This window comes from Vibrio sp. Y51_MX_L26 (genome assembly GCF_024181935.1).
GTDB classification, from domain to species: Bacteria; Pseudomonadota; Gammaproteobacteria; order Enterobacterales; family Vibrionaceae; genus Vibrio; species Vibrio diabolicus.
Window position 1 is genome coordinate 376,972 of the sequence record NZ_JAMZAS010000003.1, and the last position, 56,741, is coordinate 433,712.

A 56,741-nucleotide genomic window follows, 5' to 3' on the forward strand; every position below is an offset into this window, starting at 1 on the left:
GCCTTGGCTGCGTTTACCCAAGTCTGCATTATACAGCCAATATCAATTAAGCAATGGCGAGAGACTCGCTGTGGTGAATGTACATGCGATTAACTTCACGGTTGGCACGCAAGAGTATGTCTCTCAGCTAACGGCTCTTGAAATGCTTTTAAAGCATCATACAGGGCCGATCCTATTCGCTGGAGACTTCAATAGTTGGAGTGAATCTCGCGTTAATGCGATGCGACAGGCCTTAAAAGCCGCGGACTTGCAAGAAGTGACGTTCTCGCCTGATCATCGAGTCCAATTTATAACGGGATTACCGTTGGATCACGTATTTTACCGAGGACTGACCCTCAAATACGCGAAAGCGCCGCAGAGCGACGCTTCCGATCATAACCCATTGTTACTGTCATTTACGTTAGATGACTAGCTTAGGTAACCACAATATAAAGCGCCCAAATAACGTAGAAGAATACCCATGGCAGGCTTGCAATCACCAAGGCTTGCCCACGTTCAAACTCAGTCCAAGTAAGCACAACACCGTAGCCCAGTACAATGTACCAAGGCAGCAGTAGTGGTAGTGAGCTGGCAAAATGCGACCACTCGTTGGTGAGTGGCAGTTTTAACAAACCATTTAGGCTATTTAAATCTGCTGCGTAAGTCATCACCTGACCATGCTTGAGTAACAGGCTCGCGTAGCTTGCGATATCGCCCAATACTGCTGGGAATAAGATTGCACACGACGCGGCAAACCACTTCCAGTAACCATATTGTTGTTTGCTTGCCTTCGTTGCAAGAAAGAACCAAAGCGCAAGCAACAGTAAGGTGGCAAAGCGGTTGAATACAGCATTGATGATCGCACTGGCCATTAGCGTGTTTGGCTCTAATAGCTCAATCTGCTTTGGGTCGATTTGCTGAAACTGCGCGGCAAGTTGGCCACTGAGCCACGTGAAATCGACATTCGAAAAGTAAGCGCCCCAGAATAAAAACGGACTAAGCATCAAGAAGATGAACGGTTGCCATCCCCATCCGCCGCGTTGGTAAAGTGCTAGAAAGCAAGATGTTGGAGAACGAAAAATGTCCAACAGCATCACAAGTGGGTTGCTTGATGGGTTCATACACTTACCTTCGTTACGTCAACGTACAACTTAAGTTTTTGACCTGGTTGTAAGTATTTTTTCTTGTGTAGCGAGTTCCATTTCACGATGTCGTTTGTTTTTACTTTGAACTTGCTTGCAATGCCGCTAATGGTGTCACCGGAGCGAACGTTGTAGAAAACGGTACGAATCACAGCACCTTTGTCTGAGTCCTTCCAAATCACGAGCTTTTGACCAACGCGCAATGGATCTTTAGGGCCCATGCCATTCCATTTTGCTAACGATTTATACGACACTTTATTTTCACGTGCGATTGACCACAAACTTTCTCCAGACTGAACGACATGAGTGAGCTTGAGTTGTCCACGAGCACGTGATTGAGTCTTGCTTAATCGATTTTGTGCCGTTAGTGCGTATTTCGCATCGTCTTTTGTTGACGTCGGAATCAGTAGGTATTGGCCAATACGAATATTGTTATTCGACAGGCCGTTTGCACGTCGAATCACTTTTGTGGTTGTGCCGTATTTATTAGCTAGCACACTTAAAGAGTCACCAGACTTCACCTTGTAGCGAGCGACCTTCATCCCTTTACCACGGTTTTTCTCCACCTTAGTGAGAAAAGTCTCTTTTTTCTCTACCGGAATCAGAAGTTGGTGCGGACCTTCAGGCGCCGTTGACCATTGGTTGTATGCAGGGTTGTAACTTTGTAACTCTTTCACACCAATGCCGGCATAATCTGCAGCAATGGCTAGATCAAGCTGTTCTTTCGGATCGACAAGCGTTAGAACAGGCTTGTTTGGAATCGCAGGAATATTAAGCCCGTACTTGTCTTGGTTTGCGATGACGTCAGCCAAGGCTAGCAGCTTAGGTACGTAACTGCTGGTCTCTTTTGGTAAGTCCAATGAGAAGAAATCGATAGGTTTACCGAGCTTTTTGTTCTTACGAATTGCGCTAGAAACACGGCCACCACCACTGTTGTAAGCAGCAATTGCATGCTCCCAGCTACCATCAAAACGCTCGTTTAGTTGTACAAGGTAGTCCAGTGCGGCATCCGTTGCTGCTGCCACATCTCGGCGACCGTCATACCAGTAGTTTTGCTCTAGTCCCATCATCTTTCCGGTGCCAGGGACAAATTGCCACAATCCAGCTGCACTACCGTGTGAGTAGGCAAAGGCATCGAATGAGCTTTCCACCACAGGAAGCAAAGCAAGCTCCATTGGGAGTCCACGCTCTTCGATACGTTTTGTGATCATGTATAGAAAAGGAGTCGCACGCTTAGACACTGTGTAAAGGTGATTCGGGTGCTTTAGATACCACGTACGGTAGTAGTCCACTTTCTTATGGTTTGGGATATCCATTTCAAGTTGCATGGCGATACGTTGCCATACATCTTCTTGTTCCTGAGGGGAAAGAACTTTAGGCGCGTCGTTAGCGGATTTTTTTGCTAAAGACGATGTGTTGCCCGGTTGAGCCTTCGCTGCATTTTGTTTTGCAGTCTGCTCAGATTTATTGGTTTCTGGTGTAGAAGACGTTGAGTCTGACTGAGTCAATTGACAGCCAGATAATAACAACGCCAACGCCCAGGTATACTTCAAACGCATGGATTCAGCCTATTTAGGGCCTTTTTATCTTCACCCGCCTGTCGCGCAACACAATGTGCGTGGCAGTCGCAAGATAATAGACATCTTTTAAACACTAACTAATTAATTAATAGAGGCAAAGAGCTTCTAAATTATGCAATGGGGAGAAATTCAAATAGATTTATATCAACCCCAAACGTAAGAGAAGCGCCAGTGGCGCTTCTCGAAAAATCAGCCCCTGATAATACTGGGGTCTTGCAAACTTACAAGCAGAAAATGGTTAAAATTCGTTCTTCCACTCACGCAAAGCAGTAAAAACCGAGCATGGATCGCTATTTTTAATGCGACTAGCAACAGATTGAACCACGTCAGGATTGGTGGTTCGCAAGAACGGATTAATCCACTTTTCTTTGCGTATTGTTGTTGGAAGTGTCGGAATGTTTAGAGCTCGCAGTCGGTTTACATCATCGCGATATTGACGGAGCTGCTCATTATCAGGCTCAACCGCTAAAGCAAACGCCACGTTACTCGCGGTGTATTCATGCGCGCAGAAGACTTGAGTTTCTTCTGGTAGAGACGTTAGCTTGTTTAGTGACTCAAACATTTGCTCTGGCGTACCTTCAAAAATACGACCGCAGCCTGCGGAAAACAACACGTCACCGCAAAACAGTTTTCCGTCTCCAACGTAACCGATATGACCTAAGGTATGGCCTGGTAAACCTAGCACCAAAAAGATTTCGCCAAATAACTCCAGTTTGTCGCCTTCTTCCATGGGGGTGGTTAGGGTTGGAATTGGTTCAGATTTCGGGCCCACAACGGCGACTTCAGGAAAGGCACGCACTAAGTCTGGAACGCCACCAATGTGATCGTTGTGGTGGTGCGTAATTAAAATCGCTTCTAAAGTTAATTCGTTAGCCTGCAAGTATTCTAACACTGGCTTCGCATCGCCCGGATCAACGACTGCGCAACGTTTATCGCTATTTTGTATCAGCCAGATGTAATTATCATTAAATGCGGGTATGCTTTTGATCTCTAACACGATTCGTTCTCCGTCACCCATTTTAGTCAGGTGGTTAATGAAACCAGCACTCAGCAACAAAACTATACCACACCCGTCGACTTGGTCAGCAATGAACAACGGTCCGTGGGTGCTTGAGTCAATCCAGACCCGACTTGATGAATGGTGTCCGAAACTCTTCGGTTACCATATGCTCAAACTGGGCGGGTTGAGCTGTGAGCTAACCAGCTGTAATTGTAACATTCAACACCAAGTCAACGTAGATATCCAGAACCCGTTGCATAATGTGATTGCAGATGGTTACGAATTGCCCTTTTTGGAAAAAAGCTTTGATGTTGTGATTCTCGCTCATCAGCTCGACTATGCAAGTGATCCACACCGTTTGCTACGGGAAGTCGATAGAGTGATGATGGATGATGGTTATTTGATAATCACTGGATTTAACCCACTAAGTTTGACTGGATTAGCGAGTTTGCTTCCTTGGCGTAAACATAATTTGCCTTGGAGTGGACGAATGTTTACGTCGAACCGCATCAACGACTGGTTAGGGTTACTTAATTATCAAGTGATTCATTGCGATCGTTACGCGCTGTTTCCGATGAAGCGCTACCGCACGATGTGGACATGGTTGGAAAACAGTCTCGGTGATTGGGCGTCACCTGCAGGGAGTTTGTATTACATTGTGGCACGGAAACGAACATACCCTCTCAAGCCTATCAAACCGCATTGGCGTTTGAAGAAAAAGCTCACACCACTAGGGGTGATGAATCGAGAGGGCAATACTATGAGGAAAGAATCTCGTTAAGAGGGTTGGTAACCGGTATCTTCCTCGGTTGGGTTTTCTGCGGCGGTACGGGCTAGCTCATCACAAATTTCATTCTCACGATGACCAGCGTGGCCTTTTACCCAGTGCCATTCAACTTGATGGCGTGCGGTTTCTTTGTCTAGAGCTTGCCATAGGTCGGCATTCTTAACGGGTTTTTTATCCGCTGTTTTCCAGCCACGCTTCTTCCAGTTATGGATCCACTGAGTAATACCTTGGCGCACATATTGACTGTCAGTCGTTAAAGTGACTTTGCAAGGTTGTTTTAACGTCTGCAGCGCGACGACAGCCGCCAACATTTCCATGCGGTTGTTGGTGGTTAACGTGTAGCCTTTGGAAAGCGTCTTTTCTACGTCTTTGTAACGCAATACAATGCCGTAACCACCTGGTCCTGGGTTACCTAAACAAGAACCGTCAGTGAAAATCTCAACGTGTTTGGTCATATTTTTTGGTACTATTAGCCGAAACATTTAATAAAGCATAGTCTGACATACATAACCTTATGAATACCAGCAGCAATTCTGAATATAACCGCATTGTCGTTCTCGATACCGAAACCACAGGTATGAACCGCGAGGGTGGTCCTCACTACATGGGACACCGCATTATTGAAATCGGTGCCGTGGAGATCATCAACCGTAAGCTGACTGGTCGTCACTTCCACGTTTATTTAAAACCCGATCGTGAAATCCAACCAGAAGCGGTTGAAGTTCACGGTATTACGGATGAATTCTTGGTTGATAAACCGGAATACGCGAGCGTGCACCAAGAGTTTCTTGAGTTTATTAAAGGCGCAGAACTTGTTGCCCACAACGCACCCTTCGATACGGGCTTTATGGATTACGAGTTTGGCATGCTCGATCCCAACATCGGCAAAACGGACGACTACTGCAAGGTGACCGATACCCTTGCTATGGCGAAGAAAATCTTCCCTGGCAAGCGAAACAACCTTGATATCTTATGTGAACGCTACGGTATTGATAACTCGCACCGTACACTCCACGGAGCTTTGCTCGATGCGGAGATTCTAGCCGACGTTTACCTCTTTATGACGGGTGGTCAAACGAGTCTAGAATTTAACGCGAATAAACAAGAGGGTGGGGTAGAAACCATTCGTCGTATTGAAGGAAGAAAAGCGCTAAAGGTTTTGCGCGCAAGTGCCGATGAACTAGAAGCTCACCAAAAAAGATTAGAGTTGGTGAACGACTGTATTTGGCATCAATAGGAGAAGCTATGCTGAGGGCTTTGTTGGTCGCGTTTTTAGCGATATGGAGTAGTCTCTCGAGTGCATTGAGTGAATCTGCTATGTCTTTGTTAGACAATCGCTTTCGAGTGGATCCAACCATCGAGCAGATCACTTTTTTAGTTTATCGTGAGCAAAGTTCTCAGCCAGTTGTTTTAGTCCGCCCTGACGGTAAAAAGTACTATGCTTGGGACGCCTACGACAATGTACGTTGGTACCAAGAAGCTTCACTCGATATTATCTCCGTTGACAACCCTATGCCAGGCCCATGGCAGGCTGTGGGGAAAGTCACTCCTAAAAATAACATCCGATTAATTTCTCACTTAAAGCTCAGCACGGATGTGTTCCCAAACCGATTATATAATGGGGAAGCGCTTAAGTTTACAGCTCGCCTAACCTCCGACGACAAACCTCTTGTACTGCGTGACTTCCTTGACCGCGTGAATCTGCGCGTGACATTTACCAAGTTTGTCGAAAATGAAGATGAGTTGATCAAAGAAGCACGTCCAGTGCCGATGGTTGTGGGTGAGTTTGCTGATGATGGCCGCGGCTTGGATGAAAAAGCAGGGGATGGTGTGTTCACTGTCCAACTACCAATAGACGTTGAGCCCGGTAAGTACCGTGCGCGAATCACCTCTGGTAATGGCGTATTCTTACGAGCGCAAGAGCAAGTCATCTTGGTTTATCCGAACCCAATTTCTCGTACTTTTATTCAGGCGCGCAATCCTGACAAACCACACCAATTGGTGGTGAGTGGTGAGCAAGGTATGATCGCGCCAGGCTCAATCGCAGTCACGGTGGAACAAGATGCACCCGATGGCTTTGCTAGCTACAGCCAAGGCCAGGTTTCTAAAGATGGAATGAGAACCACGCTGAATCTCAATAACGACGCTGAGCTTGGTAAGTACGCATGGCGCGGCGAGATCTTTGCCACTGATTTAGCGACGCAACGTCCACTAGTGTTTCCTATTCCAGAGCAAACCTTCAGTGTTGTTGATGAAGTTGATCTAGAAGCCGCTCGAATTGCAAAAGAAGCTGAATTAGCCGAGCAGCGCCGTATTGAAATGGAAAAGCAAATTATTGCTGAGCGGGAGGCTGAGCGTAAGCGCAGCATGATTATTATCGCGGTGGGTAACGTGATAATGCTGCTGATTGTGATCATTGCATGGATAGTCTGGCGCAAAATTAAAGCGAAGCGCGATGCCATGCCAGAGATGCAGTTAGAAGTGCCAAAGAAATAGTAGTAACACATGAAGCGAGAAACGGAGCCAATCGGCTCCGTTTTTTTCAGTTTAAGTTTGAGGCATAAGTTGATGTTTCTCATGGTCATTAATCATTTTATTTTAAAGTAACACCATGATTTAGCGTTGATTAATCATAATAAAGCTCGCATGATACTCTTTAAGTTTCGACTTGATTTTAGTGAGTATCGACGGAGTGAGTTATGACAATTGGAGCGTTAGAACTAGAACACCTACCACGACAAAAGGCCTTGGTTGAGTCTGCTTATGATGCCTTTTATTCTGAAAAAGACGTTGTTGCTGCGGTATTGCTTGGTTCATTGTCATCAGGAAAAGGTGACCGCATTTCGGACGCTGATATTGTTGTCTTTACTCAAAATAACTTCCATAAAGCCTCAGAGCCTTGCTTTACCCACTTTGAAGCTAATAAAGATATTTTTTATCGCCTTGAGGGAGAGCACAACGAAAATGCGTGCTTCAAAAAATACATTTTTAATGACCTAACCAGTGCAGAGATTCATTGTTTAGATCTCTGTGAGCCTTTCAAACTTTCTAAGCCGTTTAAGACTTTATTTGATAAAGCTGATGTGATTGCTGGCATGGTTACTGATGAACCTGCGCCAAAGCATGAAGATTTCCCAGTTTATACCAGTGGTGATCAAGGCCTGATTTGGGAACTCTTTGATTGTATTAAGTGGTTGAGCAGAGATAACCATGATCTTGCAAAGTCCTACTTGAAAAAACTCTCTGAGAAACTCTAATTTGAGAGTTATCCCCGTTCCTCCCACTCAAGTTAGTTAGGCGGTTAGGTTATGAAATACAAAAAGCGTCAGAAGTATAAATACACTCTCCATTCTGAAGAAAAGATTGAGACTCACATTTCAGTGAGTAACGCGTATGACAGCCCTTTTCTTAGTTTGTCCAAACAAGGCGTGTTAACGATTAAAAAGGGCTACGCATGGGATGGAGCGAGTGGGCCGGCGTTAGACACAAAAAACATTATGAAAGCTTCTTTAGTTCATGATGCTGTTTACCAACTCATGAGGGAAGAGGTGTTGCCACAAAGTGCTCGAAAGCATGCGGATATGTTGCTGAGAGAAATATGTTTAGAAAAAGGAATGTCTAGCTTCAGAGCGACTTATATCTACTATGGCGTCAGAGTTGTCGGTGGCTTCTTTTCCAGACCCGACACTTTGTGTGCTTAATGGGAACATCTTTCCAATTTTAACTGTTTATTTATACAGTTTGGTTATGTAAGCTCCAAGGTGATACAAAGGAGTCGTACATAATGACAATAAGATATGAAGAGCACGTGCCAAGCCCGAAAGAATACTGTGATATGCGCGTCAAAGCCGGGCTATCACCCAAATCGTTGAAAGCTGCTGAAATTGGTCTACCCAATTCGTTGTATGGCGTATCTGTCCGGGATGAAGGAAAGCTCATTGCAATGGGCCGGATTGTTGGTGACGGGGCGTGTAACTTCGAAATTGTCGACGTTGCCGTTGATTCTGATTATCAAGGTAACGGTTTAGGTAGAAAAGTCATGGAATACATCGACGGTTATCTTTCTTCTGTTGCACTTGAAGGCTCTTACGTTTCTATGATTGCTGATGAACCGGTCTTTTACGAAAAGCTTGGTTATAGGCTGGTGGCTCCTAAAAGCCAAGGGATGACAAAAAAGTTTAAGCCGAAGGCGTAATACGTATTCAGCTGTGAAGATAAGTACTTGAAAACAGGAGTTTAATCTCCTGTTTTCTATATTAAATTTCCATTTAAGCCACTTCTGGAATTGGTTTGGGTGGCTGCTCTAAATCAGGCTCTTTTTGAACAGTAGGAATTTGTCCCTCACCCACAGCACTGATGTAACAGCCACTAAGTTTAATGGCAAGGTACATATCGGCTCGCAGTAAGATGCCTCCTTCACTGGTGCTGATACCAGTAAGCTCACACCATTGACGTAAGCGTCGTTTCCTTCCTGCGAGGATTAAGCGTACGCCTCTCTTTTTTAAAGTATTGTGAATATCTGCCAGTGTTGCCATCACACTGAGATCTAAGTGAGTAAAGCTCGATACGGCGTCGATGACAACGCAACTTGCGTCTTTGTGATGTTCTACTTGCTCTAACACTCGGCGTTTAAAGTAAGGTGCGTTGAAGTAAGTCAGCGGCGAGTTAAAGCGGTAAATCACCATTCCAGGAATAGGCGAAGCTTTTCCTGAGTCGTCGATGGTCCGAATGGTGCCTTTTTCATCCAAGCCAAGTAGCTGATCACTCGGTCGCATGACAATACGTAAAAATTGAAACAGCCCTAGCAGTACCGCCAAAGTGATCCCCGGTATTACGCCTACGATCAAAACAGAAATAAAAGTGATGATTGCTAGATAGAACGCATCTTTGTCACGAGATTTTAATTTCCAAATGGCTTTGAGATCGAGCAGCGACAGGGATGCGATGATCAACACGACACCAAGTGATGCGATGGGAATAAACTGTAAAGGCTCATAAATAAATACCGCAATAATGGCAATGGTGATTGCGGCGACAATCGAAACTAATTGAGATTTACCGCCATTTGCATCATTTACCGCTGTGCGTGAGTCAGCTCCGCTTATCGCGAAACCTTGCGAAAACGCCGAGGCAATGTTGGCAAAGCCCAACGCCTGAAACTCTTTATTTGCATCAATATCATAACCGTTTTTGGCGGCGAAACTGCGCGCGGTGAGCATCATGCTAACAAAGCTGACAATCGCAAGGTTGAGCGCCGGGACCACTAGCTCACGAACTTCACCTAGCTCAAACTCCGGCGTTTGAAACTGAGGGAAACCACCTTGAGTGAGCCCAACTACGGATACGCCCATCTCTTGTAAATGGAAAAACCAAACTGACGCGGTAGTCACGAGTATCGCCAGCATGGCAGCAGGCCAAGTTGGTCGGTAGCGTTTGGTGAGTAAATAAACGACAACCGTCACGATACTCAGAGTTACGGTAGGCCAATGAAGCTCGGTTAATCGTTGTGGAGCCTCCCATAAGCGTTCCAGCAAATAACGTTGTTCGTATTTCAAACCGACCACTTTGGCAAACTGACCAACGATAATCGTGAGAGCGACACCGTTGAGTAGACCCAAAAGAATCGGGCGAGAAAGGAAGTCTGCAAACACCCCTAACTTGAAACGACTTGCCAGTACACACCAAATACCAGTCATCGCTGTCATGGTCATGACTAACTGCCAATGTTTTGTGGGGTCACCTGCGGCAAGTGGTGTTACAACAGCAGCGATCACTGCACAAGTTGCTGCATCGGGTCCGACAATGAGTTGTCGAGATGTGCCCATCATGGCGTACACCAACATTGGCAGTACACACGAGTACAGACCGACAATTGCGGATACCCCGGTTAATTGTGCATAAGCAATGGCAACTGGCAGGGCAACCGCGACAACAGAAAAGGCGGCTCTAAAGTCGTTAACAAACCATTCTTTTTGATAATGCTTAAGCTGAACAAGCCCTGGGAACCACTGTGCGAATAATATTTTAGCCAACGGATTTACCATATATGTGAGTGAGTTACTTAAAAGTATACACCGCTTGCTTGGAACGTCTGTGAGTTAGTTATCACTGGAAATCGGGGGGAAGGGTCGGAGGCGTGGATTTTATTGCGCTTGCGCAGAGGTTCTTCGTGGTGTGAGGTGTTATGAAGGCTATTCTGGTAGCAATAAAAAACGGGAGTTGTCACTCCCGTTTTATGGTTTCAGATTAGAGAGTTAGGCAACGCTATCCATCTGAGGGTATAGCGGCTTTGCTGCGAGCAATTCCGGCTCAAAGTCGTCAACGTTGATTGTATCCAGACGATGCTGTTCAGCTTCTCTTAGTAGGTCGGCTTCTTCTTGCGTGATAAAGCCTTGCTCTAGCCCTTCCTGAGCAATCATATCCAAACGTAGGAATGGACGACGTTTGCCTTGCGCTTTACATACTTTGTCGAACACTGGCTCAGCTTGAAGAATGACTGACAGGGCAAGCTCAATCTTACCTGCTGCGTTGTGCTCGGTTGGTTCAAGGTACTGACCTCGACCAATGCGTGAACGTGTTGCACTTGGCGTTTGTAGAATGCGCGCCACTTTGCTGTCTAGCTTATCACTTGGCGCTTTGCGTACACGACCGAATGGCATGATTAACACGCGCAGTGCACGACCAATCACTTTGTTCGGGAAGTTTGCTAAGAATTCGTCTACCGCCACTTCCGCTTGTTTCAAACTGTCTTGTAGACCCCAGTGTACTAATGGTAAATCTTCGACTGGGCGGCCATCTTGCTCAAAACGTTTCAACGTCGCAGAGCTCAAATATAGCTGGCTTAGAATGTCACCAAGACGCGCTGATAGACGCTCTTTACGCTTCAAAGAGCCACCTAGCACTGCCATTGAGATATCCGATAGCAGAGCAAGGTTTGCGCTGTAACGGTTCAATTGTTGGTAGTAACGCTTGGTTGCATCTTTGGTTGGTGATGAAGAACCTAAACCATCGCTCAAACCAAACCAGATACTGCGCACGAGGTTACTCATTGTAAAGCTCACGTGACCCGCAAGCGCTTTATCGAACTTCTCTACAGCATCACTGGCATCAGAGTACGCGGCGTTCATTTCTTCAAGAACGTATGGATGACAGCGAATCGCACCTTGACCAAAGATGATCATTGAACGAGTTAGGATGTTTGCACCCTCAACCGTTACCGCGATTGGCGCACCTTGGTAACCACGCGCTAGGAAGTTCGAAGGTCCCATACAGATACCTTTACCGCCTACGATGTCCATTGCGTCGATGATGCTTTGTTGTCCACGGTGCGTACAGTGGTACTTCACGATAGCTGATATAACCGAAGGTTTTTCACCTAGGTCGATACCTGCCACGGTTAAGTTACTTGCTGCATCCATTACGTAAGCATTACCACCAAGACGTGCCAATGGTTCTTCAACCCCTTCCATATGGCCGATAGGCTGTTTGAACTGACGACGAATACGTGAGTAAGCACCGGTTGCCATTGCCGCAGTTTTGATGCCACCTGTTGAGTTTGAAGGTAGCGTGATACCACGACCAACCGATAGACACTCAACCAGCATACGCCAACCTTGGCCCGCCATTTTTTCACCACCGATGATGAAATCGATAGGAACAAAGATGTCTTTACCGCGCGTTGGACCATTTTGGAATGGCACATTGAGCGGGAAGTGTCGGTTACCAATCTCAACACCTTTGACATCAGTTGGGATAAGCGCACAAGTGATGCCAAGATCTTCTTTTTCGCCTAGCAAACCTTCAGGATCGCGAAGTTTAAATGCTAAGCCTAGTACCGTTGCGACTGGCGCTAGGGTGATGTAGCGCTTGTTCCAAGTCAGGCGCATACCCAGTACTTCTTTTCCTTCCCATTCGCCTTTACAAACCACACCGTAATCTGGAATAGAGCCAGCGTCAGAGCCCGCTTCTGGACTCGTTAAGGCGAAACAAGGTATTTCCTTACCTTCAGCTAGGCGAGGTAAGTAATGATTTTTCTGATCTTCAGTACCGTAGTGTTGCAGTAGCTCACCAGGACCCAAAGAGTTAGGAACACCAACGGTAGACGATAGAACGCCAGAAACACCCGTTAGTTTTTGTAGTACTAGTGATTGCGCGTATGCTGAGAACTCAAGACCACCGTACTTTTTCTTAATGATCATGGCAAAGAATTTGTGATCTTTCAGGTATTGCCATACTTCTGGCGGTAAGTCCGCGAGTTCGTGAGTCACTTGGAAATCGCTCACCATGGCACACACTTCATTCACTGGACCGTCTAAAAAGGCTTGTTCTTCTGCACTTAATTTAGGTGCTTGAATTGCGTGAAGCTTTTGCCACTCTGGTTTGCCTTTAAATAGCTCGGCTTCCCACCAGACGGTACCTGCGTCTAACGCTTCTTTTTCGGTTTGAGACATAGCTGGCAGCACTTTCTTGAAAAGCGCTAATGCTTTGCGGCTTATCAAAGACTGACGTACGCCAGGAACCGCGAATACAGCGGCAGCAAGAACGTAAATCGTCCAACCAGTAACGCCAACCGCGCCTGTTACTGTAAGCGTTAACATAGCTGCTGTGAGTAAACTAATAGATTTCACGAGAGACATGCGGTGGTAGAGCGTAATGCCTAGCACGACCGTCATCGTGATGATTGAGAGCAAGATGTCCATATGTATTTTCCTTTTCAGACTTTATAAGTGTTGTACGTCTGTATGTTAGGTAAGAGGTCTAACCAGTTGGTTTAAGTGTAATCAAAATATTAAGGAAATGTAAAACATAAGATTGGATAAAAAGTGATCTAAGTAGAGTTAAAGTTCTAAAGTTGCGATTTGAGTGATGGTTTCATGAGCAAGTTGACAAGTTTATTACCATCACCAATCTAAATCTGTTGGTTCACTATCGACACTAATTCTCGTTTGTGGGTAAACTCAGAGTAATCAAACCCGAGTTCAGGTTTATGAAATGTCCGATACCAAACTGGTATCAGAACAATTTGCTCAGTGAATCTAGGACTGACTGAAGCCGAAATAATAAAGAGAACGTCTTATGTACCATGATCTGATTAGAAGTGAATTAAACGAAGCTGCTGAAGTGCTCAACAAATTTTTAAGCGATGACCATAACATTGCGCAAATCGAAGCAGCGGCGAAAATGATTGCTGACTCATTCAAGCAAGATGGTAAAGTACTGTCATGTGGTAACGGTGGTTCTCACTGTGATTCGATGCACTTTGCCGAAGAGTTAACAGGCCGTTACCGAGAAAACCGTCCTGGCTATGCTGGTATTGCTATTTCAGATCCAAGTCACCTTTCTTGCGTGAGTAATGACTTTGGTTATGACTTCGTGTTTTCCCGTTATGTAGAAGCCGTTGGTCGAAAAGGTGACGTACTGTTTGGTCTGTCGACTTCAGGTAACTCTGGTAACATCCTGAAAGCGATTGAAGCGGCGCAAGCGAAAGGCATGAAGACGATTGCGCTAACAGGCAAAGATGGCGGCAAAATGGCAGGGCTTGCCGATATTGAAATCCGCGTGCCACACTTTGGTTATGCGGACCGTATTCAAGAAATTCATATTAAGATTATTCATATCATCATTCAGTTGATTGAAAAAGAGATGGAATAGTCGTTTCACAGCCACCTTTTCGAGCTGTGTTGTTAGGGAGTTTTTTAAATCATGTGTGAATTGCTCGGTATGAGCGCTAATGTTCCGACGGATATTTGTTTCAGTTTTACCGGGCTCATGCAGCGTGGAGGTCGAACTGGCCCACACCGTGACGGATGGGGAATTACCTTCTACGAAGGGAAAGGTTTTCGAACTTTCAAAGATCCCAAGCCAAGTTGTGAGTCGCAAATTGCAGAGTTAGTGCAAAATTATCCCATCAAAAGTCGCGCTGTCGTTAGCCATATCCGACAGGCGAATCGTGGCGGCGTTAATTTAGAAAATACTCACCCTTTTACACGTGAGCTGTGGGGGAGGTATTGGACGTTTGCGCACAACGGTCAGCTCTCAGGCTATCAAGACTTACATACGGGTCGACACCGACCTGTCGGTGAGACAGATAGTGAACTGGCCTTTTGTTGGTTACTGAAGCAAATGGAAGATCGATATCCTGAGCCGCCAAAGGATATGGAATCGGTATTCTTATATGTTGCTAAATGTTGTGATGAGCTAAGAGAGAAGGGTGTATTTAACATGCTTCTGAGTGATGGTGAGTATGTAATGACGTATTGCACCAATCATTTGTATTGGATCACGAGACGTGCACCGTTTGGTAAAGCCGCTTTGCTTGATGAAGATGTGGAAATTAACTTCCAAGAAGAAACAACGCCACACGACATTGTGTCTGTGATCGCGACTCAACCTTTAACGGGCAATGAAGCTTGGCAGCGGATGAAGCCTGGCGAATACGGCTTGTTTCACCTAGGTGAACTTGTGAAAAACAATGCCTCTGAACTGGTGAATGTGCCGTTTGCAGCGGCGAAACCGGGCAATCAGGCGCCAACTGAGCCGTTAGAATAGCGGTTAATTCGGAACAACTCGTAAAGCTCGCTTAATCGCGAGCTTTATTTTATACGTTTTTAACCGAATGCGGATACTGGTGAACTCTCATACTTTCTAGCCTCCTAGTCTCGCTAAGGCTTGCTGGAAAGACGTAACTGAGAGAAATTTCTCATAAAACACCACGTCATTCTGAACGGTGAGGAACGAACCAGGTTCAGAATCTACTTTCCGAGTGTCGTGTTACTCAAGTGGTTATGGGATTTTTTAGAATATTGGGTTTTAGGTTTCTAGTCTCACTACGGCTTTCTTGAATCAAGTTTATATGTTTCAAAATAACAAAAGGCAGCTCTCAGGCTGCTCTTTTGTGTTTGGAGTTTAGTATTCAGGACTACTCATCGGAGGCGTAGCCGTGTGTGCCAAGCTCTGCGCCATCTAAATAGGCTTTACCATCCTTCATGATTAAGCGCTCATCTACTAACCACTTAGCCACCATAGGGTAGATTCGGTGTTCCTGAGCCTGAACACGCGCTGCAAGTACACTAGCATTATCGTCTTCGAATACCGGAACTTTTGCTTGCAGTATGACAGGGCCACCATCAAGCTCTTCCGTTACAAAGTGCACACTCGTACCATGTTCTTTATCGCCAGCATCTACTGCTCTCTGGTGTGTGTGTAGCCCAGGATATTTTGGTAGAAGAGAAGGGTGGATATTGATCATCTTACCCATGTAATGAGAAACAAACTCGCTGCTCAGAATACGCATGTAGCCCGCCAGAATAATCACGTCTGGTTGGTATTCATCGATTTGACTCATTAGCTCTGCATCAAAGCTTTCACGTGAATCGAATGCTTTAGGGTCGACAAAGTGACCGTCTACATCAAACTTTTTTGCACGTTCTAAACCCAAAGCATCGGCTTTGTTAGAGAACACGGCTGCCACTCGTGCGTTTGGCATGCTGTCTTCGCAAGCTTCCAAGATAGCTTGCAGGTTACTTCCGTTACCCGAGATGAGGACCACAATGTTTTTTAGGGTATGGTTTTTCATGATGTCGAGAGTGCCTTGGTATTGTAGGTTGGAGTTATGTAGCTTCTAAACTACCTACTAATAGAATGGTTTTTATTGTTCTAGATAGCAAAATGAGGACCTAGTCATCTAGTGTCCTCATTCTTTTTATCTTGTGAGCTCGATTTGCAAATTATTGGATTTTAACTTGCTCTTCATTCGCGTCTGCTTGCGCGATTTGACCAATCACCCATGCGTTTTCACCTTCTTCTTGAAGAAGAGCAACCGCGGCTTCCGCTTGGTCTTTAGGTAGTGCAACGATTAGACCCACACCACAGTTGAACGTACGGTACATTTCGTGTGTGTCGACGTTGCCTTTCTCTTGTAGCCACTTGAAGATCACTGGCCATTCCCAGCTGCTACCATCGATAACTGCTTTTGTACCTTCAGGCAGCACACGTGGGATGTTTTCCCAAAAACCACCACCAGTGATATGAGAAATCGCATGGATGTCGTGTTTCTCAATCATCTTAAGTGCTGATTTGATGTAAATCTTAGTTGGTTCTAGTAGGTGCTCACCGATAGTGCGACCTGCTAGTTCTTCGTTCTTATCTGCACCTGATACTTCTAGGATTTTACGGATAAGGGAGTAACCGTTTGAGTGTGGGCCGCTTGAGCCAACAGCGATAAGTGCATCACCAGCAGCGACTTTCGTGCCGTCGATCACGTCTTCTTTTTCGACTACGCCAACACAGAAACCAGCTACATCGTAGTCTTCGCCTTCATACATGCCAGGCATCTCCGCAGTTTCGCCACCAATTAGGGCACAACCTGCTTGAATACAGCCTTCCGCGATACCTGAAACAACATCCGCAGCGGTATCAACGTCTAGCTTGCCTGTTGCGTAATAATCTAGGAAGAACAGTGGCTCTGCGCCTTGCACGATAAGATCATTTACACACATCGCAACAAGGTCGATGCCGATAGTGTCGTGCTTGTTCATATCCAGTGCTAGGCGAAGCTTAGTACCTACGCCATCAGTACCAGAAACCAGTACAGGTTGTTTGTATTTGGTTGGCAATTCGCATAGCGCGCCAAAACCACCGATACCACCCATAACTTCAGGGCGACGAGTACGTTTTACCGCACCCTTAATACGATCCACAAGCGCGTTGCCTGCATCAATATCTACACCAGCGTCTTTATAGCTAAGAGAAGAGTTGTTACCACTCACAGGGAAGTCCTCGGTATTAAGTTGGATATGAAAACGGCGCTATTCTAACAGTGCTTAAACATAGATAGCAAACGTTTGCGTCTGTTTTTTTCTTTAGTGATTTATCCTGATATCCCTGTAAAAATCATGTATAATCTGAAGGTTTGTTTAAATATTGCCAACTATAGCCGGAGATGGACATGAAAGTTGTTGAAGTAAAGCACCCTCTAGTAAAACATAAAATTGGTCTAATGAGAGAAGGTGACATCAGCACAAAACGTTTTCGTGAGTTAGCGACTGAGGTCGGTAGCCTACTTACTTACGAAGCAACGTCAGACTTTGAAACAGAAAAAGTGACCATTGATGGTTGGAACGGTCCGGTAGAAGTAGACCAAATTAAAGGTAAAAAAGTAACCGTAGTACCAATCCTACGTGCAGGTCTAGGCATGATGGACGGTGTTCTTGAGCACATGCCAAGCGCACGTATCAGTGTTGTTGGTATTTACCGTGATGAAGAAACACTTGAGCCAGTTCCTTACTTCAACAAGCTTGCTTCTAACATCGATGAGCGTATTGCGCTTGTTGTTGACCCAATGCTTGCAACGGGTGGTTCTATGATTGCTACGATTGATCTTCTAAAAGAGAAAGGTTGTAACCAAATCAAAGTGTTGGTACTTGTTGCTGCACCAGAAGGTATTGAAGCGCTAGAAAAAGCACACCCAGATGTGGAGCTATACACTGCGGCAATCGATGAGAAGCTAAATGACAAAGGCTACATCGTACCGGGTCTAGGTGATGCAGGTGATAAGATCTTCGGTACTAAGTAATTCTTTAATGTATTACTACGACTGAACAGAAAAAACAAAGGCTTGGTGAAAACCAAGCCTTTTTTATATCTATAATACGAGAAGAATAAAATGCGCCACTCAGTAAAGCAGCGCAGACGCACTATTTCGCGTTCTCTTCTTCCATTTGTGCGTTATCTACAACGTGGTTTTCACCTAAATCGTTTGGTAGCACAAGGTTAAGAATAATTGCCACGATACCGCATAGGCTCACACCTTGTAGGCTGAACTCACCAATACCGAAAGCCATACCGCCAATACCAAATACAAGTGTTACGGCAACGATCACTAGGTTACGAGACTTATGTAAATCAACGTTATTCTTGATCAGTGTGTTGAGGCCTACTGTGGCGATAGAGCCGAACAACAGAATCATGATACCGCCCATGACAGGTACTGGAATCGTTTGAAGAACCGCGCCTAGCTTACCTACCAATGCAAGTACGATTGCAGTGATCGCAGCCCAAGTCATGATCACAGGGTTAAATGCTTTGGTTAGCATTACCGCTCCTGTAACTTCACTGTAAGTGGTGTTTGGTGGAGCACCCACCATCGAGGCTGCGATAGTTGCCACCCCGTCACCTGCGATTGTGCGATGAAGGCCAGGTTTTTTCAGGTAGTTTTTACCTGTAACGTTTGAGATAGCAAGCATGTCACCTACGTGCTCTACCGCAGGTGCGATAGCGACAGGAATCATGAACAAGATTGCGTTTATGTTGAACTCTGGCGCGGTGAAGTTTGGCATAGCTAGCCAAGCCGCTTGTGCTACTGGAGTGAAATCAACCACTCCGTAGAATAGAGAAACAGAGTAACCTGCAAGAATACCACCGACAATTGGAACGAGCTTCAAAAAGCCTTTTGCAAACACGCTTAGTACAATGGTTGTGAGCAGTGAGACCGCCGAGATGATGATCGCAGCATCACCATTAACAAGCTGTGCAGCACCATCACCGGTTTTACCTACCGCCATGTTCACTGCTGTTGGAGCAAGGCCAAGACCAATCACCATGATCACAGGGCCAACGACAACAGGCGGGAGAATTTTATGGATAAATCCAACACCACGCACTTTGATCATCGCCCCTAGAGCCACATAAACCAGGCCCGCTGCCATTAAGCCGCCCATCGTTGCGCCGATACCCCAAGTTTGGATACCGAACATAATAGGAGCAATAAACGCAAAAGAAGAGGCAAGGAAGATGGGAACAGAACGTTTAGTCATTAATTGGAAGAGGAGAGTACCGACACCGGCACCAAAGAGGGCGACATTTGGATCAAGGCCAGTTAACAGCGGCACAAGCACCAAAGCACCAAAAGCGACAAAGAGCATTTGAGCGCCTTGTAACGCGTTTTTCATAATAATTCCCTATTTTCAAGATACGCAGACAAATCCGGCGAATACTATCATCCTGCAATCGTTTGCAACGTTGCATGGATCAAACTTTCGATTGAATCTTTCCCATAAATAGCGTTTTTGAGAGTTAGTTGCTTGCAAATTGGCCTCTTTTACGAGTCTTGCGTGACGATGAAAAATGAACTGTCTAACTTGTTGAGATAGCTGGATAAGCAATGAGTTTATTATGAAAAACAACACTAGAGTGCTCGTTGAGCCCCGAGTTAACAAAGCTGGTCATAATACAGACAATTTACTCAGTACTTACCTTGCTCAAGATTTGATAGTTGCTTATTATTCGGGTTCTTGTTCAGAGGATTATAAAAACTATGCGCTATTTAGCTCTCTTACTGATAGGTTGGTTGTCCCTACCAGTATATGCATTAACTCAGGTGGATATCTATCGTGCCGAAGTGGTTATCGACAGTGAGCAGAACGACGGTGAGTCTCTGGCTCGTCAACAAGGTATGCAGGATGTGATTGTTCGAGCGACCGGTTCTCAATCCTCTTTAAGCAATCCAGTGATTAAAAAGGCACTTGGTTCAAGTGCGCGTTACATTTCCCAACTGAGCTATGGGCAGGTTGATGGAAAAGCGAGCTTAAAAATGTTGTTTAACAGTGACCAAATCAGCTCGCTTTTAACACAAGCACAATTGCCATCTTGGTCGCCAAATCGCGCCAATATTTTGGTTTGGATGGTGGAAGAGCAGAGCTACGATCGTAATATTGCTTGGGAGCATTCCGACTCTTCAAACGTTGTAGCACTTCGCAGTGCTGCGAAATCGAGAGGCTTGCCGATCACGATCCCGGTTGGTGATTTTGATGATGTAACTGGTGTTAATGTTTCTGATCTTTGGGGCGGCTTTATTGAGCCAATTGGCCAAGCGAGCCAGCGCTACCCAGCGGATGCCGTTTTAGTTGTGCGCGCTCAAGGTGAACAAATTCGCTGGACGTTATACGATCAATCACCAATGAGAATTGTTGAAGCACAGCGCTCTCCGCGTAACGGTTCAGCATCAGGCGCCAATGCCATTGCTGAGATGGTTGATGGCATCGCTGACTACTACGCGAGTAAGAGCGCAGTGGTAGTATCTGGAAAATCTTCAAAAGCGTTGGCGGTGAAAGTCCTTAATGTAACGTCTGCCACGGACTTCTTCCGTTTAGAGAATGCGTTAAAACAACTTAATTCGGTTGCGGGTACGGAAATTAAGCGTGTCCAAGGTGATGAGCTGACGCTCAACATCCATCTTTTGGCATCTCAACAAGCTTTTGAGAAAGAAGCTTCTTCTATTTCTCAATTAATGGTTTTTGAAGATCCTTTGGGTGAAGTTGATGCCCCAGCTTTAACTCAAGAAGCAGAGCCAATTGCTCCGATGAATGAAGCTAAAGATACAGCTATGGTAGAAAAAGTGCAGTCTGAAGTGCCTGCGGATATCGCAGCGGAAGCAAAGGACGAAACGCAACCAATTCAGCCGATGATTGTGAAGCCTGTCCGAGAACAGTATGACTTGATCTACGAGTGGCGCTCGGCATCGTAATTGCGTTGATAGCGTTCCAGGCGTGAAGCGCAAAAAAGAGTCGCAATAGCGACTCTTTTTGTTTTCTAAATTCGTATTCGAACCAATGCTCAGTGATTGACTGCGATTGGCGTTATTTATTGAATTTCGCTTTTTCTTCTTTTTCTACTTGAGAGAGGCGCTTCAACTTAAGACCTAGCTCTTTGCCTCTCGCTCTAGCAAACAAAATATTGCCAGCGAAACCGAGTGAAGTCAGGAGCAACTCTACTGCCGCAAGCCAACGTTCTCCACCATCCACATAAAGAATGGTCAGCGCATGCAAGAAATACAGCATAAGAACAAAGTTAGCCCAAGCATGAGTGTATGGCTTGCCGGCCAAAATACCAGGCAACGGAAGTAATAGCGGAATACACCAAGCAATAGCAAGTGTTGTGCTGCTGAGGTGAGGGTGAGGGGACAACGCAAGCTGCCAAATAGCGACCCAGGCCAATAAGGCTAAGTTGCCAAATAAAGCCAGGTAACGATAGGTTTTAGCCTGTGTACCGAGTGGTGTTTGGTCTAAAGAGTCAGACATCGATTAACTATCCTTGATTTTACTAACAGACTTTTAGTTTTAACGCTGCAGTTGCCAGCCTTTTGCCTAATTGTTGTGCCAGACGAATCTCTTCACTGCTGAGGGTTGCCTCATGGCCTACACTGCTGGCGCCATACGGAGTGCCTCCGGACTGCGTAGTGTGTAACTCTGGTTCGGCATAAGGAATGCCCAAAACCATCATCCCGTGATGCAACAAAGGGGTCATCATGCTTTGTAACGTTGTTTCTTGACCACCATGCATCGAAGAGGAAGAGGTAAAGACACAAGCTGGCTTATCGATTAAGTCACCACTGACCCATAAAGATGTAGTCTGATCCCAGAAGTGCTTTAAAGGCGCAGCCATGTTGCCAAACCAGACGGGACTGCCAAACGCTAGACCGTCGCACGTTTTCAGTTCCTCTAGAGTAACAATTGGATCAGAAGGGGAGTGTGAGTGAGGTGACAATTCTTCAACTGTACGCAAAATTGCTTGGCATTGAGGAGTCGATTCGACTCCTCTTGCTATCTGTCTTGCCAGTTGTTTTGTCGAGCCGTGACGGCTGAAATACAAAATAAGGATCTGGCAATCCATTTATAGAATATCCAACACTTGCTCTGGTGGTCGACCAATTTTCGCTTTGCCGTTGGCAACTACCACCGGACGCTCAAATAATTTTGGATTTTTCGCCATTGCTTCGAACAATTGCTCATCGCTAACAGAGTCTTCGCCTAGGCCAAGTTCTTTGTATTCGCTTTCTTTGGTGCGCATCATTTCACGTACAGATGAAAAGCCAAGTTGTGCGTACAGCGCTTTTAGCTCATCTACGTTAAGTGGTGTGTCTAGGTATTTGACGACTTCCGGTGTAACACCATTTTGCTCAAGCAGTTCAAGTGTTTGACGGCTCTTTGAGCAACGAGGGTTGTGATAAATCACGACTGACATGGTTTTCTCCATTTCGTTATTGTAATGCCATGAATCGATCTCTTTGGATCATGAGTTGGTCAATACGGGCATCGTATCGAGCTTGCTCTAAGCTGCCCAACTTGGCCATTTTACTTGCTTCACTATAATATTGAATCGCTTTATTCCAGTTTGCTCGCAACGCCAAAATTTCCGCTCGCGCAGCCAACTCTTCATCACTACGTCCTAGCGCGTGGTAGCTCTTCGATATTAGGTGCCAGCCATTTGTATCTTCAGGATAATCATGAGTGTATCTTTGAAGAACTCGCGTGGCTTGATCGTTTTTATTGTCCTCAAGTAGCGCATTGGCATAGTTAATGGTCAATACTTTATTTTGAGGGTTCCGAGATAACGCTTTACGGAGCATCTCGGTTGCTTTTTCTGGCTGCTTCTTCTCGATATATAAATCCGTCATAGCATCCAGGTAGAACGGGTTACTTGGGTCCTGCTCCAGCAACTTTTTCAAAATAGGTTCCGCTTGAGACAAGCGTTTGCTGTCTAAATGTACGAGTGCTCGCCCATAGTCAAAAGCAGGTGTGATGTCCGCAGAGGCTTTCTTTTGAGTTCGCTCAAACCAGCCTAAAGCAGCTTGTCCGTCAATGCCGGCGTACCGCGCAACAATGCGCGCACGCGCTAGGTGATAGTCTATTGAAGGCACAACTCGCATTGGTGGATAGGTCCTTGCTCGCGCACGGCTATCGGTAATTCGATCTTCAGGTAGTGGGTGAGTCAGTAGCATTGGCGGCGGTTTACTCGCATAACGATATTCATCTGCAAGACGGCCAAAAAAACGTGGCATTGCTTGAACATCAAAACCAGCTTTTGCCAGTGTTGAAATACCAAAGCGATCCGCTTCTTTTTCATTCGCGCGAGTGTAGTTGATTTGGCTTTGCATGTTACCTGCGGTTGCCGCCGTAATTGCAGCCATCCCCGCTTCTGGTGAGGCAATCGAAAGCAGTAATGCGCCAGCGAGTGCAGCTAATGTGGCCGGAGAGCGACGTGCTTGCTCTTCCATGCTGCGCGCAAGGTGGCGTTGTGTGACGTGCGCAATCTCGTGAGCAACAACAGAGGCTAACTCGCTTTCTGAACGTGCATGAAGAAACAACCCAGAGTGCAACGCTACGTAACCACCAAAAAACGCGAACGCGTTAATATTGCGGTCGCGAATCATAAAGAAGTGAAACGGCGTTTTTACATCGTTCGCATTGGCTACTAATCTGTGCCCGAGAGCGTCAATATACTCATTGATAACAGGATCATTAACGATAGGTTTACTGGCTCTGAGCATACGCATATAGGCGTCGCCGTAAATCAACTCTTGGTCTATTGAGAGCGTGCCACCAGCAGCCGTGCCAATGTCTGGCAAGTCAATGCTATTGGCATAAGTTGTCGGCGAACTGATTGCAGCTGCAAGACATAAGCAAACTAGCGAGCGAGTGCGTTTTAACATACGTTTAAAAGGTTCTCCAAAATACATAAGCATGTGGTTAGAGGCTGAGAACCTCTCAACAGCGCCACATGCGTTTTGGTTATCCGCGAGGATATAAGCTAGCAATAAGACCGGAAATAAATGAATTGGTTTCGTAAATTATTTTATATCCGAGTCATTTCAGCATGTGGTTAAATCATGTCAGAAGTGCTAGCACCAGCTCAAAAAGCCGTTACAATACAACCCTATCATAAGTGCAGAGCAATACAATGGAATCCATGTTACTTGATTTGCGTGAACAACGTTGCCCTATGGCACTGTTACTTGCAAAGCGTCACGCTGCTGAAGTCTTTCAAGGAGAAACGCAGCAGTATCATCAACTTGTTATTCAAGTGGTGGATAACAGCTCTAAACGAGACATTGTGAACTATCTCAGTGCCCAAGGGTACTCAGTTGATTGCCAATCTACATCAGAGCACTACACATTGACTGTATTCAATAAGGAATCCGCATAAGATGTTTGAAATGGTTAGTCGTTGGTATAAACGACGTTTCTCAGACCCTCATGCAGTAAGTCTCGTCGCGATCTTGCTGTTTGGTTTTATCACCATTTACTTCTTTGGGCATTTGATTGCGCCATTGCTTGTCGCGATCGTTTTGGCTTATTTACTTGAATGGCCAGTCGTAAAAATGTGTCGCATGGGCGTGCCGCGCACTTTGTCGGTCATCATCGTGATCTTAATGTTCGTCGGATTGATGTTGATCGCTTTGTTTGGTTTGGTTCCGACGATTTGGACTCAGGTCGGTAATCTAATTAACGATATTCCAAACATGTACAACGGGTTACAAAAGTTTATTGTCACGCTACCAGAACGTCATCCTGAGTTAGCAAACTTAGAAATTGTAGAAACCGTGGTGACAAATGCCAAAAACCAAGCGTTGGGACTTGGTGAGAGTGTAGTAAAAGGCTCACTTGCGTCATTAGTCAGTATTGCGACGCTAGCGGTATACCTGATTTTAGTGCCACTACTTATCTTCTTCTTACTGAAAGACAAAGAAGAGATGCTAAGAATCGCGAGTGGTGTTTTGCCGAAAAACCGTAAGCTCGCGAATAAAGTTTGGCATGAAATGAACGAGCAGATCTCCAATTACATTCGCGGAAAAGTGCTCGAAATTTTAATCGTGGGTGGCGTGAGTTACGTGACTTTTGCCATTTTAGATCTTCGCTATTCGGCGCTGCTTGCCGTAGCTGTCGGTCTATCTGTGTTAATTCCTTATATCGGCGCGGCAGCTGTAACCGTGCCTGTCGCCATCGTTGGTCTGTTCCAGTGGGGTCTTGCGCCTCCGTTTTATTGGTTGCTGCTTGCTTACGGTATTATCCAGGCGCTGGATGGTAATGTGTTAGTTCCTGTTCTGTTTTCTGAGGCGGTAAATTTACACCCAGTTGCCATCATTGTGGCAGTGTTAGTCTTCGGTGGCTTGTGGGGTTTTTGGGGCGTATTCTTCGCCATTCCGTTGGCGACACTAGTTAAAGCCGTATGGCATGCCTTACCGAGTACGGAAGAAAACGAACCAGTCGAACAAGAGTAGGCGTTACCAAAGTACGATGCTCAAAAGAAAGCCCAGCAGTTTGCTGGGCTTTCTTGTTATTTGAAGAACGGATCGCGCTTATGCGTTTTCGTTCAGGTAATTTAATACGACTTCGTGGTGATCTTTAGTTTTGAACTTGTTGAACACGTGTTCAATTACGCCTTCTTCATTGATCAGGAAGCTAATGCGGTGAAGACCATCGTATACTTTACCCATGAATTTCTTTTCGCCCCAAACGCCGAACTGGTCTGCAACGGCATGATCTTCATCAGAAAGCAGAGTGAAGTTTAAATCATCGCGCTCGATGAACTTGCCTAGGCGCTTTACAGGGTCGATGCTTACGCCGAGTACCACCACGTTATGTGCATCGAGTTCAGCTTTGATGTCACGAAGGCCTTTTGCTTGTGTAGTACAACCCGGCGTCATCGCCTTAGGGTAAAAGTAGAAAAGTACTTTCTTGCCTTTAAAGTCTTCAAGAGAAACGGTATTTCCGTCTTGGTCGAGCAAAGAGAAGGCTGGCGCTGGCGAGCCTGCTGTCAGCGTATTCATTTTGATTTCCTTTACTTTATAGTGTGTTTTTAATGAAATTCAGAGAACCTTGTACGTTGAGCGACTGACAAAGTTCATCGAAATCTTCTTGTAATTGCATTAAGTTACAATCCGCACTTACTGATGCGGTAATCGCAATGTGGAATTGGTCGGCATCAAGTTGAATTTTCGACTTACTGATAGTTTGGGCACTAAGAGAGTCCAAACCAATCTGTTGATCCGCGAAGAACTTAGTAAACTTTTCAGTCAGACCTGGGCGGTCTTCAGACTCAATAAACACTTCCATTGTGTAGCTGTTGTCGAGCAATTCGTGCGCCGACGTACGCTTCATAATCGTAATCAGGTCATGCTCTTGGCCAAGTAGGGGCAATTGCGTTTCTACTCGAGTCACACTGCTGGCGTTCCCAGTTAGGAGCATGATCAGCGTAAATTCGCTGCCAAAGATAGCGATACGGCTATCGACTATGTTACAACCGGCTTGAGTAACGAGGTGTACGACTTGGTTACAAATGCCTGGACGGTCCGTTCCAACTGCTGTAAGTACCAGATGTTGCTTCATAAATGAGCTTCTTGTCCTTTCTTCAATAGAGAGATGTTAGCACAGATATTGCGGAGAAATATCGAGTCAGTTCTTTTTTTAGTTTACAAAAAAGCAGGTTGGCTCTTGAGGTGAACGATTGGGGGCAAGCAGTAAACGAGGGAGTCGGGGGAATAAAACGTTTGCATGATGTGCTTGCGTATTGTTTGGTCTTTTTATTCACTCAGGTCTGACTTGGTGAGCGCAACCCAAGAGTATATTTTCCTGGCTTGTGCACTTCAGTATTTTCCAAATCACTGATAGATTCTAAAGTCACTCGAAAGCCCAACACGATTATCAATATTGCCGCTAATCAAACCAAATAGAGCAATTAAGTTGCTAGACCTCTAACAACTGATAATTATTCATTCATTTGTACTTTGTAAGCGAGTTTACGCTCTTGTGTTTTTCAATCGCATTACAGTACCATGCAGAAAGAGTTAAATGAGGGAGATAAACATGTTTTCAGGAAGTATCGTAGCGCTGATTACGCCATTCAAAGCAGATGGCGAAGTAGACTTTGACAGTCTGCAAAAGCTAGTAGAGTACCACGTTGAAGCGGGTACAGACGGTATTGTGGCAGTAGGCACAACAGGTGAGTCAGCGACACTGACCATTGAAGAGCATGTAAAGGTCGTTAATAAAACTGTTGAGTTTGCCGACGGTCGCATCCCTGTGATTGCTGGCACGGGTGCAAATGCAACCCACGAGGCAGTAACATTTAGCAAATTACTGGCTGATTCTGGTATTGCTGGCTTCCTGAGTGTGACACCGTATTACAACAAACCAACTCAAGAAGGTTTGTTCTTGCACTACAAGGCAATTGCTGAAGCGAGTGATGTGCCTCTAATTTTATACAACGTACCAGGCCGTACTGCTGTTGATATGCAGCCAGAAACAGTGGCACGCTTGTCAAAGCTTGATAATATCGTGGCTTTAAAAGATGCAACGGGCGATTTGGACCGAATTGCAATTCACCGTGAACTTTGTGGCGAAGATTTTATCTTACTAAGTGGCGATGATGCGACGGGTCTCGATTTTGTGAAACTTGGCGGCAATGGTGTTATCTCTGTAACAAACAATATTGCAGCTAAAGACATGGCAGACATGTTCCATTTGGCAGGTGAAGGTAAGTACGAAGAAGCAGAAGCGATTAACCAACGCTTGATGACTCTACACAAAAACCTTTTCATTGAAGCAAGCCCTATCCCAGTAAAATGGGCAGCGCAAAAGCTTGGTTTGATTGAAGAAGGTGGTTTGCGTCTTCCTTTAACCACACTTTCTGAAAAATCGCAGCCGATCGTCGAACAGGCGTTAACCGACGCCGGTATTTATTAATATTGAGTTACTAGGATTGAAGTTCATACTGGGGGCCAAAGCGCCCTCGGTGTTTTAGGAGTATAGATGAAGCTTTCAAGCCAGTTAGTGTTAAGTTCATTAGCTGTATTCGTATTGACTGCCTGTTCAGGTGGTGCCAATCAACGTCGTCAAGCAAAAGATGACTTCGAGTATTTGAACTCCCCCAATTTGGGTGAGTGGAATGTCCCACAAGGCGCACAGCCACAGTTTTATCCGAACTATGAGATCCCTCAGGGTAACTATGCTGGTGGTGTAGGTAAAGATGTCGACATTCGTCCACCTCAACAAGTCCTAGAGCTTATTCCTGGTGCACGTCTGGACCGCAGTAGTGATGGTGAAGTGACACTTTGGCTACTTCGTAAAGATGAACTAGATAAAGTTTGGCAAACGGTACAAAACATGGTCGCGGCCAACGAGATTCCAGTTGAAAGCCAAACAGATTCTCGCATCGAGACGGGTTGGGTGACGTGGGATTCGCCAGACGAAGAGCTGGAAATTGGTAGCCGATATGAGATCGTACGTGCTGAAGCAAATGGTCGACACGGCTTTAAAGTGAGTCTTATTGACTGGCGTGAAGGCAATCAAGTGAAAGAAGTAACGGCGACCAACCGTGAGCGCTACAATGTGTTCATGACGAACTTGGTAACTGCTCGCTACGATCAAGAAGTACGTGAAGAAGCACAACGTAAAGCGCAAGAGTTGGTTAAACAGATCCCAATTACAATGGGTAAAGACCGTAGTGGGCTTCCTGTGATTGTCGCGCGCGCGCAATACAACATGCTTTGGCAACGTCTGCCTAATATTCTACCTAAGATGGGCTTTAAGATTGAAGAGCGTAGCCAGTCTCAGGGCACAATCACTGCGAAATATGCGTCTCCGGATGATGAATTCTGGAACGATATCGGCGTTAAACCAGTGGAGTTAGACGCTGGTAAGTACACATTCTTACTTGGCGATTTAGGCAACCGTACGTCTATCAATATTACGGATTCCTCTGGTAAGCCAGTAGAAGAAGAGTTTTTGAAATCACTAGCGCCTGTATTGGCTGCGACGGTGAAGCAGTAACCAAAGCGAACTTAACGCGATACGTTTACACAATAATTGAAAAGGGACCCAGTGGTCCCTTTTTTGATGCTTATATTCGGCGTGTCGGGATAAAGTAGGTGTTTAACTAACGAGGCTCGTCTTTGTTGCTCTCCTTGTCAGCGGAGCGCTGTTTATCCAACGTGTTCAGCTTATCTAAATCGTTCTTACGGCTTTTATCCATCTGACCAAACTTCATTTTTGCGGTGTATTTGAGTGCGGCAATGTTACCAATGACCACGCTCAACACTACAATGATAATGACCCAAGGATTGGTGAGTATTTCTATCATAGAGCCTCCGGCGGCGTGATATTGTGAATAAATTTGGCAACGACGTTATCCAAATTATTCAGTATGACGTCAATCCCTGCAATGTTGTCGGTCTGATTTTGCTGAATCAGCTGGTTTCTGAGCACATCAGGCGTCAATTGCGCGAGGCACTGTTGCCCGACAGTGCGGTGGCTAATGTGCCAAGGCTCAATCGAAACGCCACCTAAATCTTGCTGATAAGGGAAGAAGAAGCCGAATCGACCAAGGTTGGCTTTTAACCATTGGTAGAACGCTTGCTGGTGGCCTTCAAGGTACTCCCAAGGCTCCAGCTTGAGTTTGGTGTCAGTAGGCAATAAATTGCGCGCATAGACATCAAAATCGCAACCCCAATGATGACGACTTCCTCCAGGCAGTGCCGACCAGCGCAAAATGGCCATCAACTTCTCTTCGTCATTTAACTCTGCTTTGTTTAAAGGGCGGGAGTTGACGTCGAGAATTGGCAACTCACCAGAAAACTTCCCGTTCCAGATCGCTTTTTGGCGGTTGAAGTCACGAAAACCACTGGCGATTTCCATTTTAAAACCTGCTTCTGTTGCCGCTTCAATCATCCTTAGCAGATCGTCAGCCACTTCAGGGTGGAGTAGAAACGCTTTTTGACCCACTAAAGTGGATTCCAGATGAGAATCTGTGGTGCCGGTGAGTTGCTCTGGTGTCATGGTGTTCTCGCTGATTACTTCGCTAACAGGTGTTTCAACGTGTTCTCGTACATGTCAGTCAACTTTTCTAGATCGTCCACTTTCACGCATTCGTTCACTTTATGAATCGTAGCATTAACAGGGCCTAACTCTACGACTTGACCACCCATTCGAGCGATAAAGCGACCATCAGACGTACCGCCAGTTGTAAGTAGTGCTGGCTTCGTATCATTCACTTCGGCAACAGCAGCAACAACTGCATCTAGCAGCGCGCCTGTATCGGTCAGGAATGGGTCGCCGTTGAATGTCCATTTTAGGTCGTAGTCCAGCTCATGCTTGTCTAGTGTTTCGGTAACACGCTGAACAATTGCGTCATTGTTAAGCTCAGTACTAAAACGTAGGTTGAACTGAACATGGAACTCGCCAGGAATGACGTTAGACGCACCAGTGCCAGCCGATACGTTCGGGATCTGGAAGCTGGTTGGTGGGAAATAATCATTTCCTTTGTCCCACTCTGTTGTTGCGAGTTCATGAATCGCGAGTAGAGACTCGTGCACAGGGTTATTGGCTAGGTGAGGATAGGCCACGTGGCCTTGTGTTCCTTTTACCGTTAAATCGCCCGTGATAGAACCGCGACGTCCATTTTTCACCACATCGCCAACCACTTCGGTGCTGGATGGTTCACCGACGATACACATGTCGATATTTTCGCCACGTGCCATCAACGTTTCTACAACACGAACGGTACCATTGATAAATGGTCCTTCTTCATCCGACGTAATTAGAAAGCCGATTGAGCCTTTGTGGTCTGGGTTCTCTGCAATGAAGCGTTCGACAGCAACAACCATAGCAGCTAGCGACCCTTTCATGTCCGCTGCACCGCGACCGTGTAGGTAACCATCAACAATAGTTGGTTCAAACGGATGTGTATCCCAGTGCTCCAGTTTGCCAGCAGGTACCACATCGGTGTGGCCAGCGAATGCAAATAGTGGCGCTTCTGAACCACGGCGAGCCCAGAAGTTCGTGGTATCTTCAAACACCATTACTTCAATTTCAAACCCGAGTGCTTTTAAGCGCTCGATCATCAAATCCTGACAACCTGCGTCTTCCGGCGTTACAGATTGTCTACTGATCAGATCTTTAGCAAGTGCCAATACTGGACTGTCTGTCATCCTTGAGTATTCCTTTATTTAAGAGTTGAAAATGGTAGCGTATTGATCAGCTTTAAAACCGATATGAAGTTGATCATTCACTTTTAAAATTGGGCGCTTGATCATCGCCGGATTTTCTACCAAAAGAGCGATCGCGTTTTCTTCGTTAAGCGTGTCTTTCTGTTCTTGTGTCAGTTGGCGGTAGGTCGTGCCACGTTTGTTGAGCACCTGTTCCCAACCTAAAGCGCGACAAAATTCGCTTACCATAGCTACATCAACGCCTTGCTTACGGTAGTCATGGAAGTCGTAAGTAATATCCTCAGCTTCTAACCATTTTTTGGCTTTTTTGATCGTATCGCAGTTGGGAATACCAAACATGGTAATCGACATAGTGTTTCCTTTTTTCTTTGTTCTATTTTTCACTGGCGCGGTTAAGACGCACTTAAGTGATTTGGGCTGCTATAGCATCCTATCAAGAAGCAATCAAACTGACAAAATGCGGTGGAAAATATTTTCAGATAGATTGAGATAACTGATGTTACGTAACTTATTTACGATGAATGCACTATAAATCGAATAAAAAATCGTCTAAATCAAATGGAAAAGTCGAGTTATTGATCAAACGCAACATTTCGCTGAGCAAAAACGAAATAATGAATCAGCACAATTTTAGGAGGTGTCAATGGAATTGAGTCCTGTTTTTGCAAGGCGGCTATATTTGGCCTTGTTGGTGGAAAACCTAGAAAGGCCGAATGTGCCAAAGTTGATCGAAAAAACGGGGTGGCCTCGTCGTACAATTCAAGATGTACTCAAGGCGTTACCTGGGATCGGCATTGAACTCATATTCGTTCAAGATGGCCGACGTCATAATGACGGCTATTATCAACTTTCAGATTGGGGGCCTTTTGATAGCCAATGGGTTCTAGAGCGGGAGAGAGATATCGCTAGCAGTCTTGGATTTCGTGCATAAGCCAGCAATTGCTGGCTTTTTTCATATTCAGGCGTCACCCATTACAGCGGTAAGCGGAGCCCAGTACGCTAAATGAGGTGATAAAATCTTGAGGGGAGACCATAAAAACGGTATCCGCATCGATAGCCGCTGCATTGTTTTTTAAATCATTCATCGCACCTTGCATCATCGCGTCATTAGTCATAAAAATGTAGTTATACCAATGACCCTCGCTTCCGGTGACTTCGCCTTTGTATTCGCATCGATCAGGGTTGAACTGAGCGTCAATGCGAATATGAACATCTTGGCTTTGAGCATGAGTAAGGTGAGAAGGCATCGTGCAACCAGAGAGAAGTACGACAAAAAGTCCAAGTAACAGGCGTCTCATCAGCTATTTCCCCAATACTATGTAAGCAGCAAAGCCAATCCAGCTCAGAGCGAGCAGTATCCAAGGCAGTTTGCTTGATGCATAGTTTGGCGCATCGTCGGTGATGTTGTCTTGTTCGATAGCTTCTTCATGCTGACGTTGCTTTTCACGTTGCTGTTTTTTCTTCGCTTTATCGGCTTGACGATTGCGCTCTTTTTGCTGCTTCTTATATTGAGCGATGCCTTTTTCGATACCTTGAGCGATCAGCTTGGTTTGCTCTTTGGTTTGCCCCGGTTTCTGTGTGGATTTGGCAATTCTCATCGCTTCGGCTTGAGTTTCTTGAGAAGGCGCTGTGGTCGCTGGAGTTCTTTTTTTCATGTTTCTCATCAACGTCATTGTAAATCTTTGTTTAGTTTACCTGTGTAAGATGATGAAATGAACTTTAGTTCTCATCTTTGCTGGCTTGCAACTCTGAAATGATAGGTTAAAGTGGCGTTTTATCACATTAAGAAGAAGATGTTGTGCGCTACTCGTTTGACCAATATGACGCCCATGGATTTTTAAAAGCGCCGATTATTTTATGGTTTGGATGGATGTTTCTTGTACGTTCATGGGTTGTGTTTGCGATGGCAGGCGTAAGTCGTGATAGTGGCAGTAAGCTACTCGCTATTGTTTATCCAGACTCAAGTACGCTGTATTTGGGTTTGGCTATGGGCATTCCAAGCCTGCTTCTCATGTGGTTGATGGGGCTCCGTCACCCCGATAGAGGATGGGTAAACAGAATTACTCGCTATGGTCGAGAGATCACTTTGATCTTGTGCGGTATCCAACTGGCTCAGACCATGTATCATGTGTATCTGGAACATGGTGTATTCAACTGGGCAAACGCCCTTACCATTACCTTATTAGCTTGGTTTATGATCTATCTTCTAAATGGAAGATGGGTAAAAGACTGTTTTCATGTGCCACAATTGGAGCGCAATGAAGAACAGCCTTCGAAGAATTAAAAACAATAACTTCCCACACCGGGGCAAAGTATAGAGGAAACCTCAATGTCACAAGCTCAAACGGCGATCGTGCCAGAAGCAGGGCCATTTGCACTGTACACTCAACTTAAAGTGAACCAAAACCGTGAAAACGTATTGGATAAGCTGAAAGCACTACCAAAGTTAGTGGAAGAGTTAAATATTACCCAGCCAGGCGCGGCGCTGACCCTTTCTATCGCATTCACAAAATCGTTTTGGCAACACCTCAATGTAGACGCGCCAGAAGAGCTTATTGATTTTACTCAACTTGGCGAAGGAGACATCGTAGCGCCTGCAACGGATGTTGATGTGCTGATTCACTGTCACTCTACTCGTCACGACTTGCACTTTTATGTCCTGCGTAAGTTTCTAGAAGAGACGGCACAAGATGTCACCATTGTGGACGAAACGTATGGGTACCGTTACCTTGATGCTCGTGATATGACAGACTTTATTGATGGGACAGAAAACCCGAAAGGGGAGGCTCGCGCTGATGTGGCTCTAGTAAAAGAGGGCCCATTTGCTGGAGGTAGTTATGTCATGGCTCAACGCTTTGAGCATAACCTTGCCGCTTGGAATCGCTTGAATGTCAAAGCGCAAGAAAAAGTGATTGGTCGTACCAAACCAGACTCTATCGAGCTAGAAGACGTTCCTGCTGCATCACACGTTGGTCGCGTTGATATTAAAGAAGAAGGAAAAGGTCTCAAGATTGTTCGTCATAGCTTGCCATACGGGACGGTAACAGGGCCTCATGGCCTGCTGTTTATTTCTTACTGCAATACACTTCATAACATTAAAGTGATGCTAGAAAGTATGTACGGCGTGACAGATGGTAAAACAGACCAAATGCTTCGTTTCACAAAAGCGGTAACTGGTGCGTACTTCTTCGCTCCATCACAAGAAATGCTAGCAGAGCTAGCCATCAAGTAAGTTCTCAGACTTTATTTCTTAAGCCCTCCAATTGGAGGGCTTTTATTTTCTTCTTTTCTATTCCACAGACTTTTTCAAAAAAGACTAAACCTTTCGATTATTTGGTCGATAAGTATCCAAAGCCTTAATTTATTTGGAGTCTGTGTCTCTTGGCTATCACCGTTAATACCAATGTTGCAGCACTTGTCGCACAACGTCATTTGACCAGTGCAACTGACATGCTGAACCAATCCATGGAGCGTTTGTCTTCAGGGAAGCGTATTAACAGCGCAAAGGATGACGCTGCGGGTCTGCAAATCTCCAACCGCTTGCAATCACAAATGCGTGGTTTGGATGTTGCGGTTCGCAACGCGAATGACGGCATTTCCATAATGCAAACCGCCGAAGGGGCGATGAATGAGGTGACCAATATCATGCAACGTATGCGTGATTTGTCGCTACAGTCAGCCAATGGTTCAAACAGCAAAGCGGAACGCACTGCACTGCAAGAAGAAGTGACGGCACTTAACGATGAGCTAAACCGCATTGCCGAAACGACCTCCTTTGGTGGGCGTAAACTGCTCAATGGCAGCTTTGGTAAGTCGGCATTTCAAATCGGTGCAGCGTCAGGTGAAGCTGTGCAAGTTGAATTAAAGTCGATGCGCAGTGATGGCATTGATATGGGCGGCTTTAGTTACATTGCAAACGGACGTGCAAGCTCTGATTGGAAAGTAAAAGACGGTGCGAATGATCTTAGTATGTCATTTACGAATCGTTTTGGTGAGACGGAAACCATTCAAATTAATGCCAAAGCTGGCGATGATATCGAAGAGCTTGCGACTTATATCAATGGTCAAACTGACAAAGTCACGGCATCGGTGAATGAAGAAGGTCAGTTACAGCTATTTATGGCTGGAGAAGAAACTTCAGGCACTTTATCGTTTTCAGGTGACTTAGCGAGTGAACTGGGGTTACAGCTAAAAGGTTACGATGCGGTTGATAACATCGACATTACGTCTGTCGGTGGTGCGCAACAAGCCGTGGCCGTCCTAGATACTGCGATGAAGTACGTTGATAGCCATCGTGCTGAGTTAGGCGCGTATCAAAACCGCTTTAATCACGCGATCAATAATCTGGATAACATCCACGAAAACTTAGCCGCTTCCAACAGTCGTATCCAAGACACTGACTACGCGAAAGAAACCACGCAAATGGTGAAGCAGCAGATCTTGCAGCAGGTCAGTACTTCTATTCTTGCACAAGCAAAACAAGCGCCCAACCTAGCATTAACCTTACTTGGTTAATGATCGGCCTCGCTCGAATTTAACGCAAAACCTGCCTGTATCGACAGCTCGAAAAGAAGCTTTAGCGAAAATTTGACGTTTTTTTGCTTTTTTATCTGCTTCATCACGATTCCTTCTCCAAATGAACTTTTTTCAAAAAAATCCAAAGAATTCCCTAAAGAAATCAGTTTGAGCGCCGTTAATAAAAGTAACTTTGAGAGAACTACTTGGTTTTCCGAGACGTCGGAAACCGCTATACCGGAAAATCAATTGGAGAAATCACCATGGCAGTGAATGTAAACACTAACGTATCAGCGATGACCGCTCAGCGTTACCTAAACAACGCAAACTCAGCTCAACAAACTTCTATGGAGCGTTTGTCTTCGGGTTTCAAAATCAACAGCGCAAAAGATGACGCTGCGGGTCTTCAAATTTCGAACCGTTTGAACGTACAAAGCCGTGGTTTGGATGTGGCGGTTCGCAACGCGAACGACGGTATCTCAATTGCACAAACCGCTGAAGGTGCAATGAACGAGACCACTAACATTCTTCAACGTATGCGTGATTTGTCTCTACAATCAGCAAACGGTTCAAACTCGAAATCAGAGCGTGTGGCGATTCAAGAAGAAGTGACCGCGCTAAACGACGAACTAAACCGTATCGCAGAAACCACTTCTTTCGGTGGTAACAAGCTACTAAACGGCACACACGGCGCGAAATCGTTCCAAATCGGTGCGGATAATGGTGAAGCCGTGATGCTTGAGCTAAAAGACATGCGTTCAGACAACAAAATGATGGGCGGTGTGAGCTACCAAGCTGAAAGTGGTAAAGGTAAAGACTGGAACGTTGCTGAAGGTAAGAACGACCTAAAAATCAACTTAACGGACAGCTATGGTCAAGAGCAAGAAATCAACATCAGCGCAAAAGCGGGTGACGATATCGAAGAGCTTGCGACTTACATTAACGGTCAAACTGACCTAGTGAAAGCCTCAGTAGACCAAGACGGTAAACTGCAAATCTTTGCTGGCAACAACAAAGTTGAAGGCGAAGTCGAGTTTTCAGGCGGCCTATCTGGCGAGCTAGGTTTGGGCGAAGGTAAAAAAGTAACGGTAGATACTATCGACGTAACCTCAGTTGGTGGCGCACAAGAATCTGTGGCTATCATCGATGCGGCACTGAAATACGTAGACAGCCACCGCGCAGAGCTGGGTGCATTCCAGAACCGTTTCAACCATGCAATCAGCAACTTGGACAACATTAACGAGAACGTGAACGCGTCGAAGAGCCGTATCAAAGATACAGATTTCGCGAAAGAAACGACGGCAATGACTAAGTCACAAATTCTATCGCAAGCGTCAAGCTCAATCCTTGCGCAAGCGAAACAAGCGCCAAACTCAGCGCTAAGTCTGCTAGGTTAATTTCAAACCTAAGACGAGAACCTCATTGGCTCGTGGTGAGAGATGAGCGAGTAAACCCAGCTTCGGCTGGGTTTTTTTCTGTCTTTTGGGGACTCAGGATTTCTGCGAATCACGACATTAGAGCTTCATCACATTTCAGTAAGCCAAAGAAAATAATCGCAAAAAATTGAAAATTTCTTCTAAAGGATATTCATCGGTCGCCGTTAAAGGGACTGAGAGAAATGAGATGTACCTAAGTGAGGTGAGAGACACGACGGTACATTCACTAAAGCCTTAAGGAGATCAATTATGGCGATTAACGTTAATACTAACGTTTCTGCGATGACTGCACAGCGTTACCTAAACCAGGCAGCTGACGGTCAACAAAAATCAATGGAGCGTTTGTCTTCGGGTTATAAAATCAATAGCGCGAAAGACGATGCTGCAGGTCTACAGATTTCAAACCGCTTGAATGCACAAAGCCGTGGCCTAGACATGGCGGTGAAAAACGCAAACGACGGTATTTCTATTGCACAGGTTGCTGAAGGTGCAATGAATGAATCTACCAACATCCTACAACGTATGCGTGACCTATCGCTTCAATCTGCGAACGGTTCTAACTCAAAAGCAGAACGTGTTGCGATCCAAGAAGAAGTAACAGCGCTAAATGACGAGCTAAACCGTATTGCTGAAACTACCTCTTTCGGTGGTAACAAGTTGCTGAACGGTACATACGGTACGCAATCTTTCCAAATCGGTGCAGACTCAGGTGAAGCAGTGATGCTTTCTATGGGTAGCTTGCGCTCAGACACTTCTGCAATGGGTGGCAAGAGCTACGCAGCAGAAGAGGGTAAAGATGCATCTTGGACTGTTGGTGAGAAAACTGAGTTCAAAATGAGCTACACCAACAAACAAGGTGAAGAGAAAGAGCTATCGATCAGCGCAAAACAAGGCGACGACATTGAGCAGCTAGCAACGTACATCAACGGTCAAAACGATGATGTAAAAGCGTCTGTTGGTGAAGATGGCAAGCTACAAGTATTTGCTTCTTCTCAAAAAGTTCAAGGTGATGTTGAGTTCTCTGGCAACCTAGCGGACGAGATCGGCTTTGGCGGCCCGAAAGACGTAACAGTGAAAGACATCGACGTAACAACAGTAGCAGGCTCTCAAGAAGCCGTGGCTGTTATCGACGGTGCGCTTAAGTCAGTAGACAGCCAACGTGCGTCACTTGGTGCTTTCCAAAACCGCTTCAACCACGCAATCAGCAACCTAGACAACATTAACGAGAACGTTAATGCGTCTAACAGCCGTATTAAAGATACTGATTACGCGAAAGAAACCACTGCGATGACTAAGTCGCAAATTCTTCAGCAAGCAAGTACTTCAATCCTGGCTCAAGCGAAGCAGTCTCCATCTGCAGCGCTAAGCTTGTTGGGCTAAGTGGTTGACCCAGCCTGAGGTAAACACCTTAGTGCTGGGGCACCAAAGCGATAGATTCTATCGTTAGCCCATAAGGTGGAAGGGAGATTGTAATGGATATATCCTCCTACGCATCGAACATCCAGCCTTACGGCACGCCAAGTGGCACAAAGTTTGCAAATAAAAATGGCAATGATATAGGCACGTCTAGCCCAGCAAATTCAAATGGTGAGGTTTCGCCGCAAAAAGCGAAAGACACCGAATACGACTTCTCTGTTCAAGCAGCGATCGAGATGGCAGAAAGCCGTCAAGAGCTGAACAAAGAAGAACGTGAAAAATTGGTCGCGCAAATGAATGAGTTTGTGACGTCCATAAACAAAGGAGTCGCGTTTCGAGTGGATGAGGAATCCGGGAGAGATGTGGTGACGATTTACGAAGCCAAAACGGGCGACGTGATTCGTCAAATTCCTGATGAAGAAATGCTAGTGGTATTGCGTCGCCTAGCTGAGCACACAGCCAACAGCGGGTTGTTGACTGAAAAAGTGTAAGTCGTTTTTAGAGGTGATTTGATGAGTTTAGGCCCTTTGGGGATGTCTGGCGGCATGGATATCAATTCCATGGTCAGCAAAATTGTGGATGCCGAACGCGTACCAAAGCAGCAACGCATTGACAACGAGCGCACGACAATTAATGCCAGTATCAGTGCCTATGGGCGACTCAGAGAATCACTGGATACGATGAAAAATCTCATGGCGAACTTTCGTCAAGAGAAAGCGTTTGCCGTTCGTACTGTTGAAACGACAGACGACAATATCGTATCTGCTACGGCAACTACAGATGCTATCGCTGGCAAATATGCTATCGATGTGTTGCAGCTTGCCCAGAGCCACAAAGTCGCTTCTGACGTACTGCCAGAAGACGCAAAGTTTGGCCCTGGTAAGCTGCAGATTTCGCTTGGTGATGACACCTTCAACGTGAACGTTCGTTCGAGCTCCAAGCTCGCAGATGTCGTACGCGGCATCAACGGCTCAAAAGACAACCCCGGTGTTCGAGCATCTCTCATTAACGACGTTGAAGGACCACGCCTTATCCTTGCCTCAAATCTCTCTGGTAAGGATCATCAAATCAGAGTCAGTGTGGAGGCCGACAAAGGCAACCCTCTAAAGTATCTCGAATATCAAACACTTGAAGACCGTGTTAACGCGCTTGAAGAAGCTCGTTCAGCGGCGGAAGAAGTGTTAGGTCCTCTTCAATTCCCAGAGCAACCAGTAGAACTGGATGCAAACGGCAATCCTCTACCTCCAGAAGAGCAAAAAGCGGCAGAAAATGGACAAGATGATGGCTCCCAAGAGCCAATCTCTGCTGCGGGTGCAGAAGCTGCTAAAGCTGGGCAGGAAGCGATTGATGAAGCCAACCGACGCGCAAGTTTGCGCCCTGAAGACCGAATTCCAGGGTGGACAGAAACTGCGTCAGGCACTTTGCTGGATTCTTATGAAGAGCCAGAGCTCGAACTCGACGAGAAAGCAATAGAGAAGGCACCAGATGTTCCGGGTTGGAGCAATGCGGCATCAGGCACATTAACCGACTCTTACGTTACGACGAAAGAGGCCAAGCAGCTTCTTGAGCAAGAAAAAGCTGAAATTGAGCAAAAAATTGCGAGTGAAAAACAAGCGCTAGACGCAAAAGTTGAACGTGGTGAATTGACCGAAGAGCAAGCGAAACAAATTCATCGCGCTAAGCTGGATCCTCAAGAGCGTGAACGTTTAGAAAAAATTGATGAAGCAGAAGCGAAAATCGCAAAAGCGCAATCCGCTTTTGAAGAATACCTTGGTATGACAGAGGTACAAGCAGGGCAAGATTCAGAAGTTCTGCTTGATGGAGTAGCAAAGCTATCTAGTCACAACAATGTGATTGAAGATGCCATAGAAGGTGTTGATTTAACACTTAAAGGCAAATCAGAACCGAACAAGCCACCTGCTGAAATTGGCGTGGAATACGACCGTCAGAGTGTGCGTAACGACATCGAAAACTTTGTTGCGGCGTACAACTCGTTTTATCAAACGTCTCAAGCGTTGGCGAGTGTGGATCCGGTCACTGGTCAAAAAGGACCGTTGTCGGGGGACAGTACCGTACGCAGCGCAGACTCACGATTAAAATCGGTATTTTCCACTCAAATTGATAAAGCGCCTGAAAACCTAAAGTCATTAACTGAATTTGGCATTACTACCACGCGTCAAGGTACCTTAGAAATCAACTATGACATGTTGGATCGTCAGTTGAACAACAACTTCAACGAGCTAGAAAAGTTCTTCGGTGGCAACACAGGTTTTGCTAAACGAGTCGAAGACGCGATTCATGGTATTACAGGCATTACAGGCAGCATTCGTACTCGAGAAAAAAGTCTCACAGAACAAAATTATCGTTTGAGTGATGATCAAGCGGCATTAGATCGCCGCATGGAAAGCCTAGAAAAGCGCACTCACGCGAAGTTTACCGCCATGCAAGATGCGACTGGCAAAATGCAAGGTCAGTTAGGTGCCTTAATGAGTGCGTTGGGTTAATAAATGCAAAAAGAACTCATAGATATTAGTGATATAGATCAACTAATTACGCAAGAATTGGAAAAAGTCGACTTTAGTACTGAAGAAATTCTTCGCTTGGTCGATATCAGGGAACGGTTATTGCAAAACCTGTTACCAATTATTCATCAAAATCCTTTGGTTAAGCAGGATGCAGAGTGGCAAGCGTTGCTTACTCGTACCAAAAGAATTGTCGAGCTGATGCAATCGGAAACGTCAAAGGTCGGAAAAGCACTTCATAAGTTTCGTTATGGCCAGCGTTCGCTTCAGCAGTACAAAAAATTTATTTAAAAGAGGATTACTATGCGCGGTTCTTTGCAAGCATACAAAAAGGTATCAGTCGACAGCCAGCTAAGCGCGGCTTCTCCGCACAAAGTCATTCAAATGCTTATGGCTGGTGCGATTGAGCGCCTTATTCAAGGTAAAGCGGCCATGCAAGCAGGCAATATTCCAGCAAAAGGTGAGCGTTTAGGTAAAGCGCTAGACATCATCATTGCGCTACGTAGCTGTCTATCGATGGATGACGGTGGTGATATTGCTTCAAACTTAGATTCACTCTATGAGTTTATGATCACGCAAATTTCAGCTGCTAACCATCAAAATGATCCTCAACTGATCGACGACGTTATCGACATTATCCGTGAGATCAAATCCGCTTGGGACCAAATCCCGACAGAGTTTCATAATCTTACAGCAGCTGAAGTCGGTATTTAATAACCAAAACAACGCGTTAAGATATTAGAGGAATATATTTGTCAATTGCGCAACGAGTTGTGTAGCAAAGTTTCTATCAAGCTCACACCTCTTTATTGCTTGGTTGCCTTATTTTTATATTCAAATAAAATAGAAGCCATTAGTAGCCCTAATGGCTTTTTTTGTTGCTGATTTTCCTATTTTGTCTATCGTAAATTGAGTGTGGTGGTTCTGCCTTCTTTTAGCACCCAATTGCGCAAATCAAGGTTTGGCCGCAACGCACCTAAAATAAAGGCAATCATTCTTACTTATGCAAGGTTTGGCAAAGCTGCTTGTAATTGATGATGACGCATCAAGTCGTTTAAATTTAAGCAATATATTGGAATTTGTTGGAGAAAATTGCGAAGCGGTCAGTTCTGATCAGCTCAGCGATGTTGATTGGTCTAGCGTATGGTCGTGCTGTATTGTTGGTAACATTCCAGCAGGTCAAGCGGCGAATACGGTTATCTCTCATTTAAACAGCGCCTACCACATCCCACTTTTAGTCATGGGCCGATTTCCGTTGCCCGTGGATGATCTTCCAAATTTTGTAGGTGAGCTAGAACTACCTCTTAATTACCCACAGCTTAGTGAGGCGTTACGCCACTGCAAAGACTTTCTGGGTCGAAAAGGGGTCAATGTCGTTGCCAGTGCACGAAAAAACACGCTTTTTCGCAGCTTAGTTGGTCAAAGCAGAGGTATTCAAGAAGTTCGTCACCTGATCGAGCAAGTCTCAGACACTGAGGCAAACGTGTTGATCTTGGGTGAATCTGGTACCGGTAAAGAAGTCGTTGCGCGTAACATTCACTATCATTCGTCGTACAGCAGTGGTGCCTTTGTGCCCATTAACTGTGGTGCCATTCCACCGGAGCTTCTAGAAAGTGAATTGTTTGGCCACGAAAAAGGCGCGTTTACTGGTGCGTTAACGGCACGTAAAGGTCGATTTGAGCTCGCAGACGGTGGCACGATCTTTCTTGATGAGATTGGCGATATGCCGATGTCGATGCAAGTAAAGCTACTTCGCGTATTGCAAGAGCGCTGCTTCGAACGCGTGGGTGGCAATAGCACCATCAAGGTCAATGTTCGAGTTGTCGCGGCAACACACCGTAATCTAGAAAGTATGATTGAAGAAGGCACGTTCCGAGAAGACTTGTTCTATCGTTTGAACGTGTTTCCAATCGAGATGCCTGCGCTGAAAGAGCGCAAACAAGATATTCCATTGCTGCTGCAAGAGTTGATGACGCGCCTGGAAGCGGAGGGTGGCCAGCCTATCTGTTTTACCCCTCGTGCGATCAATTCATTGATGGAGCACAACTGGCCGGGTAACGTGCGTGAGTTAGCCAACCTTGTTGAGCGAATGATCATTCTGTACCCAAATAGCTTGGTCGATGTAAACCACTTACCAACCAAATATCGCTACAGTGATATCCCGGAGTTCCAACCAGAAAGTAATCCGTTTATTTCGGTTGAAGAACAAGAGCGTGATGTGTTCCAAGACATCTTCTCAGAAGACTTTAGCTTTGATGATCAAGACGATCTTGACCACAGCATGAACGCTCCGCAAGCGCTGCCGCCTGAAGGTGTAAATCTGAAAGAGCTGTTGGCTGATTTAGAAGTTAATATGATCAGCCAAGCGTTAGAAGCACAAGGTGGAGTCGTGGCACGAGCCGCTGATATGCTGGGTATGCGACGCACAACGTTGGTGGAAAAAATGCGTAAGTACAACTTACAACGCTAGGCAACGTTGAGATTTAAGACGATATCTAAATCATTTGGGCTATTTAGCATCGTTTTTCTGACACCAAAAACCGTTATCTGAGGGTGTCAACTTATTGTCGATGACTTAACGTCATGATAAATATAAAAAATAGCTTGGTACGCTAATTGCTTACCAAGCTATTTTAGTTTTAGCGGCGATATTTCGACAGGCAGTAATGGATAACAACACCAACCAATCCCATTTAGATTCCGTAGAAAATCAGGTTGAGCGCTATAAGCAGGTGCTTGATGTGATGCCTGCCGGAGTGATTCTGCTCGACACGTACGGCATAGTGCGTGAAGCAAACCCAGAGGCGCACCGAATTCTTGAGATTCCACTGGTTAATGAAAAATGGTTCAACATTATTCAGGCGGTGTTTGATCCTCGTGAGGATGATGGTCACGAAGTTTCCCTGCGGAATGGTCGTAAAGTTCGATTAGCCATTTCGGCTTCTACGACAGGTCAATTGATCCTGATTACCGATTTAACCGAAACTCGCTTACTTCAAGCTCGTGTGAGTGATTTACAACGCTTGTCGTCGTTAGGGCGTATGGTAGCGTCGCTTGCTCATCAGGTAAGAACGCCGCTATCGAGCGCCATGCTATATGCATCCAATTTGGGAGCGCCAAACCTTCCACCAGCGACAAGGGATCGCTTTCAAACCAAATTAATGGATCGACTGCACGATTTGGAAAAGCAGGTTAATGATATGCTGCTTTTTGCTAAAGGTGGTGATAATAAAGTCATTAAGCCATTTACGATTGCTCAGTTGGTGGCGGAATATCAGCCGATGGTCGAAACCGCGCTAAAAAATAATGGTATTGATTACTGCCTAGAAGTGGAAGAAGAACAAACTGAGTTGCTAGGCAATGCGAATGCGATTGCATCCGCGTTGAGTAACCTTGTCATGAATGCGATTCAGATGTCTGGTAAAGAGTCGCAAGTCGATATTTTTTTCCGCCCGGTAAATGGCGAGTTGCGCATTTCAGTGCAAGACAGCGGACCGGGTGTACCTGAAGAACTACAAGCCAAAATTATGGAGCCATTTTTTACCACGCGTTCTCAAGGAACCGGGTTAGGGCTGGCTGTTGTTCAGATGGTTTGCCGTGCCCATGACGGTCGATTGGAACTTATTTCAGAGCAGGGTGATGGAGCCTGCTTTACCATGTGCATTCCGCTAGAGCGAGTGCAACCAGAAGCGCAGTAAGCAGCTTCTGGTAATAACAATTACTGGAGAATCAGAATGGCGCAAAGCAAAGTGCTGATCGTAGAAGACGATGAAGGTCTTCGTGAAGCCCTAGTGGATACTCTGGCTCTGGCAGGGTATGAGTGGTTAGAAGCTGACTGTGCGGAAGACGCACTACTAAAACTCAAATCGAATACTGTCGATATCGTCGTTTCTGACGTGCAAATGGCAGGTATGGGCGGATTGGCTCTGCTCAAAAACATCAAGCAGAATTGGCCTAACTTACCAGTACTGTTAATGACGGCGTACGCCAACATTGAAGATGCCGTGTCGGCAATGAAAGACGGCGCGATTGACTACATGGCGAAACCATTTGCACCAGAAGTATTGCTGAACATGGTCAGTCGATATGCACCGATCAAAAGCGATGACAATGGTGACGCGGTCGTTGCAGATGAAAAAAGTCTGCGCCTACTTGCATTGGCCGATAAAGTGGCACGTACAGATGCGAATGTTATGGTGCTAGGTCCGAGTGGCTCAGGTAAAGAAGTGATGTCGCGTTATATTCACAACGCATCAAACCGTAAAGATGGTCCATTCGTTGCGATCAACTGTGCGGCGATTCCAGACAACATGCTGGAAGCGACACTATTTGGTTACGAGAAAGGCGCGTTCACTGGTGCGGTTCAAGCGTGTCCGGGTAAGTTTGAACAAGCGCAAGGCGGCACCATTTTGCTAGATGAAATCAGCGAAATGGACTTAAACCTGCAAGCGAAACTATTACGTGTTTTGCAAGAGCGTGAAGTGGAGCGCCTTGGCAGTCGTAAGAGTATCAAGCTGGATGTACGCGTGCTCGCGACCAGTAACCGTGATCTCAAGCAGTATGTCTCAGAAGGCAACTTCCGTGAAGATTTATACTACCGCCTGAATGTGTTCCCAATTGCGTGGCCAGCACTGAACGAACGCAAAGGCGATATTGCGCCACTCGCCAAGCATCTTGCTGAGCGTCATTGCAGCAAGATGGGGATGCCAGTGCCTCAATTTTCAGCCGTTGCGGTAGAAAAGCTGCTGCAATACCCTTGGCCAGGTAACGTTCGTGAGCTGGATAACGTGGTGCAACGAGCTCTTATTTTAAGTGAGAATGGCGATATCGACGCTGAGCATATCTTGCTAGAAGGGGTGGATTGGCAAGATGCCAACAGCTTGCAGCATGTGGTGCAAAATGCAGAGATGGTGGTACCTAATGTTAAGCCAGTCGCTCAACCTGAGAGTGTGAACCGTCCGGTCTCTGGCGGGGAGGGCTTGGGCAGCGAGCTGCGTGACCAAGAATACGCCATTATTTTGGAAACCTTGGTGGAGTGTAACGGCCGACGCAAAGAAATGGCGGAGAAACTGGGCATAAGCCCACGAACCTTGCGCTACAAACTTGCCAAAATGCGTGATGCTGGTATAGATATCCCAAATTAACATGTGCAATCGCCATAAGACAAAAAGTGTAAGCAAACCGCTAACTAATGTCTTATGGCACGTTAATTGCTGTGTTAATAATCAGTTTTGTTAATAGTCAATCTTTTGGCTTAGAGGTGCTAATGAAAGTTGATGGTATTCAGGCAGAAATGCGCGCCATGATGGTAGAAGCAACCAATACTGCTCCTACTGCAAGTGGGGCGAAAGTTGGAGCAGATTTTAATGATCTCCTAACTAAAGCCATCAATAACGTGAACACACTTCAAAAAGCATCCGGTGATTTACAAACCCGTTTTGATCGTGGTGATGCCGATGTTTCCCTTTCTGACGTTATGATTGCTCGTAACAAGTCTAGTGTCGCTTTTGATGCGACGGTTCAAATTCGCAATAAACTCGTTGAGGCGTATAAAGACCTCATGAACATGCCAGTGTAATTTAGGTAATAAGTGTGACAGACAAGTCTACAGATTTAACCGTCACTGAAGGCGGCTCAGATGGTGCACTGGTAGCAAGTTCCGACGTAGATGTGGAGAGTCAAAATCCAGATCTAGAGGAGCGCAGTGCGTCAAAATTTGATATGGCAGTGGGTGACCTTGATTTACTTCGTCAAGTTGTACTTGTGCTGTCAATCTCCATCTGTGTTGCATTGATCGTGATGCTGTTCTTTTGGGTCAAAGAGCCGGAGATGCGCCCGCTTGGAGCGTATGAGACCGAAGAGTTGATCCCCGTTTTGGATTATCTGGACCAGCAAAAAATCAATTACAAGCTTGATGGTAATACCATTTCTGTTGAATCGAGCGAATACAACTCGATCAAACTTGGCATGGTTCGCTCGGGCGTAAACCAAGCCACAGAGGCGGGCGATGATATTTTGCTGCAAGATATGGGCTTTGGCGTATCACAACGTTTAGAGCAAGAGCGCCTTAAACTCAGTCGAGAACGTCAGTTGGCTCAAGCGATTGAGGAAATGAAGCAAGTTCGTAAAGCGCGAGTCTTATTGGCGCTACCAAAGCACAGTGTTTTTGTGCGTCATAACCAAGAAGCATCAGCGTCCGTATTTTTGACACTGTCGACTGGTACGAACCTCAAACAGCAAGAAGTTGATTCTATCGTAGACATGGTGGCGAGTGCCGTTCCGGGAATGAAAACTTCCCGCATTACCGTCACAGATCAGCATGGTCGTTTGCTCAGTTCAGGCTCTCAAGACCCTGCTTCTGCTGCGCGACGCAAAGAGCAAGAATTAGAGCGTAGCCAGGAACAAGCGCTGCGTGAAAAAATTGATTCAGTGCTATTACCTATTTTAGGTTATGGCAACTACACGGCGCAGGTCGATATCCAAATGGATTTCAGCGCGGTTGAACAAACTCGCAAACGCTTTGATCCCAATACCCCTGCAACCCGCAGTGAGTACGCATTAGAAGATTACAATAACGGCAATATGGTAGCGGGTATTCCGGGGGCGTTAAGTAATCAGCCTCCAGCGGATGCCTCTATTCCGCAAGATGTGGCTCAGATGAAAGACGGTTCTGTCATGGGACAGGGTTCGGTGCGTAAAGAATCCACGCGTAACTTTGAGCTTGATACCACCATCAGCCATGAGCGTAAGCAGACGGGGACGGTTGCTCGTCAGACAGTTTCTGTTGCGATTAAGGACCGTCGTCAGGTCAACCCAGATACGGGAGAAGTGACCTATACCCCTATGTCCGAATCGGAAATTAATGCTATTCGCCAAGTCTTAATTGGTACGGTCGGTTTTGACCAAGGCCGTGGTGACTTGTTGAATGTACTGAGTGTGAAGTTTGCAGAGCCTGAGGCTGAACAGCTGGAAGAACCACCAATTTGGGAGCACCCTAACTTCAGTGACTGGGTTCGTTGGTTCGCAAGTGCATTGGTGATCATCGTTGTCGTATTGGTATTGGTTCGCCCAGCAATGAAGAAATTGCTTAACCCTACCAGTGATGACGAAGATGAAATGTACGGACCAGACGGCTTGCCGATTGGTGCGGATGGTGAAACTAGCCTGATTGGCAGCGACATTGAAAGCAGCGAACTGTTTGAGTTTGGTTCAAGTATTGATTTGCCAAACCTTCATAAAGATGAAGATGTATTGAAAGCGGTGCGCGCTCTGGTTGCGAATGAACCTGAACTTGCTGCTCAAGTAGTGAAAAACTGGATGAATGACAATGGCTAACGATATCGTACCTCAAGGTGACAACGCCGCGGGAATGCCAGTTGAGCTGGATGTCTCAACCATTACTGGCGAAGAAAAAGCAGCAATTTTGCTACTGAGTCTCAATGAACAAGATGCCGCTGGCATTATTCGTCACCTAGAGCCAAAACAGGTCCAGCGTGTGGGTAGTGCGATGGCTAAGGCGAAAGATCTCAGCCAAGACAAGGTGTCAGCCGTTCACCGTGCGTTTTTGGAGGACATCCAGAAATACACCAACATCGGCATGGGCAGCGAAGACTTCATGCGTAATGCGCTGGTGGCGGCTCTTGGTGAAGACAAAGCCAACAACTTGGTTGACCAGATCCTACTTGGTACGGGTTCAAAAGGCTTGGATTCGCTGAAATGGATGGACCCACGACAAGTGGCGAGCATCATTGTCAACGAACACCCGCAGATCCAAACCATCGTCTTGTCTTATTTAGAAGCAGACCAATCCGCGGAGATTTTGTCTCAGTTCCCTGAGCGCGTGCGTTTGGACCTGATGATGCGTATTGCCAACCTTGAAGAAGTTCAGCCATCGGCACTGGCAGAGCTGAACGAAATCATGGAGAAACAGTTCGCGGGTCAAGCTGGCGCTCAAGCAGCCAAGATTGGCGGCCTGAAAGCGGCAGCGGAGATCATGAACTATCTAGACAACAACGTCGAAGGTTTGTTGATGGAGCAGATTCGCGATCAAGACGAAGACATGGCGACGCAAATTCAAGACTTGATGTTTGTCTTCGAAAACTTAGTCGAAGTGGACGATCAAGGTATTCAGAAATTGCTGCGTGATGTACCACAAGACGTGTTGCAAAAAGCACTTAAAGGTGCCGACGATTCTCTGCGTGAAAAAGTATTTAAGAACATGTCGAAACGAGCGGCTGAGATGATGCGTGATGACATCGAAGCGATGCCGCCAGTTCGCGTGGCGGATGTCGAAGCGGCACAGAAAGAAATCCTAGCGATCGCTCGTCGCATGGCCGATGCAGGCGAACTCATGTTGTCTGGCGGTGCGGACGAATTCTTATAATCTCTATTGCTCCGCGATTATCCTATTGCGGAGCGCCCTCACTTCTTAATCGAATACATAATAGGTAACCCATGGCTGGCGAAAGAAAACGTGGATTTATCCGTCCTGATGAAGATGATTCGATGATCGAACCACAACGTTGGGGGTTGCCTGATTACGGCGAGCCCAAAGCCAAGCAAGCAAAACAAACCGCATTTAACTATGATCCTGGTTGGGTACCGAATCTTGAAGAACCAGAAGAAGAGCAAGCACTTGAGCTAACCGAAGAGCAGATAGAGCTGATCAAGCAAGGCGCTTATCAGGAAGGTTTGTATCAAGGTCAAGAAGCCGGCTTTAAGCAAGGTTACGACAAAGGCAAAGAAGAAGGCCTGCAAGCGGGCCATGCTGAAGGGCTGGAGCTTGGAAAAGCCGAAGGCGTGACCGCAGGTCAAGAATATATTCAGCAGCAAGTTGAAACCTTTATGAACTTAGCGAACCAGTTTGCTCAGCCGTTAGAGCTAATGAATGCTCAGGTTGAAAAGCAGCTGGTGGACATGGTGCTTTGTTTAGTTAAAGAAGTCGTGCATGTCGAAGTACAAACCAACCCTCAAATTATTTTAGACACGGTTAAGCAGTCGGTTGAAGCGCTGCCAATATCAGGTCACCCTATTACCTTGCACCTGAATACAGAAGACGTTGCGATTATTCGTTCAGCCTACGGCGAAGAAGACCTTGATTGCCGCAACTGGACGTTGGTTGCTGAGCCATCACTCAATCGAGGCGACGTCCAAATTGAAGCGGGTGAGTCAAGCATTAACTACCGTATGGAAGAGCGCGTCAAAAGCGTGTTGCACAGTTTTTGTGGTGCAAACCGTCATCAAGAGGGTGAATAATCCATGCAAGCATTGGCTGACCGTTTAAGAAACTACAAAGTTGAAGGCTTAACGACGCGCCCAGTTGCCTCTGGCAAACTGGTTCGAGTGGTTGGGTTAACGTTGGAAGCGACAGGCTGTCGCGCGCCAATTGGCAGTTTATGCTTAGTGGAAACCATGTCCGGTCAGATGGAAGCCGAGGTCGTCGGTTTTTCAGGTGATAACCTATTTTTGATGCCAAGCGAGCAAATTACGGGCATTTTGCCTGGCGCTAGAGTGACGCCATTAACCAGTGACGCTGGCTTGCCTGTTGGCATGGAGTTGCTTGGCCGCGTGATTGACGGGGTTGGTAATCCGCTTGATGGACTTGGCCCGTTGTATACCGATCATCGCGCCTCTTTTAATGCTGAGCCAATCAACCCGCTGGCTCGAAAGCCAATTTCAGAGCCACTTGATGTGGGCTTGAAAGCGATTAACGGATTATTGACGGTAGGTAAAGGTCAGCGTATCGGTCTGTTTGCTGGCTCTGGTGTGGGTAAATCGGTCACGCTTGGCATGATGACGCGAGGTACAACCGCACAAGTTGTTGTGGTCGGTCTGATAGGTGAGCGTGGACGCGAAGTTAAAGAGTTTATCGAAGAGATTTTAGGTGAGGATGGACGACGTCGCTCTGTCGTGGTGGCTGCGCCTGCCGATGCTTCACCATTGATGCGTTTGAAAGGCTGTCAAACCGCCTTAACCATTGCCGAGTACTTTCGCGATCAAGGTTTGGACGTTCTGTTATTGATGGATTCCTTGACGCGTTTTGCGCAAGCACAGCGTGAAATCGCCCTTTCTGTTGGTGAGCCGCCAGCGACAAAAGGCTATCCGCCTTCTGTGTTCGCCAAGCTACCTGCTTTGGTTGAGCGTGCGGGTAACGGAAGCGCCGAACAAGGCTCAATTACGGCGTTCTTTACCGTGTTGACCGAGGGCGATGATTTACAAGACCCGATTGCGGATGCATCGCGGGCAATTCTTGATGGTCACATTGTGCTGTCCCGTGAAATGGCGGATGCAGGTCATTATCCTGCGATTGACGTCGAAAAGTCGGTTAGCCGTGTTATGCCGCAAATCACCACTGAAGAACATGTTCTGATGTCGAAAGCGGTACGTCAGGTCTTGTCGATTTGCCGCAAGAACCAAGATTTGGTCTCGATTGGGGCGTACAAGCCGGGCACCGATCCTGCTATCGATGGCGCGTTTACATTGAAGCCAAAGTTAGACGAATACTTACAGCAGAGCATGAAAGAATCGGTGCCATACGATATGTGCGTCAACATGCTTAGAAACATTTTAGGCGGGTGATAGCGCATGAACAATGCGATGGAGTTCCTACTTGAGCAGACTAAAGAGCGTGAAGATCAAGCCGTACTTGCGCTGAACAAAGCGCGCTCTGAACTTGAAGATTATTACCGTCAGGTTGAGCAAATCGAAAAGTATCGCCTTGATTATTGCCAACAGCTTATCGACCGTGGGCAGGCGGGCTTAACGGCAAGCGAATATGGGCATTTAAATCGCTTTCTCACTCAGCTAGACGAAACGTTATCTAAGCAGAAACAAGCAGAAAGTCATTTCAAAGAACAGGTAGAAAACTGTCAAGAATACTGGTTAACAGTACGCAAAGAACGCAAATCCTATGAGTGGATGATCGAAAAGCGTGAGAAAGAGAAACAGCTTGCGGAAGCCAAACGGGAACAAAAGCAAATGGACGAGTTTTCAACGTTGCTTTACAGCCGTCGAGCGAAGCCTTTTTAATGTTTAAAAGTTGATGTTGCTTCCACTTATGACACTCGTTTTGTCACTGCAGCAATGAGCTTGTTATTGGCGTAATTTTTGCAGATATCTTTGTAGATGATCATCCCAATAACCTAAATTTGCCACCGTGTGCAATTTAGCAGCGGCCTAGCGCTCGAAGCTGCTGATAATGAGAATTTCTATATGAATGTGAATTTGTCCAATGTTTCTGCGACGAGCAAGACGTCAGTGTCTGACTCTGCCGCACAAGCACCTACAGAAAACGCGGAGAACAAGGGATTTTTAGAAACCTTGACGGATGCGTTTTCAGGTTCACAAAAGTCAGAAAAAGTAGCAACGAAATCACTAAACGGTGAAGAACAAAACAGTGCCGAGATTAACACGCTTTCGTCTGGCAAAGCTGATAGCCAAGAAGCGGTCACAGACGTGGCTCAAGCGAGTAGTAACGACGCCGAAGAGTTTCTGGCGCAAGAAAGCCATCAAGAGCAAAACCGCTCTGGCGACATGCTGACAGAGCATGCGAACATCATTCAAAGTGATGAAGTAAGCCTACTGGAAGCCAAACAAGGCGCGCACTCGCAAAATGATGCTGATGTCACTGAGAAAGTAGGTTCACTCTCGAGCGCCCCTTCAGCTGCTAATGGCGCAAAAAGCGCGATGGGTGAAGGACAACAGCTGCTTGGTCGTATTGAACAAGCGAATCAAACCTTGAAAGCGAATAATGCATCCATCGATAGTGGCAAAGTTTTGCCTCAACGAGCGGGTTTAGAGCACTCGTTTAACGAGCAAACAACAGACATTGATGAACTTGCTTTGAATGACATGCCATCAGCTCAATCGCTTGAACAAGTGCAGGCAATGGCGGAACAAGGCTTAGAGCCAATTTTAGATAAGCATGGTCAACCTATCGATGTCGATAAGCTCTCGTCTGAGTTTGCTACTTGGCAAGGTCTGGCTAAACAAGTCAGTCACCCAACCGAGATGAGCATGGTCAGTGATGAGGTTGCCAATGAACTATCGCCACTGGAGGTGGGGTTGGATGGCTCTAAAATTGATGCGCTTCAGCATGTTTCCTTGGATGAACTCGAACTCATAGATACCAAACTGGCGCAGGGAAAACCACTGACTCAGCAAGAAACAGAGATCATAGAAGGGTTGAAAAAAGGGACGGTCATTGCCGATATTCCTGAGCAAGATCTTGCCCAGTTTGTTGCGCTTCCTACTGACGTTAAACAGGTTCTTGCAGAGCAGCAAGTACAACATCATTTGGCTCGCCAGGCTGCGCCTATGGGGATGTCTCAGCAAGCCCTTAATTTGGCGACTCAATCAGCTCAGCCGCAAGCTGTTCAGAGTGCAGTTAAAGTCGCATTGTCTCCGATGCCAGATGCGTTCGTCGCAGCTCATTTACCGACGGCGCTTCAAGGCGTAAAGGACGGAGAGGTTAACCAGAAAGTTGTGAATGCCGCATTGACTGCTGGTGCACTTAAAGCGACAGCGGATAAGCAAGATAAACCAGAACTTCAACATGGTTTAGCAGGGCAGCTTCAGGCGATGGCGGGTCAACAAGGAACAAACGTGCAGCAACAAGCGCGTATTGATGCTGCGCAGCAAGCTCAGCTTCCGTTGCAACTGACAAAAGAGTTGGCCAATGAGCAAGTGGCGGAAAAAGTGCAAATGATGATGTCGAAAAACCTAAAAAACCTCGATATTCGTCTTGATCCACCAGAATTAGGTCGTATGCAAATTCGTATGACGATGAACAACGATGTGGCTAATGTGCATTTTACGGTGAACAACCCGCAAGCGCGTGACATCATTGAACAGACGCTTCCTCGCTTGAGAGAGATGTTGGCGCAGCAGGGTATGCAACTGGCTGGCTCTTCTGTTCAGCAACAAAACAGCGGACAGCAGCAAGGTAGGTATACTGCTGAGCAACATGGTCAAAGCGCTCAAGGCAGCGGTTTTTCTGGACAATCAGAAGAGAGCTTTGATGCTGACGTCAATCTGGATTTGAATGTCGCTTCAAAGCGTGATGGAATTAGCTTTTACGCATAGCAGGCCGTTTAAAGGCAATAATACAAGGTTACCAAACGACTTCCTTAAGCATCTCGGTAACCTAAAAGAATAATAAGAGACAACAATGGCAGAAGAACAGTTACAAGGGGCCGATGCGCCGAAAGGAAAAGGTAAGTTACTTATCATCATAATCGCTGTTGTGGTATTGCTACTTGGCGGTGGTGCAGCAGCGTTCTTTCTCATGGGCTCTGATGAACCAGCTCAGGCTGAAGCGTCTCAACAGGTTCAAGCGAAGGCATCTGATGCCTCGCCGATTGCCTACGTGAATCTTCCTCAGGCATTTGTATTTAACGTTACTGGGGACCGTCGCGACAGACTGGTACAAATTAAAGCTCAGTTAATGGTTCGCGGCGCAGAGAATGAAGAGTTGGCGCGGTACCATTCGCCACTGATTGAGAGCTCTTTGTTATCAACGTTTGCTTCGGCGACGGTTGAGCAGTTGCGTTCTCCAACGGGACGAGTGGAATTGCGCGATCGAGCTTCCGAAGATATCAAAGCAGCGCTAAACGCTGCGGTCGGTAAGCCAGTGATTGAAAAAGTACTGTTTACAGATTTTGTTATTCAATAGGTAAAACGTGACCGATCTATTAAGCCAAGACGAAATTGATGCGCTATTGCACGGGGTTGACGATGTTGATGACGTCGATGAAACGATAGAAAACGACAACGAAGGTGCCGTCAATTTTGATTTCTCGTCGCAAGACAGGATTGTACGTGGTCGAATGCCGACGCTCGAACTTATCAACGAGCGCTTTGCACGACACATGCGTATTAGTCTGTTTAATATGCTGCGTAAAACGGCAGAAGTGTCGATCAATGGCGTGCAGATGATGAAGTTTGGCGAATACCAAAACACATTGTACGTGCCAACCAGTTTGAACATGGTGCGTTTTCGCCCGTTAAAAGGTACAGCGTTGATCACCATGGAGGCTCGCTTAGTCTTTATTCTGGTAGAAAACTTCTTTGGTGGGGATGGTCGATTCCATGCCAAAATCGAAGGGCGCGAATTTACCCCAACGGAACGCCGCATCATTCAGCTGCTGCTGAAGATTGTATTTGAAGACTACAAAGAAGCGTGGTCGCCAGTGATGGGGGTGGAGTTCGAATATCTCGACTCTGAAGTAAACCCAAGTATGGCTAACATTGTCAGCCCGACAGAAGTGATTGTCGTGAGTTCTTTCCACATTGAGGTCGATGGTGGCGGCGGCGATTTTCATGTCGTTATGCCTTACTCCATGGTTGAGCCGATCCGTGAACTGTTGGATGCAGGTGTTCAGTCCGACAAGATGGAGACAGACGTCCGTTGGAGCTCAGCATTACGTGAAGAGATTATGGATTGTCCGGTTAACTTTCGCGTTAACTTGCTTGAAAAAGACATCTCTTTGCGTGACCTCATGGAATTGCAACCGGGTGACATCATTCCGATTGAAATGCCAGAACATGCGACAATGTTTGTGGAAGACCTGCCGACCTATCGCGTAAAAATGGGCCGTTCGGAAGACAAATTAGCGGTGCAAATTTCTGAGGAAATTGAGCGCCCACATGTAGTCAAAACAGATTTAGCTTTCTTGGGCAAAGACATCATGTCTGAGCTTGAGAATGAAGACGATATAGACGATTAAGATACCTTATTGAACAGACATGCTTTGGCATTAAATAAGGCTTAACACAGGATAGAAAAATGGAACCAAGTGACGATCAAAAGCTAGCAGATGAATGGGCAGCCGCTCTTGGCGAAGACCCGTCTGCACCTTCTGTTGACGTAGATGAAGTATTGGCCGCGCCACTGGAAGAGCTAAAAGACACTTCAAGCCCAATTACCGAAGATGAGCGCCGTAAACTCGACACCATCATGGATATTCCGGTGACGATTTCGATGGAAGTCGGTCGGTCACAAATCAGCATTCGGAACTTGTTGCAATTGAACCAAGGATCGGTTGTTGAGTTGGATCGTCTAGCGGGCGAGTCATTGGACGTATTAGTCAACGGTACACTGATTGCGCATGGCGAAGTCGTGGTCGTGAACGATAAGTTTGGTATCCGTTTGACGGATGTGATCAGCCAAACTGAACGAATTAAGAAGCTACGTTAAGATGAGCCGCTCAATCAAAACGCGATTGACGCAAATCACTGGAGCACTGAGCTTAATGCTGAGTGCTCCTTATGCATTTGCTGCCGCACCAAATAATCTGGATCTTGCGACGACACTTGGCTCGCTTGTGCTTGTGATCGGCGTGATTCTTTTGTTGGCTTGGCTACTTAAACGTATGCAAGTGCCGGTTATGGGACAACAAAAAGGCTTGCGTATTGTGAGTCAGTTGCCAGTGGGCACCAAAGAAAGAATCGCCGTAGTTCAAGTGGGTGAAGAGCAGTTTTTGGTTGGAATTACCAGCCAATCAATCCAAACGTTAGCCAAGTTAGATAAGCCACTGAAAGAGGAAGAGTTGGCGACCAATGCTTTTGCGACTCAATTTAGCCAAC

The 56,741-nt window shown here is 46.0% G+C and carries 60 protein-coding genes (2 of these 60 only partly in view); 39 read left to right on the top strand and 21 right to left on the bottom strand.

Translation table 11 applies throughout. The features are described from left to right. On the top strand, positions 1-412 hold the 3' portion of the coding sequence (locus NL645_RS10350; protein WP_053809794.1) for an endonuclease/exonuclease/phosphatase family protein. The gene continues 434 nt to the left of window position 1, outside the view; the window shows 412 of its 846 coding nt (coding positions 435-846); its start codon lies beyond the left edge, outside the window; its stop codon occupies positions 410-412. 1 nt (position 413) lies between these two features. Here NL645_RS10350 and NL645_RS10355 read toward each other — a convergent pair whose 3' ends face one another. From NL645_RS10355 to gloB, 3 genes are all read right to left on the bottom strand, one after another. Next, positions 414-1,100, bottom strand: coding sequence for a YIP1 family protein (locus NL645_RS10355; protein WP_253651668.1), 687 nt, complete (start codon positions 1,098-1,100; stop codon positions 414-416). After that, the gene (locus NL645_RS10360; protein WP_104969700.1) at positions 1,097-2,680 is read right to left on the bottom strand and encodes a LysM peptidoglycan-binding domain-containing protein; all 1,584 of its coding nucleotides are present in this window, start codon (positions 2,678-2,680) and stop codon (positions 1,097-1,099) included. Before NL645_RS10360 ends, NL645_RS10355 begins: the two co-directional genes overlap by 4 nt. 259 nt (positions 2,681-2,939) lie before the next feature. Continuing rightward, positions 2,940-3,698: a hydroxyacylglutathione hydrolase gene (gloB, locus tag NL645_RS10365; protein WP_006741673.1), complete on the bottom strand. Its 759-nt coding sequence runs from the start codon at positions 3,696-3,698 to the stop codon at positions 2,940-2,942. A 37-nt stretch (positions 3,699-3,735) separates the two neighbouring features. Here gloB and NL645_RS10370 point away from each other — a divergent pair, with 37 nt between their 5' ends. After that, positions 3,736-4,482: a class I SAM-dependent methyltransferase gene (locus NL645_RS10370; RefSeq protein ID WP_012841508.1), complete on the top strand. Its 747-nt coding sequence runs from the start codon at positions 3,736-3,738 to the stop codon at positions 4,480-4,482. Here the strand turns inward: NL645_RS10370 and rnhA are convergent. Then, on the bottom strand, positions 4,479-4,943 hold the full coding sequence (gene rnhA, locus NL645_RS10375; protein WP_012841509.1) for a ribonuclease HI: 465 nt from the start codon (positions 4,941-4,943) through the stop codon (positions 4,479-4,481). The two genes, NL645_RS10370 and rnhA, sit on opposite strands and share 4 nt — an antisense overlap. A gap of 59 nt (positions 4,944-5,002) precedes the next feature. Here rnhA and dnaQ point away from each other — a divergent pair, with 59 nt between their 5' ends. The 5 genes from dnaQ to NL645_RS10400 all read left to right on the top strand — a co-directional run bounded on the left by dnaQ (position 5,003) and on the right by NL645_RS10400 (position 8,683). Further along, positions 5,003-5,725, top strand: coding sequence for a DNA polymerase III subunit epsilon (dnaQ, locus tag NL645_RS10380; protein WP_005380385.1), 723 nt, complete (start codon positions 5,003-5,005; stop codon positions 5,723-5,725). 8 nt (positions 5,726-5,733) lie between these two features. Further along, on the top strand, positions 5,734-6,984 hold the full coding sequence (locus NL645_RS10385; RefSeq protein WP_253651669.1) for a TIGR03503 family protein: 1,251 nt from the start codon (positions 5,734-5,736) through the stop codon (positions 6,982-6,984). Between the two features lie 203 nt (positions 6,985-7,187). Further along, positions 7,188-7,745 (top strand): hypothetical protein, encoded by a 558-nt coding sequence (locus NL645_RS10390; protein WP_046875511.1) that lies wholly within the window; start codon positions 7,188-7,190, stop codon positions 7,743-7,745. Positions 7,746-7,796: 51 nt separating this feature from the next. Next, entirely contained in the window at positions 7,797-8,189 is a 393-nt protein-coding gene (locus NL645_RS10395; RefSeq protein ID WP_046875512.1) for a DUF1353 domain-containing protein, read from the top strand. A gap of 83 nt (positions 8,190-8,272) precedes the next feature. Next, positions 8,273-8,683 (top strand): GNAT family N-acetyltransferase, encoded by a 411-nt coding sequence (locus NL645_RS10400; RefSeq protein WP_085342912.1) that lies wholly within the window; start codon positions 8,273-8,275, stop codon positions 8,681-8,683. 73 nt (positions 8,684-8,756) lie between these two features. Here the strand turns inward: NL645_RS10400 and NL645_RS10405 are convergent, their stop codons facing one another. Together NL645_RS10405 and fadE are read right to left on the bottom strand one after the other, a co-directional pair. Beyond that, positions 8,757-10,532, bottom strand: a complete 1,776-nt coding sequence (locus NL645_RS10405) for a SulP family inorganic anion transporter (protein ID WP_046875514.1) — start codon at positions 10,530-10,532, stop codon at positions 8,757-8,759. Positions 10,533-10,742: 210 nt separating this feature from the next. Further along, positions 10,743-13,187 (bottom strand): acyl-CoA dehydrogenase FadE, encoded by a 2,445-nt coding sequence (fadE, locus tag NL645_RS10410; RefSeq protein WP_253651670.1) that lies wholly within the window; start codon positions 13,185-13,187, stop codon positions 10,743-10,745. Between the two features lie 376 nt (positions 13,188-13,563). On the opposite strand from fadE, the gene lpcA reads away from it, so the two are divergent. Both lpcA and NL645_RS10420 read left to right on the top strand, forming a co-directional pair. Further along, positions 13,564-14,139 (top strand): D-sedoheptulose 7-phosphate isomerase, encoded by a 576-nt coding sequence (gene lpcA, locus NL645_RS10415; protein ID WP_005380392.1) that lies wholly within the window; start codon positions 13,564-13,566, stop codon positions 14,137-14,139. Positions 14,140-14,190: 51 nt separating this feature from the next. Continuing rightward, a complete protein-coding gene (locus tag NL645_RS10420) occupies positions 14,191-15,036 on the top strand; it encodes a class II glutamine amidotransferase (RefSeq protein WP_006741678.1) in 846 nt (281 codons plus the stop codon). A gap of 370 nt (positions 15,037-15,406) precedes the next feature. Here NL645_RS10420 and purN read toward each other — a convergent pair whose 3' ends face one another. Continuing rightward, positions 15,407-16,063 (bottom strand): phosphoribosylglycinamide formyltransferase, encoded by a 657-nt coding sequence (purN, locus tag NL645_RS10425; RefSeq protein ID WP_253651671.1) that lies wholly within the window; start codon positions 16,061-16,063, stop codon positions 15,407-15,409. A 151-nt stretch (positions 16,064-16,214) separates the two neighbouring features. After that, on the bottom strand, positions 16,215-17,255 hold the full coding sequence (purM, locus tag NL645_RS10430) for a phosphoribosylformylglycinamidine cyclo-ligase (RefSeq protein ID WP_253651672.1): 1,041 nt from the start codon (positions 17,253-17,255) through the stop codon (positions 16,215-16,217). Between the two features lie 179 nt (positions 17,256-17,434). Between purM and upp the strand changes: the two genes are divergently transcribed. Then, positions 17,435-18,061, top strand: a complete 627-nt coding sequence (gene upp, locus NL645_RS10435) for a uracil phosphoribosyltransferase (RefSeq protein ID WP_041852906.1) — start codon at positions 17,435-17,437, stop codon at positions 18,059-18,061. Positions 18,062-18,182: 121 nt separating this feature from the next. On the opposite strand, the gene NL645_RS10440 is transcribed toward upp, so the two are convergent. Beyond that, positions 18,183-19,436, bottom strand: coding sequence for a uracil-xanthine permease family protein (locus NL645_RS10440; RefSeq protein WP_053809782.1), 1,254 nt, complete (start codon positions 19,434-19,436; stop codon positions 18,183-18,185). A 365-nt stretch (positions 19,437-19,801) separates the two neighbouring features. Here NL645_RS10440 and NL645_RS10445 point away from each other — a divergent pair, with 365 nt between their 5' ends. Next, complete coding sequence (locus tag NL645_RS10445) at positions 19,802-21,010, top strand: DUF2066 domain-containing protein (RefSeq protein ID WP_253651673.1); 1,209 nt, start codon at positions 19,802-19,804, stop codon at positions 21,008-21,010. A gap of 112 nt (positions 21,011-21,122) precedes the next feature. On the opposite strand, the gene NL645_RS10450 is transcribed toward NL645_RS10445, so the two are convergent. The 4 genes from NL645_RS10450 to NL645_RS10465 are packed head-to-tail and all read right to left on the bottom strand — an operon-like array spanning position 21,123 to position 23,974. Next, positions 21,123-21,563 carry a DUF2069 domain-containing protein gene (locus NL645_RS10450; protein ID WP_012841511.1) on the bottom strand — a complete coding sequence of 147 codons (441 nt, stop codon included), beginning with the start codon at positions 21,561-21,563 and terminating at the stop codon, positions 21,123-21,125. Between the two features lie 22 nt (positions 21,564-21,585). Beyond that, positions 21,586-22,155, bottom strand: coding sequence for an NAD(P)H:quinone oxidoreductase (gene wrbA, locus NL645_RS10455; protein ID WP_012841512.1), 570 nt, complete (start codon positions 22,153-22,155; stop codon positions 21,586-21,588). Next, positions 22,156-22,506, bottom strand: coding sequence for an arsenate reductase (glutaredoxin) (gene arsC / locus NL645_RS10460; RefSeq protein ID WP_005380410.1), 351 nt, complete (start codon positions 22,504-22,506; stop codon positions 22,156-22,158). Positions 22,507-22,522: 16 nt separating this feature from the next. Beyond that, complete coding sequence (locus tag NL645_RS10465; RefSeq protein ID WP_012841513.1) at positions 22,523-23,974, bottom strand: M48 family metallopeptidase; 1,452 nt, start codon at positions 23,972-23,974, stop codon at positions 22,523-22,525. Between the two features lie 257 nt (positions 23,975-24,231). On the opposite strand from NL645_RS10465, the gene NL645_RS10470 reads away from it, so the two are divergent. Together NL645_RS10470 and NL645_RS10475 are read left to right on the top strand one after the other, a co-directional pair. After that, on the top strand, positions 24,232-24,468 hold the full coding sequence (locus tag NL645_RS10470; protein WP_046875522.1) for a sulfurtransferase TusA family protein: 237 nt from the start codon (positions 24,232-24,234) through the stop codon (positions 24,466-24,468). A gap of 1 nt (position 24,469) precedes the next feature. After that, complete coding sequence (locus NL645_RS10475) at positions 24,470-25,543, top strand: AI-2E family transporter (RefSeq protein WP_006741685.1); 1,074 nt, start codon at positions 24,470-24,472, stop codon at positions 25,541-25,543. 78 nt (positions 25,544-25,621) lie between these two features. Here NL645_RS10475 and bcp read toward each other — a convergent pair whose 3' ends face one another. Both bcp and NL645_RS10485 read right to left on the bottom strand, forming a co-directional pair. Continuing rightward, positions 25,622-26,092, bottom strand: coding sequence for a thioredoxin-dependent thiol peroxidase (gene bcp / locus NL645_RS10480; RefSeq protein WP_005380418.1), 471 nt, complete (start codon positions 26,090-26,092; stop codon positions 25,622-25,624). Between the two features lie 16 nt (positions 26,093-26,108). Then, the gene (locus NL645_RS10485; protein WP_012841515.1) at positions 26,109-26,651 is read right to left on the bottom strand and encodes a glycine cleavage system protein R; all 543 of its coding nucleotides are present in this window, start codon (positions 26,649-26,651) and stop codon (positions 26,109-26,111) included. 477 nt (positions 26,652-27,128) lie between these two features. Here NL645_RS10485 and dapA point away from each other — a divergent pair, with 477 nt between their 5' ends. Next, complete coding sequence (gene dapA, locus NL645_RS10490; RefSeq protein ID WP_253651674.1) at positions 27,129-28,007, top strand: 4-hydroxy-tetrahydrodipicolinate synthase; 879 nt, start codon at positions 27,129-27,131, stop codon at positions 28,005-28,007. Positions 28,008-28,073: 66 nt separating this feature from the next. Beyond that, on the top strand, positions 28,074-29,093 hold the full coding sequence (gene bamC, locus NL645_RS10495) for an outer membrane protein assembly factor BamC (RefSeq protein WP_006741687.1): 1,020 nt from the start codon (positions 28,074-28,076) through the stop codon (positions 29,091-29,093). Positions 29,094-29,199: 106 nt separating this feature from the next. Here bamC and NL645_RS10500 read toward each other — a convergent pair whose 3' ends face one another. Genes NL645_RS10500 through NL645_RS10515 form a run of 4 tightly spaced genes read right to left on the bottom strand, consistent with a single transcriptional unit; the run spans position 29,200 to position 31,618 of the window. Further along, complete coding sequence (locus NL645_RS10500) at positions 29,200-29,403, bottom strand: DUF2897 family protein (protein ID WP_253651675.1); 204 nt, start codon at positions 29,401-29,403, stop codon at positions 29,200-29,202. After that, the gene (locus NL645_RS10505) at positions 29,400-30,098 is read right to left on the bottom strand and encodes a M15 family metallopeptidase (RefSeq protein ID WP_253651676.1); all 699 of its coding nucleotides are present in this window, start codon (positions 30,096-30,098) and stop codon (positions 29,400-29,402) included. The genes NL645_RS10500 and NL645_RS10505 overlap by 4 nt, the downstream gene beginning before the upstream one ends. A gap of 14 nt (positions 30,099-30,112) precedes the next feature. Next, entirely contained in the window at positions 30,113-31,249 is a 1,137-nt protein-coding gene (gene dapE / locus NL645_RS10510) for a succinyl-diaminopimelate desuccinylase (RefSeq protein ID WP_253651677.1), read from the bottom strand. An 18-nt stretch (positions 31,250-31,267) separates the two neighbouring features. Beyond that, positions 31,268-31,618, bottom strand: coding sequence for an ArsC family reductase (locus tag NL645_RS10515; RefSeq protein ID WP_048625863.1), 351 nt, complete (start codon positions 31,616-31,618; stop codon positions 31,268-31,270). 292 nt (positions 31,619-31,910) lie between these two features. On the opposite strand from NL645_RS10515, the gene NL645_RS10520 reads away from it, so the two are divergent. Continuing rightward, entirely contained in the window at positions 31,911-32,198 is a 288-nt protein-coding gene (locus NL645_RS10520) for a helix-turn-helix domain-containing protein (RefSeq protein ID WP_005380433.1), read from the top strand. Between the two features lie 34 nt (positions 32,199-32,232). Here NL645_RS10520 and NL645_RS10525 read toward each other — a convergent pair whose 3' ends face one another. Together NL645_RS10525 and NL645_RS10530 are read right to left on the bottom strand one after the other, a co-directional pair. Further along, on the bottom strand, positions 32,233-32,565 hold the full coding sequence (locus NL645_RS10525) for a DUF4156 domain-containing protein (protein ID WP_081441201.1): 333 nt from the start codon (positions 32,563-32,565) through the stop codon (positions 32,233-32,235). Between the two features lie 3 nt (positions 32,566-32,568). Further along, positions 32,569-32,922: a DUF2956 domain-containing protein gene (locus NL645_RS10530; protein WP_253651678.1), complete on the bottom strand. Its 354-nt coding sequence runs from the start codon at positions 32,920-32,922 to the stop codon at positions 32,569-32,571. A 143-nt stretch (positions 32,923-33,065) separates the two neighbouring features. Between NL645_RS10530 and NL645_RS10535 the strand changes: the two genes are divergently transcribed. The 23 genes from NL645_RS10535 to fliO all read left to right on the top strand — a co-directional run. Beyond that, positions 33,066-33,551 (top strand): DUF2919 domain-containing protein, encoded by a 486-nt coding sequence (locus NL645_RS10535; protein WP_012841521.1) that lies wholly within the window; start codon positions 33,066-33,068, stop codon positions 33,549-33,551. 45 nt (positions 33,552-33,596) lie between these two features. Then, complete coding sequence (locus NL645_RS10540) at positions 33,597-34,499, top strand: Dyp-type peroxidase (protein ID WP_139060391.1); 903 nt, start codon at positions 33,597-33,599, stop codon at positions 34,497-34,499. A 149-nt stretch (positions 34,500-34,648) separates the two neighbouring features. Next, complete coding sequence (locus NL645_RS10545) at positions 34,649-35,782, top strand: flagellin (protein WP_046875529.1); 1,134 nt, start codon at positions 34,649-34,651, stop codon at positions 35,780-35,782. Between the two features lie 263 nt (positions 35,783-36,045). Continuing rightward, on the top strand, positions 36,046-37,179 hold the full coding sequence (locus NL645_RS10550; protein ID WP_017819972.1) for a flagellin: 1,134 nt from the start codon (positions 36,046-36,048) through the stop codon (positions 37,177-37,179). 288 nt (positions 37,180-37,467) lie between these two features. Further along, positions 37,468-38,598, top strand: coding sequence for a flagellin (locus NL645_RS10555; protein ID WP_006741693.1), 1,131 nt, complete (start codon positions 37,468-37,470; stop codon positions 38,596-38,598). A gap of 92 nt (positions 38,599-38,690) precedes the next feature. After that, positions 38,691-39,125: a flagellar protein FlaG gene (gene flaG / locus NL645_RS10560; protein ID WP_047008849.1), complete on the top strand. Its 435-nt coding sequence runs from the start codon at positions 38,691-38,693 to the stop codon at positions 39,123-39,125. A gap of 21 nt (positions 39,126-39,146) precedes the next feature. Further along, a complete protein-coding gene (fliD, locus tag NL645_RS10565; RefSeq protein ID WP_182034842.1) occupies positions 39,147-41,138 on the top strand; it encodes a flagellar filament capping protein FliD in 1,992 nt (663 codons plus the stop codon). A 3-nt stretch (positions 41,139-41,141) separates the two neighbouring features. Further along, the gene (locus NL645_RS10570; protein ID WP_253651679.1) at positions 41,142-41,447 is read left to right on the top strand and encodes a flagellar protein FliT; all 306 of its coding nucleotides are present in this window, start codon (positions 41,142-41,144) and stop codon (positions 41,445-41,447) included. Between the two features lie 12 nt (positions 41,448-41,459). After that, positions 41,460-41,870, top strand: a complete 411-nt coding sequence (gene fliS, locus NL645_RS10575; RefSeq protein WP_012841524.1) for a flagellar export chaperone FliS — start codon at positions 41,460-41,462, stop codon at positions 41,868-41,870. 289 nt (positions 41,871-42,159) lie between these two features. Continuing rightward, positions 42,160-43,626 carry a sigma-54 dependent transcriptional regulator gene (locus NL645_RS10580; protein ID WP_006741695.1) on the top strand — a complete coding sequence of 489 codons (1,467 nt, stop codon included), beginning with the start codon at positions 42,160-42,162 and terminating at the stop codon, positions 43,624-43,626. A 196-nt stretch (positions 43,627-43,822) separates the two neighbouring features. Further along, positions 43,823-44,854 carry a PAS domain-containing sensor histidine kinase gene (locus tag NL645_RS10585; RefSeq protein ID WP_046875535.1) on the top strand — a complete coding sequence of 344 codons (1,032 nt, stop codon included), beginning with the start codon at positions 43,823-43,825 and terminating at the stop codon, positions 44,852-44,854. A 36-nt stretch (positions 44,855-44,890) separates the two neighbouring features. After that, positions 44,891-46,300, top strand: coding sequence for a sigma-54 dependent transcriptional regulator (locus NL645_RS10590; RefSeq protein WP_046875536.1), 1,410 nt, complete (start codon positions 44,891-44,893; stop codon positions 46,298-46,300). A 122-nt stretch (positions 46,301-46,422) separates the two neighbouring features. Beyond that, entirely contained in the window at positions 46,423-46,734 is a 312-nt protein-coding gene (gene fliE / locus NL645_RS10595; RefSeq protein ID WP_012841525.1) for a flagellar hook-basal body complex protein FliE, read from the top strand. A gap of 8 nt (positions 46,735-46,742) precedes the next feature. Then, a complete protein-coding gene (fliF, locus tag NL645_RS10600; protein WP_253651711.1) occupies positions 46,743-48,491 on the top strand; it encodes a flagellar basal-body MS-ring/collar protein FliF in 1,749 nt (582 codons plus the stop codon). Next, on the top strand, positions 48,484-49,539 hold the full coding sequence (fliG, locus tag NL645_RS10605) for a flagellar motor switch protein FliG (RefSeq protein WP_253651680.1): 1,056 nt from the start codon (positions 48,484-48,486) through the stop codon (positions 49,537-49,539). Before fliF ends, fliG begins: the two co-directional genes overlap by 8 nt. A gap of 71 nt (positions 49,540-49,610) precedes the next feature. Further along, positions 49,611-50,411: a flagellar assembly protein FliH gene (fliH, locus tag NL645_RS10610; protein ID WP_145532739.1), complete on the top strand. Its 801-nt coding sequence runs from the start codon at positions 49,611-49,613 to the stop codon at positions 50,409-50,411. Positions 50,412-50,414: 3 nt separating this feature from the next. Next, the gene (gene fliI / locus NL645_RS10615) at positions 50,415-51,734 is read left to right on the top strand and encodes a flagellar protein export ATPase FliI (RefSeq protein ID WP_006741701.1); all 1,320 of its coding nucleotides are present in this window, start codon (positions 50,415-50,417) and stop codon (positions 51,732-51,734) included. Between the two features lie 6 nt (positions 51,735-51,740). Beyond that, on the top strand, positions 51,741-52,184 hold the full coding sequence (gene fliJ / locus NL645_RS10620; protein WP_012841527.1) for a flagellar export protein FliJ: 444 nt from the start codon (positions 51,741-51,743) through the stop codon (positions 52,182-52,184). A 183-nt stretch (positions 52,185-52,367) separates the two neighbouring features. Next, entirely contained in the window at positions 52,368-54,239 is a 1,872-nt protein-coding gene (locus NL645_RS10625) for a flagellar hook-length control protein FliK (RefSeq protein ID WP_253651681.1), read from the top strand. A gap of 85 nt (positions 54,240-54,324) precedes the next feature. Continuing rightward, entirely contained in the window at positions 54,325-54,828 is a 504-nt protein-coding gene (fliL, locus tag NL645_RS10630) for a flagellar basal body-associated protein FliL (protein WP_253651682.1), read from the top strand. 7 nt (positions 54,829-54,835) lie between these two features. Beyond that, complete coding sequence (gene fliM, locus NL645_RS10635; protein WP_253651683.1) at positions 54,836-55,882, top strand: flagellar motor switch protein FliM; 1,047 nt, start codon at positions 54,836-54,838, stop codon at positions 55,880-55,882. Between the two features lie 59 nt (positions 55,883-55,941). After that, on the top strand, positions 55,942-56,352 hold the full coding sequence (gene fliN / locus NL645_RS10640; RefSeq protein WP_012841530.1) for a flagellar motor switch protein FliN: 411 nt from the start codon (positions 55,942-55,944) through the stop codon (positions 56,350-56,352). A 1-nt stretch (position 56,353) separates the two neighbouring features. Further along, positions 56,354-56,741, top strand: partial view of a flagellar biosynthetic protein FliO gene (fliO, locus tag NL645_RS10645; protein WP_253651684.1) — the 5' portion only. The gene runs 26 nt beyond the window's last position; 388 of the gene's 414 nt are visible here — the first part of the coding sequence; the start codon lies at positions 56,354-56,356; its stop codon lies beyond the right edge, outside the window.

Coding starts and splice junctions, on each gene's coding strand:
- fliL (WP_253651682.1), top strand. CDS start 54,325: ATGGCAGAAGAACAGTTACAAGGGGCCGATGCGCCGAAAGGAAAAGGT.
- NL645_RS10355 (WP_253651668.1), bottom strand. CDS start 1,100: ATGAACCCATCAAGCAACCCACTTGTGATGCTGTTGGACATTTTTCGT.
- NL645_RS10405 (WP_046875514.1), bottom strand. CDS start 10,532: ATGGTAAATCCGTTGGCTAAAATATTATTCGCACAGTGGTTCCCAGGG.
- NL645_RS10385 (WP_253651669.1), top strand. CDS start 5,734: ATGCTGAGGGCTTTGTTGGTCGCGTTTTTAGCGATATGGAGTAGTCTC.
- NL645_RS10360 (WP_104969700.1), bottom strand. CDS start 2,680: ATGCGTTTGAAGTATACCTGGGCGTTGGCGTTGTTATTATCTGGCTGT.
- NL645_RS10475 (WP_006741685.1), top strand. CDS start 24,470: ATGTTTGAAATGGTTAGTCGTTGGTATAAACGACGTTTCTCAGACCCT.
- NL645_RS10550 (WP_017819972.1), top strand. CDS start 36,046: ATGGCAGTGAATGTAAACACTAACGTATCAGCGATGACCGCTCAGCGT.
- NL645_RS10515 (WP_048625863.1), bottom strand. CDS start 31,618: ATGTCGATTACCATGTTTGGTATTCCCAACTGCGATACGATCAAAAAA.
- rnhA (WP_012841509.1), bottom strand. CDS start 4,943: ATGACCAAACACGTTGAGATTTTCACTGACGGTTCTTGTTTAGGTAAC.
- wrbA (WP_012841512.1), bottom strand. CDS start 22,155: ATGGATTGCCAGATCCTTATTTTGTATTTCAGCCGTCACGGCTCGACA.
- NL645_RS10505 (WP_253651676.1), bottom strand. CDS start 30,098: ATGACACCAGAGCAACTCACCGGCACCACAGATTCTCATCTGGAATCC.
- fliE (WP_012841525.1), top strand. CDS start 46,423: ATGAAAGTTGATGGTATTCAGGCAGAAATGCGCGCCATGATGGTAGAA.
- dapE (WP_253651677.1), bottom strand. CDS start 31,249: ATGACAGACAGTCCAGTATTGGCACTTGCTAAAGATCTGATCAGTAGA.
- fliI (WP_006741701.1), top strand. CDS start 50,415: ATGCAAGCATTGGCTGACCGTTTAAGAAACTACAAAGTTGAAGGCTTA.
- fliN (WP_012841530.1), top strand. CDS start 55,942: ATGGAACCAAGTGACGATCAAAAGCTAGCAGATGAATGGGCAGCCGCT.
- fliG (WP_253651680.1), top strand. CDS start 48,484: ATGGCTAACGATATCGTACCTCAAGGTGACAACGCCGCGGGAATGCCA.
- NL645_RS10570 (WP_253651679.1), top strand. CDS start 41,142: ATGCAAAAAGAACTCATAGATATTAGTGATATAGATCAACTAATTACG.
- fliJ (WP_012841527.1), top strand. CDS start 51,741: ATGAACAATGCGATGGAGTTCCTACTTGAGCAGACTAAAGAGCGTGAA.
- NL645_RS10530 (WP_253651678.1), bottom strand. CDS start 32,922: ATGAAAAAAAGAACTCCAGCGACCACAGCGCCTTCTCAAGAAACTCAA.
- NL645_RS10525 (WP_081441201.1), bottom strand. CDS start 32,565: ATGAGACGCCTGTTACTTGGACTTTTTGTCGTACTTCTCTCTGGTTGC.
- NL645_RS10400 (WP_085342912.1), top strand. CDS start 8,273: ATGACAATAAGATATGAAGAGCACGTGCCAAGCCCGAAAGAATACTGT.
- purN (WP_253651671.1), bottom strand. CDS start 16,063: ATGAAAAACCATACCCTAAAAAACATTGTGGTCCTCATCTCGGGTAAC.
- NL645_RS10420 (WP_006741678.1), top strand. CDS start 14,191: ATGTGTGAATTGCTCGGTATGAGCGCTAATGTTCCGACGGATATTTGT.
- NL645_RS10390 (WP_046875511.1), top strand. CDS start 7,188: ATGACAATTGGAGCGTTAGAACTAGAACACCTACCACGACAAAAGGCC.
- bcp (WP_005380418.1), bottom strand. CDS start 26,092: ATGAATACGCTGACAGCAGGCTCGCCAGCGCCAGCCTTCTCTTTGCTC.
- NL645_RS10590 (WP_046875536.1), top strand. CDS start 44,891: ATGGCGCAAAGCAAAGTGCTGATCGTAGAAGACGATGAAGGTCTTCGT.
- NL645_RS10500 (WP_253651675.1), bottom strand. CDS start 29,403: ATGATAGAAATACTCACCAATCCTTGGGTCATTATCATTGTAGTGTTG.
- NL645_RS10440 (WP_053809782.1), bottom strand. CDS start 19,436: ATGAAAAACGCGTTACAAGGCGCTCAAATGCTCTTTGTCGCTTTTGGT.
- NL645_RS10470 (WP_046875522.1), top strand. CDS start 24,232: ATGTTACTTGATTTGCGTGAACAACGTTGCCCTATGGCACTGTTACTT.
- NL645_RS10485 (WP_012841515.1), bottom strand. CDS start 26,651: ATGAAGCAACATCTGGTACTTACAGCAGTTGGAACGGACCGTCCAGGC.
- NL645_RS10580 (WP_006741695.1), top strand. CDS start 42,160: ATGCAAGGTTTGGCAAAGCTGCTTGTAATTGATGATGACGCATCAAGT.
- dnaQ (WP_005380385.1), top strand. CDS start 5,003: ATGAATACCAGCAGCAATTCTGAATATAACCGCATTGTCGTTCTCGAT.
- NL645_RS10370 (WP_012841508.1), top strand. CDS start 3,736: ATGAAACCAGCACTCAGCAACAAAACTATACCACACCCGTCGACTTGG.
- NL645_RS10540 (WP_139060391.1), top strand. CDS start 33,597: ATGTCACAAGCTCAAACGGCGATCGTGCCAGAAGCAGGGCCATTTGCA.
- NL645_RS10625 (WP_253651681.1), top strand. CDS start 52,368: ATGAATGTGAATTTGTCCAATGTTTCTGCGACGAGCAAGACGTCAGTG.
- NL645_RS10395 (WP_046875512.1), top strand. CDS start 7,797: ATGAAATACAAAAAGCGTCAGAAGTATAAATACACTCTCCATTCTGAA.
- fliS (WP_012841524.1), top strand. CDS start 41,460: ATGCGCGGTTCTTTGCAAGCATACAAAAAGGTATCAGTCGACAGCCAG.
- bamC (WP_006741687.1), top strand. CDS start 28,074: ATGAAGCTTTCAAGCCAGTTAGTGTTAAGTTCATTAGCTGTATTCGTA.
- fliH (WP_145532739.1), top strand. CDS start 49,611: ATGGCTGGCGAAAGAAAACGTGGATTTATCCGTCCTGATGAAGATGAT.
- NL645_RS10555 (WP_006741693.1), top strand. CDS start 37,468: ATGGCGATTAACGTTAATACTAACGTTTCTGCGATGACTGCACAGCGT.
- lpcA (WP_005380392.1), top strand. CDS start 13,564: ATGTACCATGATCTGATTAGAAGTGAATTAAACGAAGCTGCTGAAGTG.
- NL645_RS10450 (WP_012841511.1), bottom strand. CDS start 21,563: ATGTCTGACTCTTTAGACCAAACACCACTCGGTACACAGGCTAAAACC.
- NL645_RS10465 (WP_012841513.1), bottom strand. CDS start 23,974: ATGTTAAAACGCACTCGCTCGCTAGTTTGCTTATGTCTTGCAGCTGCA.
- upp (WP_041852906.1), top strand. CDS start 17,435: ATGAAAGTTGTTGAAGTAAAGCACCCTCTAGTAAAACATAAAATTGGT.
- NL645_RS10520 (WP_005380433.1), top strand. CDS start 31,911: ATGGAATTGAGTCCTGTTTTTGCAAGGCGGCTATATTTGGCCTTGTTG.
- arsC (WP_005380410.1), bottom strand. CDS start 22,506: ATGTCAGTCGTGATTTATCACAACCCTCGTTGCTCAAAGAGCCGTCAA.
- flaG (WP_047008849.1), top strand. CDS start 38,691: ATGGATATATCCTCCTACGCATCGAACATCCAGCCTTACGGCACGCCA.
- NL645_RS10445 (WP_253651673.1), top strand. CDS start 19,802: ATGCGCTATTTAGCTCTCTTACTGATAGGTTGGTTGTCCCTACCAGTA.
- fliD (WP_182034842.1), top strand. CDS start 39,147: ATGAGTTTAGGCCCTTTGGGGATGTCTGGCGGCATGGATATCAATTCC.
- dapA (WP_253651674.1), top strand. CDS start 27,129: ATGTTTTCAGGAAGTATCGTAGCGCTGATTACGCCATTCAAAGCAGAT.
- fadE (WP_253651670.1), bottom strand. CDS start 13,187: ATGGACATCTTGCTCTCAATCATCACGATGACGGTCGTGCTAGGCATT.
- NL645_RS10585 (WP_046875535.1), top strand. CDS start 43,823: ATGGATAACAACACCAACCAATCCCATTTAGATTCCGTAGAAAATCAG.